Origin of the sequence: Mesorhizobium sp. M1428 (genome assembly GCF_040317515.1) — a bacterium.
Classification (GTDB): Bacteria; Pseudomonadota; Alphaproteobacteria; order Rhizobiales; family Rhizobiaceae; genus Mesorhizobium.
The window spans coordinates 52,587-106,172 of record NZ_JAMYKT010000017.1 but is presented as its reverse complement, the minus strand read 5'-3'; the positions used below and the strand labels follow the sequence as shown (position 1 = coordinate 106,172).

At 63.1% G+C, this 53,586-nt stretch carries 60 protein-coding genes, 1 tRNA gene and 3 pseudogenes (2 of these 64 running past the window's edge); 29 read left to right on the top strand and 35 right to left on the bottom strand.

Annotated features, from left to right (window positions below; genetic code table 11):
• The 6 genes from NKG60_RS22800 to NKG60_RS22775 all read right to left on the bottom strand — a co-directional run.
• Positions 1–75 carry the beginning of a type II toxin-antitoxin system VapC family toxin gene (locus NKG60_RS22800; protein ID WP_352666442.1) on the bottom strand. It extends 318 nt beyond the left edge of the window, so only the first 75 of its 393 coding nucleotides appear in the window; it begins with the start codon at positions 73–75; the stop codon falls past the left edge of the window.
• A gap of 2 nt (positions 76–77) precedes the next feature.
• Complete coding sequence (locus tag NKG60_RS22795) at positions 78–311, bottom strand: type II toxin-antitoxin system Phd/YefM family antitoxin (RefSeq protein WP_352666421.1); 234 nt, start codon at positions 309–311, stop codon at positions 78–80.
• Between the two features lie 162 nt (positions 312–473).
• Positions 474–1,283, bottom strand: a complete 810-nt coding sequence (locus NKG60_RS22790) for an alpha/beta hydrolase (protein WP_352666419.1) — start codon at positions 1,281–1,283, stop codon at positions 474–476.
• A 40-nt stretch (positions 1,284–1,323) separates the two neighbouring features.
• Positions 1,324–2,220 (bottom strand): HlyC/CorC family transporter, encoded by an 897-nt coding sequence (locus tag NKG60_RS22785; protein WP_352666418.1) that lies wholly within the window; start codon positions 2,218–2,220, stop codon positions 1,324–1,326.
• Positions 2,217–3,338: a 3-dehydroquinate synthase gene (aroB, locus tag NKG60_RS22780; protein WP_352867146.1), complete on the bottom strand. Its 1,122-nt coding sequence runs from the start codon at positions 3,336–3,338 to the stop codon at positions 2,217–2,219. Before aroB ends, NKG60_RS22785 begins: the two co-directional genes overlap by 4 nt.
• Complete coding sequence (locus tag NKG60_RS22775; protein ID WP_352666415.1) at positions 3,335–3,937, bottom strand: shikimate kinase; 603 nt, start codon at positions 3,935–3,937, stop codon at positions 3,335–3,337. The genes aroB and NKG60_RS22775 overlap by 4 nt, the downstream gene beginning before the upstream one ends.
• A gap of 158 nt (positions 3,938–4,095) precedes the next feature.
• Here NKG60_RS22775 and NKG60_RS22770 point away from each other — a divergent pair, with 158 nt between their 5' ends.
• The 5 genes from NKG60_RS22770 (at position 4,096) to NKG60_RS22750 (ending at position 8,022) form a co-directional block, all read left to right on the top strand.
• Positions 4,096–4,245 carry a hypothetical protein gene (locus tag NKG60_RS22770; protein WP_023677884.1) on the top strand — a complete coding sequence of 50 codons (150 nt, stop codon included), beginning with the start codon at positions 4,096–4,098 and terminating at the stop codon, positions 4,243–4,245.
• Complete coding sequence (locus tag NKG60_RS22765) at positions 4,242–5,159, top strand: site-specific tyrosine recombinase XerD (protein WP_352666414.1); 918 nt, start codon at positions 4,242–4,244, stop codon at positions 5,157–5,159. Before NKG60_RS22770 ends, NKG60_RS22765 begins: the two co-directional genes overlap by 4 nt.
• A 99-nt stretch (positions 5,160–5,258) precedes the next feature.
• Positions 5,259–6,209: an acetyl-CoA carboxylase carboxyltransferase subunit alpha gene (locus NKG60_RS22760; protein ID WP_254816618.1), complete on the top strand. Its 951-nt coding sequence runs from the start codon at positions 5,259–5,261 to the stop codon at positions 6,207–6,209.
• Between the two features lie 212 nt (positions 6,210–6,421).
• The gene (locus NKG60_RS22755; protein WP_352666440.1) at positions 6,422–7,747 is read left to right on the top strand and encodes a L,D-transpeptidase family protein; all 1,326 of its coding nucleotides are present in this window, start codon (positions 6,422–6,424) and stop codon (positions 7,745–7,747) included.
• Positions 7,748–7,752: 5 nt separating this feature from the next.
• Positions 7,753–8,022 carry a sulfurtransferase TusA family protein gene (locus NKG60_RS22750; RefSeq protein WP_352666413.1) on the top strand — a complete coding sequence of 90 codons (270 nt, stop codon included), beginning with the start codon at positions 7,753–7,755 and terminating at the stop codon, positions 8,020–8,022.
• Positions 8,023–8,186: 164 nt separating this feature from the next.
• Here the strand turns inward: NKG60_RS22750 and NKG60_RS22745 are convergent, their stop codons facing one another.
• Positions 8,187–9,329, bottom strand: a complete 1,143-nt coding sequence (locus NKG60_RS22745; protein ID WP_352666412.1) for a CobW family GTP-binding protein — start codon at positions 9,327–9,329, stop codon at positions 8,187–8,189.
• Positions 9,330–9,333: 4 nt separating this feature from the next.
• The gene (locus tag NKG60_RS22740; protein WP_352666439.1) at positions 9,334–10,512 is read right to left on the bottom strand and encodes a D-alanyl-D-alanine carboxypeptidase family protein; all 1,179 of its coding nucleotides are present in this window, start codon (positions 10,510–10,512) and stop codon (positions 9,334–9,336) included.
• Positions 10,513–10,782: 270 nt separating this feature from the next.
• On the opposite strand from NKG60_RS22740, the gene NKG60_RS22735 reads away from it, so the two are divergent.
• Entirely contained in the window at positions 10,783–11,946 is a 1,164-nt protein-coding gene (locus NKG60_RS22735; RefSeq protein WP_352975627.1) for a M20 aminoacylase family protein, read from the top strand.
• A gap of 465 nt (positions 11,947–12,411) precedes the next feature.
• Here NKG60_RS22735 and NKG60_RS22730 read toward each other — a convergent pair whose 3' ends face one another.
• The 3 genes from NKG60_RS22730 to NKG60_RS22720 all read right to left on the bottom strand — a co-directional run bounded on the left by NKG60_RS22730 (position 12,412) and on the right by NKG60_RS22720 (position 13,815).
• Entirely contained in the window at positions 12,412–12,702 is a 291-nt protein-coding gene (locus tag NKG60_RS22730; RefSeq protein WP_352666409.1) for a hypothetical protein, read from the bottom strand.
• A gap of 134 nt (positions 12,703–12,836) precedes the next feature.
• Complete coding sequence (locus tag NKG60_RS22725; RefSeq protein ID WP_502903418.1) at positions 12,837–13,361, bottom strand: hypothetical protein; 525 nt, start codon at positions 13,359–13,361, stop codon at positions 12,837–12,839.
• A 127-nt stretch (positions 13,362–13,488) separates the two neighbouring features.
• Positions 13,489–13,815 (bottom strand): DUF1330 domain-containing protein, encoded by a 327-nt coding sequence (locus tag NKG60_RS22720; RefSeq protein WP_023677873.1) that lies wholly within the window; start codon positions 13,813–13,815, stop codon positions 13,489–13,491.
• A gap of 338 nt (positions 13,816–14,153) precedes the next feature.
• Here NKG60_RS22720 and NKG60_RS22715 point away from each other — a divergent pair, with 338 nt between their 5' ends.
• From NKG60_RS22715 to NKG60_RS22695, 5 genes are all read left to right on the top strand, one after another.
• Entirely contained in the window at positions 14,154–14,846 is a 693-nt protein-coding gene (locus NKG60_RS22715; protein ID WP_352451189.1) for a winged helix-turn-helix transcriptional regulator, read from the top strand.
• Between the two features lie 47 nt (positions 14,847–14,893).
• Positions 14,894–14,970, top strand: a tRNA-Arg gene (locus NKG60_RS22710).
• A gap of 101 nt (positions 14,971–15,071) precedes the next feature.
• Positions 15,072–15,920 (top strand): alpha/beta fold hydrolase, encoded by an 849-nt coding sequence (locus NKG60_RS22705; RefSeq protein ID WP_352666405.1) that lies wholly within the window; start codon positions 15,072–15,074, stop codon positions 15,918–15,920.
• Between the two features lie 425 nt (positions 15,921–16,345).
• Positions 16,346–17,335 carry a hypothetical protein gene (locus NKG60_RS22700; protein ID WP_352666403.1) on the top strand — a complete coding sequence of 330 codons (990 nt, stop codon included), beginning with the start codon at positions 16,346–16,348 and terminating at the stop codon, positions 17,333–17,335.
• A gap of 1 nt (position 17,336) precedes the next feature.
• Positions 17,337–18,812 carry an FAD-dependent oxidoreductase gene (locus NKG60_RS22695; protein WP_352666401.1) on the top strand — a complete coding sequence of 492 codons (1,476 nt, stop codon included), beginning with the start codon at positions 17,337–17,339 and terminating at the stop codon, positions 18,810–18,812.
• 24 nt (positions 18,813–18,836) lie between these two features.
• Here the strand turns inward: NKG60_RS22695 and NKG60_RS22690 are convergent, their stop codons facing one another.
• The gene (locus tag NKG60_RS22690; protein ID WP_352471470.1) at positions 18,837–19,307 is read right to left on the bottom strand and encodes a YbhB/YbcL family Raf kinase inhibitor-like protein; all 471 of its coding nucleotides are present in this window, start codon (positions 19,305–19,307) and stop codon (positions 18,837–18,839) included.
• Between the two features lie 48 nt (positions 19,308–19,355).
• Positions 19,356–19,793, bottom strand: coding sequence for a DUF2267 domain-containing protein (locus NKG60_RS22685; protein ID WP_352666400.1), 438 nt, complete (start codon positions 19,791–19,793; stop codon positions 19,356–19,358).
• 253 nt (positions 19,794–20,046) lie between these two features.
• On the opposite strand from NKG60_RS22685, the gene NKG60_RS22680 reads away from it, so the two are divergent.
• Positions 20,047–20,526, top strand: coding sequence for an Hsp20/alpha crystallin family protein (locus NKG60_RS22680; RefSeq protein WP_352666398.1), 480 nt, complete (start codon positions 20,047–20,049; stop codon positions 20,524–20,526).
• A 98-nt stretch (positions 20,527–20,624) separates the two neighbouring features.
• On the opposite strand, the gene NKG60_RS22675 is transcribed toward NKG60_RS22680, so the two are convergent.
• Positions 20,625–21,053: a CBS domain-containing protein gene (locus NKG60_RS22675; RefSeq protein WP_473600007.1), complete on the bottom strand. Its 429-nt coding sequence runs from the start codon at positions 21,051–21,053 to the stop codon at positions 20,625–20,627.
• A gap of 298 nt (positions 21,054–21,351) precedes the next feature.
• Here NKG60_RS22675 and NKG60_RS22670 point away from each other — a divergent pair, with 298 nt between their 5' ends.
• From NKG60_RS22670 to NKG60_RS22650, 5 genes and pseudogenes are all read left to right on the top strand, one after another.
• Entirely contained in the window at positions 21,352–22,086 is a 735-nt protein-coding gene (locus NKG60_RS22670) for a phosphoribosyltransferase (protein ID WP_352867135.1), read from the top strand.
• Between the two features lie 11 nt (positions 22,087–22,097).
• On the top strand, positions 22,098–22,775 hold the full coding sequence (locus NKG60_RS22665) for a dienelactone hydrolase family protein (protein ID WP_352666393.1): 678 nt from the start codon (positions 22,098–22,100) through the stop codon (positions 22,773–22,775).
• Positions 22,776–22,897: 122 nt separating this feature from the next.
• Entirely contained in the window at positions 22,898–23,398 is a 501-nt protein-coding gene (locus NKG60_RS22660) for a DUF6496 domain-containing protein (RefSeq protein WP_352867129.1), read from the top strand.
• 319 nt (positions 23,399–23,717) lie between these two features.
• Positions 23,718–24,665 (top strand): arginase family protein, encoded by a 948-nt coding sequence (locus NKG60_RS22655; protein ID WP_352666390.1) that lies wholly within the window; start codon positions 23,718–23,720, stop codon positions 24,663–24,665.
• Between the two features lie 77 nt (positions 24,666–24,742).
• Positions 24,743–26,408, top strand: a pseudogene (locus NKG60_RS22650) (vitamin K epoxide reductase family protein); the annotation flags it as partial.
• A gap of 126 nt (positions 26,409–26,534) precedes the next feature.
• Here the strand turns inward: NKG60_RS22650 and NKG60_RS22645 are convergent.
• From NKG60_RS22645 to betI, 4 genes and pseudogenes are all read right to left on the bottom strand, one after another.
• Positions 26,535–26,711: pseudogene (locus NKG60_RS22645) on the bottom strand (aspartate aminotransferase family protein); the annotation flags it as partial.
• Between the two features lie 27 nt (positions 26,712–26,738).
• Positions 26,739–28,040 carry a flavin monoamine oxidase family protein gene (locus NKG60_RS22640; protein ID WP_352666389.1) on the bottom strand — a complete coding sequence of 434 codons (1,302 nt, stop codon included), beginning with the start codon at positions 28,038–28,040 and terminating at the stop codon, positions 26,739–26,741.
• Entirely contained in the window at positions 28,037–28,222 is a 186-nt protein-coding gene (locus NKG60_RS22635) for a hypothetical protein (protein ID WP_352666388.1), read from the bottom strand. The genes NKG60_RS22640 and NKG60_RS22635 overlap by 4 nt, the downstream gene beginning before the upstream one ends.
• A 25-nt stretch (positions 28,223–28,247) precedes the next feature.
• Complete coding sequence (betI, locus tag NKG60_RS22630; RefSeq protein ID WP_352867123.1) at positions 28,248–28,943, bottom strand: transcriptional regulator BetI; 696 nt, start codon at positions 28,941–28,943, stop codon at positions 28,248–28,250.
• A gap of 239 nt (positions 28,944–29,182) precedes the next feature.
• Between betI and NKG60_RS22625 the strand changes: the two are divergent.
• A pseudogene (locus NKG60_RS22625) lies at positions 29,183–29,311 on the top strand (aminomethyl transferase family protein); the annotation flags it as partial.
• Positions 29,312–29,313: 2 nt separating this feature from the next.
• The gene (locus NKG60_RS22620; RefSeq protein ID WP_352666385.1) at positions 29,314–29,574 is read left to right on the top strand and encodes a hypothetical protein; all 261 of its coding nucleotides are present in this window, start codon (positions 29,314–29,316) and stop codon (positions 29,572–29,574) included.
• An 86-nt stretch (positions 29,575–29,660) separates the two neighbouring features.
• Here the strand turns inward: NKG60_RS22620 and NKG60_RS22615 are convergent, their stop codons facing one another.
• The 4 genes from NKG60_RS22615 to NKG60_RS22600 form a co-directional block, all read right to left on the bottom strand.
• Positions 29,661–30,719 carry a dipeptidase gene (locus tag NKG60_RS22615; protein ID WP_352666383.1) on the bottom strand — a complete coding sequence of 353 codons (1,059 nt, stop codon included), beginning with the start codon at positions 30,717–30,719 and terminating at the stop codon, positions 29,661–29,663.
• Between the two features lie 186 nt (positions 30,720–30,905).
• Positions 30,906–31,205 carry a GNAT family N-acetyltransferase gene (locus tag NKG60_RS22610; RefSeq protein ID WP_352666381.1) on the bottom strand — a complete coding sequence of 100 codons (300 nt, stop codon included), beginning with the start codon at positions 31,203–31,205 and terminating at the stop codon, positions 30,906–30,908.
• Positions 31,198–31,833 carry an alpha/beta hydrolase gene (locus tag NKG60_RS22605; RefSeq protein ID WP_352666379.1) on the bottom strand — a complete coding sequence of 212 codons (636 nt, stop codon included), beginning with the start codon at positions 31,831–31,833 and terminating at the stop codon, positions 31,198–31,200. The genes NKG60_RS22610 and NKG60_RS22605 overlap by 8 nt, the downstream gene beginning before the upstream one ends.
• 10 nt (positions 31,834–31,843) lie before the next feature.
• On the bottom strand, positions 31,844–32,776 hold the full coding sequence (locus NKG60_RS22600) for a VOC family protein (protein WP_352666377.1): 933 nt from the start codon (positions 32,774–32,776) through the stop codon (positions 31,844–31,846).
• A 194-nt stretch (positions 32,777–32,970) separates the two neighbouring features.
• Between NKG60_RS22600 and NKG60_RS22595 the strand changes: the two genes are divergently transcribed.
• The gene (locus tag NKG60_RS22595; RefSeq protein WP_502912323.1) at positions 32,971–34,581 is read left to right on the top strand and encodes an alkaline phosphatase family protein; all 1,611 of its coding nucleotides are present in this window, start codon (positions 32,971–32,973) and stop codon (positions 34,579–34,581) included.
• Positions 34,582–34,633: 52 nt separating this feature from the next.
• On the opposite strand, the gene NKG60_RS22590 is transcribed toward NKG60_RS22595, so the two are convergent.
• Complete coding sequence (locus NKG60_RS22590) at positions 34,634–35,968, bottom strand: PRC-barrel domain-containing protein (RefSeq protein WP_352666374.1); 1,335 nt, start codon at positions 35,966–35,968, stop codon at positions 34,634–34,636.
• 250 nt (positions 35,969–36,218) lie between these two features.
• Here NKG60_RS22590 and NKG60_RS22585 point away from each other — a divergent pair, with 250 nt between their 5' ends.
• Complete coding sequence (locus NKG60_RS22585) at positions 36,219–37,139, top strand: diacylglycerol/lipid kinase family protein (protein WP_352666372.1); 921 nt, start codon at positions 36,219–36,221, stop codon at positions 37,137–37,139.
• Positions 37,140–37,196: 57 nt separating this feature from the next.
• Here the strand turns inward: NKG60_RS22585 and NKG60_RS22580 are convergent, their stop codons facing one another.
• Positions 37,197–37,370, bottom strand: coding sequence for a hypothetical protein (locus NKG60_RS22580; RefSeq protein ID WP_352666371.1), 174 nt, complete (start codon positions 37,368–37,370; stop codon positions 37,197–37,199).
• 146 nt (positions 37,371–37,516) lie between these two features.
• Between NKG60_RS22580 and NKG60_RS22575 the strand changes: the two genes are divergently transcribed.
• Positions 37,517–39,040, top strand: a complete 1,524-nt coding sequence (locus tag NKG60_RS22575; RefSeq protein ID WP_352666369.1) for a sensor histidine kinase — start codon at positions 37,517–37,519, stop codon at positions 39,038–39,040.
• A 43-nt stretch (positions 39,041–39,083) separates the two neighbouring features.
• Here NKG60_RS22575 and NKG60_RS22570 read toward each other — a convergent pair whose 3' ends face one another.
• Together NKG60_RS22570 and NKG60_RS22565 are read right to left on the bottom strand one after the other, a co-directional pair.
• Positions 39,084–39,575, bottom strand: coding sequence for a hypothetical protein (locus NKG60_RS22570; RefSeq protein WP_352666367.1), 492 nt, complete (start codon positions 39,573–39,575; stop codon positions 39,084–39,086).
• A gap of 10 nt (positions 39,576–39,585) precedes the next feature.
• A complete protein-coding gene (locus NKG60_RS22565) occupies positions 39,586–39,912 on the bottom strand; it encodes an ElaB/YgaM/YqjD family protein (RefSeq protein ID WP_352666437.1) in 327 nt (108 codons plus the stop codon).
• A 287-nt stretch (positions 39,913–40,199) separates the two neighbouring features.
• On the opposite strand from NKG60_RS22565, the gene NKG60_RS22560 reads away from it, so the two are divergent.
• The gene (locus NKG60_RS22560) at positions 40,200–40,520 is read left to right on the top strand and encodes a response regulator (RefSeq protein WP_502903417.1); all 321 of its coding nucleotides are present in this window, start codon (positions 40,200–40,202) and stop codon (positions 40,518–40,520) included.
• A 30-nt stretch (positions 40,521–40,550) separates the two neighbouring features.
• Here NKG60_RS22560 and NKG60_RS22555 read toward each other — a convergent pair whose 3' ends face one another.
• Positions 40,551–41,102, bottom strand: a complete 552-nt coding sequence (locus tag NKG60_RS22555; protein ID WP_023678544.1) for a sigma-70 family RNA polymerase sigma factor — start codon at positions 41,100–41,102, stop codon at positions 40,551–40,553.
• Positions 41,103–41,105: 3 nt separating this feature from the next.
• Positions 41,106–41,309 (bottom strand): NepR family anti-sigma factor, encoded by a 204-nt coding sequence (locus NKG60_RS22550; RefSeq protein ID WP_023720919.1) that lies wholly within the window; start codon positions 41,307–41,309, stop codon positions 41,106–41,108.
• A gap of 221 nt (positions 41,310–41,530) precedes the next feature.
• On the opposite strand from NKG60_RS22550, the gene NKG60_RS22545 reads away from it, so the two are divergent.
• The 5 genes from NKG60_RS22545 (at position 41,531) to NKG60_RS22525 (ending at position 44,693) form a co-directional block, all read left to right on the top strand.
• Entirely contained in the window at positions 41,531–42,325 is a 795-nt protein-coding gene (locus NKG60_RS22545) for a response regulator (protein WP_352471123.1), read from the top strand.
• A 224-nt stretch (positions 42,326–42,549) separates the two neighbouring features.
• Positions 42,550–42,714 carry a DUF1328 domain-containing protein gene (locus NKG60_RS22540; RefSeq protein WP_023678541.1) on the top strand — a complete coding sequence of 55 codons (165 nt, stop codon included), beginning with the start codon at positions 42,550–42,552 and terminating at the stop codon, positions 42,712–42,714.
• A gap of 191 nt (positions 42,715–42,905) precedes the next feature.
• The gene (locus NKG60_RS22535; protein WP_352666362.1) at positions 42,906–43,940 is read left to right on the top strand and encodes a sensor histidine kinase; all 1,035 of its coding nucleotides are present in this window, start codon (positions 42,906–42,908) and stop codon (positions 43,938–43,940) included.
• Between the two features lie 140 nt (positions 43,941–44,080).
• Positions 44,081–44,251 carry a hypothetical protein gene (locus NKG60_RS22530; protein ID WP_023678539.1) on the top strand — a complete coding sequence of 57 codons (171 nt, stop codon included), beginning with the start codon at positions 44,081–44,083 and terminating at the stop codon, positions 44,249–44,251.
• Between the two features lie 196 nt (positions 44,252–44,447).
• Positions 44,448–44,693 carry a YMGG-like glycine zipper-containing protein gene (locus NKG60_RS22525; RefSeq protein ID WP_006328050.1) on the top strand — a complete coding sequence of 82 codons (246 nt, stop codon included), beginning with the start codon at positions 44,448–44,450 and terminating at the stop codon, positions 44,691–44,693.
• Between the two features lie 100 nt (positions 44,694–44,793).
• Here NKG60_RS22525 and NKG60_RS22520 read toward each other — a convergent pair whose 3' ends face one another.
• The 4 genes from NKG60_RS22520 to xylF all read right to left on the bottom strand — a co-directional run bounded on the left by NKG60_RS22520 (position 44,794) and on the right by xylF (position 49,928).
• Positions 44,794–46,416: a CHASE domain-containing protein gene (locus tag NKG60_RS22520; protein WP_352666360.1), complete on the bottom strand. Its 1,623-nt coding sequence runs from the start codon at positions 46,414–46,416 to the stop codon at positions 44,794–44,796.
• A 128-nt stretch (positions 46,417–46,544) separates the two neighbouring features.
• A complete protein-coding gene (locus NKG60_RS22515; RefSeq protein WP_352975610.1) occupies positions 46,545–47,339 on the bottom strand; it encodes an ATP-binding cassette domain-containing protein in 795 nt (264 codons plus the stop codon).
• Between the two features lie 77 nt (positions 47,340–47,416).
• On the bottom strand, positions 47,417–48,745 hold the full coding sequence (locus tag NKG60_RS22510) for a sugar ABC transporter permease (protein WP_352867111.1): 1,329 nt from the start codon (positions 48,743–48,745) through the stop codon (positions 47,417–47,419).
• A gap of 142 nt (positions 48,746–48,887) precedes the next feature.
• Positions 48,888–49,928, bottom strand: a complete 1,041-nt coding sequence (xylF, locus tag NKG60_RS22505; protein ID WP_292655550.1) for a D-xylose ABC transporter substrate-binding protein — start codon at positions 49,926–49,928, stop codon at positions 48,888–48,890.
• A gap of 286 nt (positions 49,929–50,214) precedes the next feature.
• Here xylF and NKG60_RS22500 point away from each other — a divergent pair, with 286 nt between their 5' ends.
• Positions 50,215–51,459 carry an ROK family protein gene (locus tag NKG60_RS22500; protein ID WP_352867108.1) on the top strand — a complete coding sequence of 415 codons (1,245 nt, stop codon included), beginning with the start codon at positions 50,215–50,217 and terminating at the stop codon, positions 51,457–51,459.
• Positions 51,460–51,468: 9 nt separating this feature from the next.
• Here NKG60_RS22500 and phoB read toward each other — a convergent pair whose 3' ends face one another.
• The 3 genes in view from phoB to pstB are tightly spaced (at most 32 nt apart) and all read right to left on the bottom strand, a layout consistent with a single transcriptional unit that may run on beyond the window.
• A complete protein-coding gene (gene phoB, locus NKG60_RS22495; protein ID WP_352666354.1) occupies positions 51,469–52,158 on the bottom strand; it encodes a phosphate regulon transcriptional regulator PhoB in 690 nt (229 codons plus the stop codon).
• 16 nt (positions 52,159–52,174) lie between these two features.
• Positions 52,175–52,882, bottom strand: a complete 708-nt coding sequence (gene phoU / locus NKG60_RS22490; protein ID WP_254816572.1) for a phosphate signaling complex protein PhoU — start codon at positions 52,880–52,882, stop codon at positions 52,175–52,177.
• A gap of 32 nt (positions 52,883–52,914) precedes the next feature.
• On the bottom strand, positions 52,915–53,586 hold the 3' portion of the coding sequence (gene pstB / locus NKG60_RS22485; protein ID WP_292655560.1) for a phosphate ABC transporter ATP-binding protein PstB. It continues 132 nt past the right edge of the window; 672 of the gene's 804 nt are visible here — the last part of the coding sequence; its start codon lies off the right edge, out of view; its stop codon occupies positions 52,915–52,917.

Below are 53,586 nucleotides of genomic sequence, written 5' to 3'. Positions count from 1 at the left end.
TGCGTGAAGTGCGGGTTCTGAAAGCATATCGGTCTCACCGCCGACCCAGCGGACGAGAACATGCGTGTCCAACACGATCAATTGCTGGCTTCCCAATCATCTTCGGCCACCGGATCCGTGGGGCGGTCGTAACGCAGGACGGACCCGCGCAGCACCTCCAAAGGGTCGCGCGCAACCGATTCATAGCGTCGTATCTCCAGTGTGGGCTGGCCGTGATCGGTCACAATGATTGGCTCGCCACTCGTTTCAACCTGACGAAAATACTCGAGAGCCTTTGCCTTGAACTTCGATTTCGACACCTGCGCGGCCATGCGCCACCTCAATGAACAAAATTGCCGTTCACTATATAGGACCAGAAGTGACCACGGGCAATGACCACGGTCACAGCAATCGCTCCGGCTTAGCCGTCCCTCGTTCCCCGCGTCTGCGCGCGCCTCACCGGCCTGCCGCCATCCAAAAGACCCGCTGGTAACTCAGCCGAGGCTCGCCCTCAGGAAAGCCATCACCGCTGCGGTCAATGTATCGCCTTCGGTGCCGAAGTCGCGATTGATCGACATGTGCGAATAGGCGCTGCCGTCGAACAGCGTGACCCTGGTTCCGGTGGCGCGCAGACGCTCGGCGAAGGCCTGCGCGTCCGCCGCGCGGGCTTTCGCGCGCGAATGGGCGATAAAGGTCGGCGGGTGCTTGCGGCCTTCGACGTAGGTGACAGGCGACAGCGCGCGCCACTGCGCCGGATCGGAAAAGGCGCGGGCATAGACCCCTGCCATGCCGCCGCTCCTGGCCAGTGCCTCCAGATCGTAAGCCCTGGTGTCGTCGAGGACCAGCGCCGCGACGCCGGGCAGGCCGCCGCGCAGGCCGGTCAATGCGACGAGATGGCAGCCGGCCGAATGGCCCATTGCGACGATCCGGTCCGGATCGCCGCCATGCCTGGCGATGTTGGCGCGGACGTAGCGATAGGCCAGTTCGACATCAGCCGCCTGGGTGGCGACGTCTGCTTCAGGCAACATCCGGTAGTCGATCGAGACGAAGCAGAAGCCATTGTCGAGCAGGAAACCAGGCTTGGAGTTGACATTGTTGCGGTTGCCGACCCGCCAGGCGCCGCCATGGACGAAGAAGACGACCGGCAGGCCGCTTGCGCCATCGCGGGAATAGATGTCGAGCTTGGCCGGACCATAGTCGAAGGTTTCGGGCGATTGCGAACGCAGCCGCGATGCGGCACGAGCCTGCCCCGGCAGCAGCGCCGCCATCGACGCCAGAAGCAGGGTTCGCCGATCGATTGTCATAAACGCCTGACTGCCCACGGCTGCCACAAGGTGCGCACTGTCATTCTCCAAGCATCGCCGGCTTGATCCTCAACCGTGCGATCCGGTTCTTGTCGCGCTTCATGACGACGAAGCGCTTGCCGTGAAACGTAAAGGCCTGCTTTTCGTCCGGGATCGACTGCGCCTCGTGGATGACAAGGCCGGCGATGGTGGTGGCTTCCTCGTCCGGCAGGTTCCAGTCGAGCGCCCGGTTCAGGTCGCGGATCGGCACCGTGCCGTCGACGACGACGGAGCCGTCGGCCTCCTGCTTGACGCCCTGGATGTCGATGTCGTGCTCGTCGGCGATCTCGCCGACGATCTCCTCGATGATGTCTTCCAGCGTCACCAGCCCTTCGACCTCGCCATATTCGTCGACGACGATGGCGAAATGCGCCTTGCGGCGCAGGAAGGCATTGAGCTGCTCCTGCAGCGTCGTGGTGTCGGGCACGAACCACGGTTTCGACGCGATCTTCATCACGTCGATCCGGGAGAAATCGTTGCCGACCTCGTTCAGCGCGCGCAGCAGATCCTTCGCGTGCAGCACGCCGACAATGTTGTCGAGCGAACCCTTCCACAACGGCATGCGGGTGTGCGGGCTCTGCAGGATCTCGCGAACCACCGCTTCCGGCGGGTCGTCGGCATTGACCGAGCGCATATTGGTGCGGTGGACCATGACGTCCGACACTTCGAGCTCCTCGAGGTCGAACAGGCCGCCAATGCGGGCGCGGTCCTCGCGCACCACCTGGCCGTCGCGGCGGAAATCGTCGACGGCGCCGCGCAGTTCGTCGCGCGCCGAGCGCTGCGGCTCGATGCGTTGCAGCTCGTAGCCGAAGGCGGCGAGCATTTGCCGGCGCAGGACGAAGCCCAGCAGGCCGAGGCCGGCGAGCACTGCAGCCGCGATCCAGCCGGCCTGGCTCATCCCGGATGGTTCTCCCGGAGGAACGCCAGCACTTCCGAGGCCGGCACATCCCGGGCGATGAAGGCCTGGCCGATGCCGCGCGTCAGGATGAAGGTCAGCGCGCCGCGCGACACCTTCTTGTCCTGGGTGATGAAGGAGAACAGCGTCTCGGCGTCGGGCAGTTCGCCTGGAATGTCGGCCATGCGCCAGGGCAGGCCGACGGCGCGAAGATGCGCCTCGACACGCGCCGCGTCGTCGGGGCTCGCCAAATTGAGCCTTGACGAAAAGCGATGCGCCAGCGCCATGCCGATGGCGACGCCTTCGCCATGCACGAGCCTTGCGCCGTCATAGCCGGTCGCCGCCTCCAGCGCATGGCCGAAAGTGTGGCCGAGATTGAGCAGGGCGCGGTCGCCGGTCTCGAACTCGTCGCGGGCAACGACGTCGGCCTTGGCGCGACAGGCCTCGGCGATGGCCGCAGCCCGCTCCGGCCCGCCGGCAAACACGCGAGGCCAGTTTTCCTCCAGCCAGGCGAAGAACTGCGGCCGGTCGATCAGCCCGTATTTGGCCAGTTCGGCGTAGCCGGCGCGAAACTCGCGGATCGGCAGCGTGTCGAGCACTTCGGTGTCGGCCAGCACCAGCTTCGGCTGGTGAAACACCCCGACCAGGTTCTTGCCGCGCTTGCTGTTGATGCCGGTCTTGCCGCCGACGGAGGAATCGACCTGCGCCAGCAGCGAGGTCGGAACCTGAACGAAGTTCATGCCGCGCCGCGCGATGCCGGCGGCAAAGCCGGCGAGGTCGCCGACGACGCCGCCGCCGAGAGCGATGACGACATCGCCGCGCTCCAGCTTGGCGGCCAGCACGCCGTCGACCACCTCTTCGAGATGCGCAAAGCTCTTGGTCTTTTCGCCGGGCGGCAGCGTGATGACGGCATGTTGGATGCCTCCGCTTGCCAGGCCGGCCGCAAGCGTCGCGAGATGCGCGCTAGCGACGTTTTCGTCGGTGACAACCGCCGCTCGCGTGCCCGGCAGACGGCGCGAAATCTCGGCGCCGGCGCGTGACAGCAGGCCGGGACCGATCAAAATGTCGTAGGCACGCTCGCCAAGCCCGACTTCGACAGAGACCGTTGCATCAGCGCTCACGACCGCACCTCGTCGATGTCGGCAACGCCAAGGTGGCCGCGCAACGCCTCTACCACTTCGGCGGCAATGATCTCCTTGCGGTCGTCGCGGGTCGGCACGATGACATCGGCCGCGGCATAAACGGGGTAGCGTTCCGCCATCAGCCGTTCGAGCACGGCGCGTGGATCGGCGCTTTTCAGCAGCGGCCGGTTCTGTTTCTTGGAAACGCGCTCCATCAACAGGTTGATCTCGGCTTTCAGCCAAACCGAAACGCCATGGCTGGCGATCGCCTCGCGCGTCTGCGCGTTCATGAAGGCGCCACCGCCGGTCGACAGCACCTGCGGCCCGTGCTCCAGCACGCGCAGGATGACGCGCTGCTCCAGCGCCCGGAACTCCGCCTCGCCATAGCGCTCGAACAGGTCCGGGACGCTCATGCGCGAAACGGTTTCGATCTCCTGGTCGCTGTCGATGAAGGGCAGTGCCAGCATCGCCGCCACCTTGCGGCCGATCGCCGTCTTGCCGGCGCCCATCAGCCCGACAAAGACGATGGAACGGCCGCCCAGTCGGCCGAGCAGCGCGGCATGGCTCTCGCCCGGAGGATTTGCTGGTAGCGCATTCATGCTTCTAGGGCCTCTTTGCCGGCGTATCGACATCAAAAGCCTGTTTGCGTCAAGCGCGGCGCAACCGGGACTATGGGCTTCACCCTTGAATTGGCCGGATTGGCGTCTCATAAGGGCACAGGGTTGGAAATGCAGAATAAGACGACGGGCGAAAATTAATGCCAACACTGTTTCGCTTTGTCGTGACGCTCGCGATTCTGGCCGGCATTGTCTATGGCGCGATGTTCGCCCTGGTCATGTTCGTCGAGCCGAGAAAGGCGGAAATGAGCGTGCGTATCCCTCCGGAAAAGCTCAATCCCAAAAAATGAACAGCGCCGCCCGCATCGAAGCTTTCCTGGAGATGATGAGCGCCGAGCGCGGCGCTGCCGAAAACACGCTTTCCTCCTATCGCCACGACCTCGAGGACGCTTCCGCCGGGATCGGCGGCGGGCTTGCCGCTGCCACAAGCGCTGACATCCGCGCCTATCTCGACGACATCGCCGCGCGTGGCTTTGCCGCCACCTCGCAGGCGCGCAAATTGTCGGCGGTCCGGCAGTTCTTCAAGTTCCTCTACGCCGAAGGCCTGCGCGGCGACGATCCGACCGGCACGCTGGACAGCCCGAAGAAGGGCCGGCCGCTGCCGAAGACGATGAGCGAGGCCGATACCGGCCGGCTGCTCGACCGCGCCGCGCAGGAGGCGATCGACCCCTCGCTCAACGACGGCGACAGCCTGGCGGCGCTGCGCCTGCACGCGCTGGTCGAGGTGCTCTACGCCACCGGTTTGCGCGTTTCGGAGCTGGTCGGCCTTCCCGTGACGGTGGCACAGCGCGACGACCGCTTCTTCATGGTGCGCGGCAAGGGCAACAAGGAACGCATGGTGCCGCTGTCGGCCAAGGCGCGCACGGCGATGCGGACATGGCTTGCCGCGCGGGCGGCGGTGCCGGCTCTTGCCGACAGCCCGTTCCTGTTTCCGGCCGCCTCGGACAGCGGCTATCTTTCGAGACAGGTCTTTGCCCGCGAGCTGAAGGGGCTTGCCGCGCGGGCCGGCATTGCCACGGCGAAGATATCCCCGCATGTGCTGCGCCATGCTTTCGCCAGCCATCTCCTGCAGAACGGCGCCGATCTCAGGGCCGTGCAGCAGTTGCTTGGCCATGCCGATATTTCAACGACGCAGATCTACACGCATGTGCTGGAGGAGCGGCTGGTGCGTCTGGTCAACGATCATCATCCGCTTGCCGACTAGGCGTCATGTCGCTATGTGAGAACGACGTTCCACCGCGCCCAGCCTGCATTTTCAGGCTTGCGTCAGTCATTGCCTTCCGACTTGCCGGTCCGCCCAAGAATGTACAATTACCTCGATTTCGAAAAGCCTGTGCAGGATCTCGAAGGCAAGATCCTTGAGCTGAAGAAGCTTGCCGAGAACGGCGAGGCGGTCGATGTCGGCGATGAGATCGCCCGCCTCGAGAAGCGCTCGCGCGATGCGCTGCGCGACGCCTACAAGGCGCTGACCCCGTGGCAGAAGGTGCAGGTGGCGCGCCATCCGGACAGGCCGCATTGCATCGACTACATCAAGGGCCTGCTTACCGATTTCACGCCGCTCGCCGGCGACCGCAATTTCGGCGAGGACCAGGCGATCGTCGGCGGCTTTGCCCGCTTTCGTGGCGAGCCGGTGGCGATTATCGGCCAGGAGAAGGGTTCCGACACGGCAAGCCGGCTGAAGCATAATTTCGGCTCGGTGCGGCCGGAGGGCTACCGCAAGGCGGTGCGGCTGATGGAACTCGCCGACCGCTTCCAGATCCCGCTGCTGACGCTGGTCGACACTGCCGGCGCCTATCCCGGCGTCAACGCCGAAGAGCGCGGCCAGGCGGAAGCCATCGCCCGGTCGACCTCGGCCTGCCTTGGCCTGAAGGTGCCGTCGATCTCGGTGGTAATCGGCGAAGGCGGCTCGGGCGGCGCCATAGCGATCGCCACCGCCAACCGCGTCTACATGCTCGAACACGCCATCTATTCGGTGATCTCGCCGGAAGGCGCCGCCTCGATCCTGTGGCGCGATACCACGCGGTCCAGGGATGCTGCGACCAACATGAAGATCACGGCGCAGGACCTGCTGGAGCTGAAGATCATCGACGCCATCATCGCCGAGCCGCTCGGCGGTGCCCATCGCGCCCCCGAAACGGTGATCGCCGCCACCGGCGACCTCATTGCCAGGACGATGAAGGAATTCTCCGGCGCCAACACCGACTTCCGCGAGCATCGCCGCGAGAAATACCTGGCGATGGGCCGCAATCTGTAACATCCGGCAGGCACGCGGCCCGAAATGTGGCGGCGTGAACCAGTTTCGCCACAAAAATGCCGCTGCATTCGGCTCAGTGGACTTGCCGTAAGGGGACGCGCCAGCATGATTGCGGAAAGGAATTTTCAAGGTTAACGGGCTTAGGGTCCGTCAGTGGTCAGTTTAGCAGCCGCGGCATCCGCGGCGCAGAGATGAAGACGATAGCCATATCCATGTTAGCCAGGCTTGCCCGCACCGGAGTTCTGATCGCTGCGATCGGCGTCGCCGGCTGCAACGATGCTTCGATGAAGGATTTTGCGCCGCAAGCCAACAAGCCGCTGCCGGACAAGATCCTGTCCGAGATGAAAGCCAAGGGCATGGTCCGCACCTCCTCGGTGATGGCCCGCATCTTCAAGGAAGAAGGCAAGCTCGAAATCTGGAAGGCCAAGACCAACGGCCGCTACGACCTGGTCGCCAGCTACGACATCTGCAAATGGTCGGGCAAGCTCGGGCCGAAGTTCACCGAAGGCGACCGCCAGGCGCCGGAAGGCTTTTACACCGTCCGTCCGGCACAGATGAACCCGCGGTCGAATTATCACCTGTCCTTCAACATCGGCTACCCGAACGCCTATGATCGCGCCAATGGCCGCACCGGTTCGAACCTGATGGTCCATGGCGCCTGCTCGTCGTCTGGCTGCTATTCGATGACCGACGCGCAGATCGAGCAGATCTACGCCTTCGGCCGCGACGCCTTCCAGGGCGGCCAGACCGAGTTCCAGATCCAGGCTTTTCCGTTCCGCATGACCGCAGCCAACATGGCGCGCTATCGCAACGACCCGAACTACGAATTCTGGAAGATGCTGAAGGTCGGCTACGACAATTTCGAGGTCACCAAGGTGCCGCCGAAGGTCGACGTCTGCGAGAAGCGCTACGTGTTCAACCAGATTGCGGCCGACGGCTCGACCTTCAATCCGACCGGCCCTTGCCCTGCAACCACCCAGCCCGATTCGCTGAAGAGCGCCATCAACGCCTATCAAAGCACCTATGAGGCGGCCTTCAACGGCGCCATCAAGGCCAGCGTGCCGGCGCCCAAGCCGACCATCGCCGGGATCAAGGAAGCCAGCATCGTTTCCGACTGGTCGAAACGGCGTGCCCGCGGCGAACGCGTTCCGATCGAGCCGCCCTCGCTGAACCCTGACGGTACCGTGGCCGAAACGGCGCGCATGGGCCGCATCGATTCGCCGGCGGGCCGCAAGATGGCGGCGCTCGACGCCGAAAAGGCTGCCAAGCAGAAGGCCGAGGAACAAAGGCTTGCCGCCATAGAAGCGGCCAAGGCCGCGAAAGAGGCAGCCAAGGCGCAAGCCCTGGCCGAGAAGGAAGCTGCCAAGGCCCAGGCGCTCGCCGAAAAGGAAGCAGCCAAGACCGCCGCAGAGATGCCTGTCGCCACCGCCACCGTAGCGCCATCGGACGCCGCCCCGGCAGTCGAAACGCAGGCTGCGGACGCCGAAAGCACGGCGACAAGATTGAAGAAAAAGCTGCTCGGCATGTTTGGCGGCTGAGCTTTATGCTTGAGCAAGAAGATGGGGGCCAAAAAAACAGGCCTTCAACCAGCCGCGCCGCCGTCTACGACCTCAAAGGCTTGAACTGCCCGCTGCCCGTGCTCAAGGCAAAAAAGCGCCTGGCCGCAATGCAGCCGGGCAGCCGGCTGTGGCTCGAAACCACCGACCCGCTCGCCGTCATAGACATTCCCGCCTTCTGCGCCGAGAGCGGCCACCGGCTGGTCGAGACGACCGCGACGTCAGGCGGCCACCGCTTCCTGGTCGAGCGCGGCTGAGCGGGGTAATCTCCCCCTCGAGGATGAGATGTCGCCGAAGGCGACAGAGGGGGTCGCCTCGCGTAAAGCGCCAACCTTGATCTGCCGCAGGAGGCCGCGTCCGGTCGCGTCGACCCCCTCTGGCCTGCCGGCCATCTCCCCCTCGAGGGGGGAGATCGGCAGCTTCACCCACGCCCGGCAATAGCCAGCGGATTGCTTTCCAGGGCAGCGCGGTCCGGCGTGTCGATCGACGGCCGGTTGGTGAAGGCGGCGAACAGCCGGCGGATATAGTCTTCCGGCATATCGAGCGTGATCAGCATCAGTCTGGTGCCGCGCTGGCTGTCCGGCCAGGCCGGCAGTTGCACCGGCGGATGCAGGATCTTCTGCACGCCATGGATAACCAGTGGCCGCGACGGGTCTTCTGCAAGCTCGATGACGCCCTTCATCCGCAACAGGCGCTCGCCATGCGCCGAGCGCAGCAGATCGAGGAACATCTCGATTGCCGAAAACGGCACCGGCCCGTCATGGACCAGCGAATACGAACGCACGCGGGAATCGTGCCTGTGGCCATGACCATGACCATGGTGATGGTGGTCGCCACCGTCATGCCCGTCGTCATCATGCCCGCTGTGGTCATGCCCGCTGTGGTCATGGTTGTGGCCGGCTTCTTCGCCCAGCCAACGCTGCACATCGACCGATTTGGTAGCCGGATTGTAGAGCCCGCAATCGAACAGGGTCGCGGCGCTCGCCTGGCTCGTGTCGAGCACCACGGCGCTCGGGTTGAGCTGCCTGAGCCGCGCCCGCGACGCCTCGACATTACCTGCATCCGTGGCCAGGTCGGCCTTGCTGAGCACGATGCGATCGGCGACCGCCACTTGCTTCACTGCCTCGACATGGGCATCGAGCGTCGCATTGCCGTTGACGGCATCGACCAGGGTGATGACGCCGTCGAGCCGGAAGGCCTGGACCAGGGCCGGATGCGCCATGATCGATTGCAGCACGGGGGCGGGATCGGCGAGCCCGGTGGTCTCGACGACGACGCGGGCAAGCCGGTCGATGCGGCCGGTCTGCAGCCGGTCGACGAGATCGGCCAGCGTGTCGACCAGCTCGCCGCGCACCGTGCAGCAGAGGCAGCCGTCGGAGAGCTGGATGATGCCGTCGGAGGCCTGCTCGACCAGAAGATGGTCGATCGCCACCTCGCCGAACTCGTTGATGATGACGGCGGTGTCGGCGAGCGCCGGATCCCGGAGCAGCCGGTTGAGCAGCGTCGTCTTGCCGGCGCCGAGAAAGCCGGTGAGCACCGAAACGGGGATCGGGAAGCCGGCCATGCGGCTAGTTCAGCGCCTTGGTCGGCTGCTGGACCTGCACGGCGGTGGCGGATCCGGCCACAACAGGCTCGGCGCCGGCCGGCGGCGCCCGGTCCGGCCGCCATGTCGGCAGCGGCACGTCGGCATATTCCTGCCCGGAGGCGTCGAGCATCGCCTTCGGCACCGGCCCCGTGGCACCGCCGAGGCCAACGGCGATCAGCGTCGGGACATGGTCGAGCTTTTCCTTATAGGGCGATTTCGGCAGGTCCTTGCCCTTGTCGCCGACCGCCGGTGCTGCTTCCGACTGCTCCGCGACCGGCTTCTTCTTGCAAATCTCGTCATCCATGTCGTTGGCCGACATGGTGTCGCCATAGACAGGCAGCGCCGCGACCGTCAGCCCGCTCGGCGCCGGCGTTGCAAAGCCCTGGTCGAGCAGTTTTGCCGCCGTCTCGGCGCGGGTAATGGCCGACCGTTCGCCGAGCACTACGGCGACCACGGTGCGGCCGTTGCGGGTAGCCGAGCCGATCATGTTGAAACCGGACGAGCAGACGAAACCCGTCTTCATGCCGTCGGCACCCGGATAGCGGCCGATCAGCAGGTTGTAGTTGGAGATTGCCTTCTTGCCGACGGCAAGGCCTTCGATCGAGAACCAGGGGGCATATTGCGGAAATTCCGTGCGAATCGCCATCACCAGCAAAGCAAGATCGCGCGCTGTCGTATACTGGTCCGGCGAATAGAGCCCGTTCGGATTGACGAAATGCGACCCGCTCATGCCGAGCCGCCGCGCCTCGGCGTTCATGCGTTCGGCGAAAGCCGCTTGCGAACCGCCGATATTCTCGCCGACCGCCATAGCGATATCGTTGGCCGATTTGACCAGCATCATCTTCAACGCATTGTCGAGCCGCATCACCGAGCCCGGCTTGAAGCCCATCTTGCTCGGCGGCTCGCCGGCGGAATGTTTCGTCACCTTGATCGGCGAATCGAGCTGGACCTCGCCCGCGGCAATCGCTCGAAACGCCACATAGGCGGTCATCAGCTTGGTCAGTGATGCCGGGTACCAGCGCCTGAATGCGTCCTGGTGCTGCAGGATCTTGCCGCTGTTCAGGTCGAACAGGATGGTCGGATTGGCCAAGGCGGGCCCGGCCAGCGCCGCAAGCACCACCGCGCCCGCCGCCAACAGTTTGAGGAAATGCCTGTAGCGCATCATAAAAACCGAAATAGCCTCTTGCCGCAGTCGCACCTGGCTCCGTAAGATTTCGTTACACGATCGCCAGGATAATGGTCCGGCCCTCTGTTCCCGGACCACAGTCGCGGTGCTATTTACTCTATGTGACGTCAACATGGCAAAGTGCTGCCGATCACAATGTGGAAGCAGCAGCACAATGCAAAGCTGCGTGCATGGTTGCAAGGCAGCAGGCACAATTGCAAAGCAGCAGGCCAAGACCGCCTGCTCCAACAGCGAAATGGAACCATCATGCCGATCCTGAACCGAGCCGCCGAAATGCAGGACGAGATGGCCGGCTGGCGCCGCCATTTGCACCAGACGCCGGAGCTGAATTTCGACGTCTTCAAGACCGCCGCCTTCGTCACCGAGAAGCTGAAGGCATTCGGCTGCGACGACATCGCGACGGGTTTGGGCAAGACCGGCGTCGTCGGCATCATCCGCGGCCGCCATGGCGAAGGCTCGACCATCGGCCTGCGCGCCGACATGGACGCCCTGCCGCTCAACGAGATCACCGGCAAATCCTATGCCTCGACCGTCCCCGGCAAGATGCACGCCTGTGGCCATGACGGCCACACCGCGATGCTGTTGGGTGCCGCCAAATACCTCGCCGAAACGCGCAATTTCGCCGGCTCCGTCGCGGTCATCTTCCAGCCGGCCGAAGAGGGCGGCGGCGGCGGCAACGAGATGGTCAAGGACGGCATGATGGAGCGCTTCGGCATCTCCAAGGTGTTCGGCATGCACAACATGCCGGGCCTACCGGTCGGCCAGTTCGCCATCAGGCCGGGTCCGATCATGGCGGCGACCGCCGAGTTCACCATCACCGTCAAGGGCCGGGGCGGCCACGCGGCGATGCCGCATGGCACCATCGATCCGATCGTCATCACCAGCCAGCTTGTCGGCGCGCTGCAGACGATCGCCTCGCGCAGCACCGATCCGGTCGAGGCGGTGGTCGTCTCGGTGACGAAATTCCACGCCGGCGACGCCTATAACATCATTCCCGAGAGCGCCGAGATCGCCGGAACGGTACGCACGCTGAAGAAGGAGGTTGCCAAGAAGGCCGAAGAGCGCATCCGCGCCCTTTGCCAAGGCCTGGGTGCTGCCTTCGGCGCGACAATCGAGGTCGATTACAATGCCAACTACCCCGTCACCTTCAACCATCCGGAAGAGACGGTCTTTGCCAGCGACGTCGCGGCCGACGTCGCCGGCGACAGCCATGTGCACCGCGCGATCCAGCCGGTGATGGGCGGCGAGGATTTCTCCTACATGCTGGAAGCGCGGCCGGGCGCCTTCATCTTCATCGGCAATGGCGATACCGCCGGCCTGCACAACCCGGCCTACGATTTCAACGACGAGGTCATCCCGCACGGCATGAGCTATTGGGTGAAGCTGGCGGAGACGGCACTGGCGGCGTAGCATTTGCCGAGTGGAATCCGTTGGCGCCGTAGAAATGCAACCAACAACAGACGGAGCATGACACGGATCAATTTGAACGCATCCGCCTCCGTGTGTTGATGTTCACCGAAGGCCGCGACGCTCGAACGTAACGGCATGGATCCTAGGGTCTACGCCGCGTCGCTTCGCTCCTTGCTTCGCCCTAGGATGACGAAGGCATGATCGCTGAAAGCTGAGGCCAATGGCTGATGTTGGAGATTGGCAGTGCGTCTGCGTGTTATCGGACGACGACTGATGGCGAACTACAAACCTCTCCAGATTGGCGGAAACATTTTTCCCTTCGTCATCCTAGGGCGGAGCAGGAGCGAAGCGACGTCGCGGAGACCCTAGGATCCATGCCGTTACCATGGCCGAAGAGTGCATCGACGCAAGTGGTTGGCCTGCGCCGTCAGGTGCAGAGCACGTGGTCGTTCGCCGGCTAATCAGTCAAGGCCCGCTCTTCGGATCCTCGACCTCCAGTGCCTCCATGACCGGCGCCAGCTCATTGTCGTCGGCGGACTGCGGCTCTTCGCCTGTCCTCGCCTTCTTCAGGGCTGCCTCGATCGCCTCCTGGATATTGCCGAGTTCGTCTTCGCGAACCTCGTGGCCATAGCCGGCAGCATCGGCATCCTGCTCGAATTGCTGCGCCAGGACGGCGACGCTCACCTCGCTCTCGGCGGGCAGATTGCCGACATTCTCCTGCAGCCAGGTTTCAAAGAATTCTTTGGTGGCGCTCATGCGGTGTCTCCTCGGGACACTAAAGCGCGCCGGCATCCCGAAAGTTCCGCTATCCGAGCCGTCTTTGCGCCCGTTGCCGGGTGCCCCGCAATTCAGCGCGGCCAGGCGGCGTTGACGCCGCCTGGCTCGGCTGCTTACTGGCTGGCAGCAGTCGTCGGTTCGCACGACACCTTCGGGTTCATGTCCGCGAACGCGCCGGTTGGGTTGCCTTTCCAGGCCCAGACATGCAGCTCGTAGAACGGACCGAGGCCATAGCGGTTGGGCGCGCTGTTGAAGTTGAACAGATGCCCATCGAGCGAGGCCGGGCCTTTCGAGGTGATGTATTCGACCGCGATCAGTTTTAGCGTGCCGTCGGCCATCGGCTCGTACATCACCGCTTCGGGCTTGGCGACATCGACAGCGTCGTCCTTGAGGTAGCCGGGATTGACGTAATGGATGCCCATGGCGCCGCCGGTGATGCCGCTGGCGCAAGGAATGGGAGCATAGCCCTCGGCGGTCGCCGCCGCCACACTCTCGAAGCGACTGTTGGCGGCTCGCACCTTGTCGGCCAGCGGATTGGGACCGGACGAGGGCGCTGCCTGATGCGCCTGCGCCAATGCAGTGCAGGCCGACAGCAGCACCGCGGCAGCGAGGAACTTGTTGCGAAAGTTGATTGTCATAGTCATTCCATTCTTCTTGAAAAGCACAGCCCGGCCGGCCGCCGGTAGTAAGGAGGCCCGGCAGGTGGACGCTGTGGCTGTTGTTGCTGGGAGATCCCTGTCCCGATGCGACGAATGCAGGGGAACATCATCCCTTCGGCAGATACGGGATGGTTCCGGCCAGATCGGAGTTGTCGATCAGCTGGAAACGGCTGTCGCTGCCGCCCTGACGGGCCGAAACGAACGGTGCGTAGGCGGGATCGTCGGTGAAGGCGCGCGCCGCGGCCTCGGTCGGGAACGCCATCAAGGCAATCAGCGTCGTGTCGAGCGGCTTGCCTTCGAGCGTCTTCACATTGCCGCTGCGCGACAGATATCTGCCGCCGTGCTTGTGTACGAGGTCGTGGACCGACGCGGCATAGGCCGGCATCCACTTCGGGTCCCTCACCTTGATGTCTGCGATAACGTAAGCGGTCATGGGTTATGTCTCCTGGTCGTGCACAGGGGTATCCAGTGCAGCGGCAGAGGGGTCGCATGGCAAGGTCGCGCCAGCCAGTCCGCGATCTGTACTGGTGTGGCGAATCCGAAATTCGCATTCACTTTGGAGCAACGCAGCGAGCGAATTTCGGATTCGAATGCCACACCAGCAAATGCCTGGATTTCCAGTGTGGTTTTGGATTTGAAGATCCTAACGCTGATGCCACCCAGAAAGCAGGAACTTCAAATCCACCACACCGGGCCGGTACAGTTTCTGTACTCGCCGCGTCGCCGGGAAAGGCCTATGGTTCCGGCTGAGTTTGAGGGGAAGGCAATATCATGACCCAGTCCGGATACAAGCAGTTCTGCCCGTTATCGATGGCCGCGGAGGTGCTGTGCACCCGCTGGACCATGGTTCTGCTTCGCGAATTGGTGGCGGGCTCGACCCGTTTCAACGATCTGCGCCGCGGCGTCCCCAAAATGTCGCCGACCCTTCTGTCGCAACGCCTCAAGGAGCTCGAACTGGCCGGGATCGTCGAGCGCAAGGAGGTGCGCGGCGAGAAAGGCATCTTCGAATACCGGATGACCGAGGCAGGCCGGGATCTGCGTTCCGTCGTCGAGGCGATGGGCTTTTGGGGGCAGAAATGGGTCGAGTCGCGGCTGTCGCTGAAGAACCTCGATCCGTCGCTGCTGATGTGGGACATGCGGCGCAACCTCAATGCGTCGCCGCTGCCCGATGGCCGCACGGTGATACAATTTCTGTATCAGGAGCTCCCCGCCTCGAAACGGTCATGGTGGCTGATCGTCGAGAAGCACGGCGAGGTCGACCTCTGCTGGTACGATCCGGGCTTCGATGTCGATCTCTACGTCTCAACCGACCTGCACACCATGACTGAAATCTGGATGGGGCTGATCACCGTCGAGAAGGCCGGGGCGAAAGTCATCTTGACGGGAGACCAGGATATCGCCCGCAAAATGCAGACCTGGCTCGGCCTGAGCCCGTTCGCGGTCGAACCCAAGCGAGCAGCCTAGCTGCCTCTTGGCGAAACGATCCGAAGCGGTTATGTGTCGGGCGCGATGGTCCCGTAGCTCAGTAGGATAGAGCGGCAGATTCCTAATCTGTAGGTCACAGGTTCGATTCCTGTCGGGATCACCAACGTTTTCAATTGGTTACCTAAAAGGTGCACTGTCACCGGTATTCGCGAGCATACATTAGGGAGCTCGATACGTATTGCGGCTTCGCCTAAGGCTTAAGCCATGATTGTAGAGGACGCTAATTCATCCAAGTTGCGGTCACGCGATGGCCGTCTGTTAGGTGTTGCCGCATACGGCGCGCCCAATGGCAAGCTGTTGCTGTACTTTCACGGTTTTCCGGGTTCCCGTCTGGAGGGCGGGATGCTGCATAAAGCCGCCGAACGCGCCGGCGTCCGCGTTCTCGCGATCGATCGTCCCGGAGTCGGTTTATCTTCCTTCGCATCTGGCCGTCGCCTGTTGGATTGGCCGGACGACGTCAGTGCGCTCGCCGACCAGCTCGGCGTCGATCGATTTTCCGTGGTCGGCTTTTCAGGCGGCGGGCCGTTCGCGCTGGCCTGCGCCTGCAAGATTCCCGGTCGACTTGCTGGGTGCGGTATCGTCTCGGGACCTACAGAACCCGGTGTCCTTGCCTTTCTCGTATCGCGGGTGATGCCGCACCTGCTTATGCCGCTGGCGCATCGCCGCTTTCACGATCGAAGCCAGGCTCAACGGTCGCTCGTGAGGCTCGCGCGGCGGTGGCCCGCAGCGGATCGTACGAGCCTTGACCGCGCCCAGGTTCGAGAAGCCCTTGCCGCGTCGTTGGTCGAGGCGTTCCGGCAGGGAACGAAGGGCAGCGTGCAGGACGCGAAACTCCTGGGCGCGCCCTGGGGCTTTTCACCAGAAGACATCGCGTTTCCGCAGCTGCGCCTTTGGCACGGCGAACTCGACCAGCAAATTTCTGCTGCTCAGGCGCGCGTGAATGTGGCGAGACTACCCCGGTGCGAAGCGACTTACTTCCCCAATGACGCTCACGTCTCGACCCTCGTGAACCATGCCGAGGACGTCGTGCGGAGGCTGACGGGCGCCGCTTAAGGACCTCGCCCTGGCAGCTCCCGGCCTCGGGCGCGCTAAGTCTCGGCCAGATACTCCTCGCGCGCGGTCTCTCAAAAATTCGAAATACGCCACAGAAATACGGTGACAGTGCACTTTTGCCTTTTTCGCGCGGCGTCGCTTTCTGTACTGCTCCACTCGTCGGCGTTGATGCTGCCAGGGAGAGCACGATCGGGTGCGGCAATGAAACCTCCACCGTGCGGAAGTGAGCGCCTGGACCTGAAACTCATGATCAGGCGGAGGTTCCTCAATCGGACGGCCAAGGAACCTGCCGCCGATCAGATCGTTTCGCGGTATCTAGCCAGATCAACCGCAACGGAGGAGAGACATGCTCAAAATTCTGCATGCTCGCAATCGCGCGGCACCGAACACCAGCCCGGTCTGCCATAAGTTCGGGCCTTGGCGCGATGTTGCGTGACGTCGACTATGTCCTGCGAAAGCTCGACTGGATGCGCGCCGAAGGCATCTGGCCCAACGGCTTGCGGTATCTGTGGACCGACGCATTCGGGGTCGTGCTCTACGTCTCGCTTTACACAGAAACTGGCGAAGAGCGCTGGCTGGACGCGGCCGAGCGGCTGGCGGCCGATGTCGAGCGTGTGCTCGGCCGCCGGCACGGACTGAGGATCGGCGAAGCGGCCGATCGCGACGGCCAGTACTTCCACTATCTGGCGATGTGGCTGTTCGCCTTGGCGCGTCTCGGCGATCTGAAGCCGGAATACCGCAAGCGCGGCATTGCGCTGGCGCGCGACATTCACCCGGCGTTTGTGATCCCTGGCCGCGGCGTGATCTGGAAAATGCAGGAGGATCTGAGCGGCCCTTACCCCGGCTACGGCCTCGGCAGCATGGATGCCTATGACGGCTACGTCTCTTACCGGATGCTCGATGAGGACGCACTGGCGCCCGAGATCGCGCAGATGCGTGACCTGATGGAGCGCGATTGGCCCACCCTCGACATCGAGCAGGACCTCGGCCTCGGCATGATGCTGTGGCTCGCCCATTTCTTTCCCGACGAGCCGTGGGCTGGGGCGCAGACGAGGCGTTCGCTGCGAACCCTGGAAACGATGTGGGTCGACCCGCCCGGCTATTTCAGCCGCGCGCCATGGCTGCGCGATACCAAGTTCGCCTTCACCAATTACGGCGTTTCGCTCGGCCTGCAGGCCGCCGGTATCTGGCCGGGGCGTGTCGATAGGCTGAACGCCTTCTTCGAGGACTGGCGCTCCGGCGACGAATACGACCGCGAGGCGATCACTTGGGTTATGGCCTGCACCTCGCACCTTCCCGGTGCTTTTCTGACCCAGGGTGGCGAGAGATCGATTGAAAGCGACCAAGCTCGGGAACGTTCCTCCGCCGGCGCGGTTGTCGATGGAAGTGCATCGAGACGCAAGGAACGCGGTTGAAATGGCCATTCTCTTGGGAAAGCCGGGAAGCTGTTGGGTGGCGGCAGCCAGATCCACGAACTATCCCCAGCTCGAAGGTTCGATCCGTGCGGACGCCGTTGTCGTGGGGGCCGGAATTGTCGGGCTGACGACGGCGCTTCGCCTTTGCGAGGCGGGCCAATCGGTGATCGTCATTGAAGGCCTGCGCATAGGTGGCCAGGTGACCGGCCGCTCGACGGCCAAGATCACCACGCAGCATGCGCTGATCTATCGTCATCTCATCGACAGCGTTGGCCGGGACCTGGCGCAGACCTATGCCGATGCGAATTCCGCCGGCGCCCGACAAATCCGCGATTGGGTCGACAACTGCGCCATCGTCTGCGATTTCGAGAGCAAGGACGCCTATACCTACACCTGCGATGATGGCCGGCGCGCGAAGGTCGCGGCCGAGGCGGAGGCCGCGCGTCAGGTCGGGCTGGAGGCCGAGGTTCTCGAACGCGCACCGCTGCCTTTCGAAACGGCCGCGGCATTACGGTTCCCCGACCAGGCGCAGTTCAATCCGGCGATGTATCTGGTTGGCCTGGCGGAAGCGGTGACGGCCCGTGGCGGTCGGATCTTCGAAAACAGCCGCGCCACCTCGATCGACGAGGCAAGCCGCTGGCGCGTCGTCACCGATGGCGGCGCCGTTGATGCCGGGCACGTTGTCGTCGCCACCAACATGACGGTGAAGAGCCCCGTCGGCATGGCGAACCGGACTCAACCGCGCTGCCACACCGTGATGGCCTTTCGGATCGATGATCCCCTCCCTGTCGACGGCATGTTCATCGGCATCGACGACCCGACGCATTCCATTCGCACAGGCCGTGATGCCGAAGGTCCACTGCTGGTCACGCTTGGCCCCAAATTCAACACCGGCTGGGATGGCGACGTGGCGAAGCGGTTTGTCGAACTGGAAAAATGGGCAAGAAAGAACCTTCCGGTCGGCGACGTCGCGTGGCGCTGGTGCAACGAGGACCATGATACGGCCGACAGGATCCCATACGCCGGCGAACCCGATCCCGCCAAGGCCGCCGGCTTCCACATTGCCACGGGCTTCAACGCTTGGGGCATCACCAACGGGACGGCCGCGGGCACGATGATCGCCGACCTGATCTGCGGCCGCCCGAGCCCATGGCAAAAACTGTACGATCCGGCGCGGCCCTACCCCGAGGACTTCCACAAGAACGGCCGCAGCCAATCGATCGTCTCGAGCACCCACGACATTGCGCCCGGCATGGGTGGCGTGATCGTCAGGGGAGACGAAAAGATCGCTGCGTGGAGAGACACCGAAGGCGCACTCCAGGCGGTTTCGGCGACGTGCACCCACAAGGGCTGCACCGTGACCTGGAACAATGCGGACCACACCTGGGATTGTCCCTGCCACGGCTCGATCTTCGCCGCCGACGGTTCGGTCATCCACGGCCCTGCCCGAAAACCGCTTGCCCAGATTACATTGTGAAGGCGGCGACCGGCGCGGCCCGCATCACGCCGGCCGTTCGTAGGTTCCGACCAACTCCGTCTCCTCCAACGCGTGTTTCTGGGCTTGCTTCCAGACCTGATGCACGCCCGCCTGTCCCGGTACGCTGAGGCTCGGCACATCGAGCGCGGCCAGCAGGAAGTGGTAATGATGGACGCCATGCCCTGCAGGCGGCTGCGGACCATCGTAATAGGCATTGCCGAAATCGTTGGTGCCTTGCCTGAGGGCCGACGGGCCGGGCTTGCCATCTTCGGCCTCGGCGAGTCCGCCGGCATCCGGCGGGATGTTGAATACTGCCCAGTGTCCGAAAATCCCGCTTGGCGCATCGGGATCCCGCACGACAAGAACAAGGCTCTTGGTTCCATCCGGGACACCGGACCATTTCAGCGGCGGCGAGACGTTCTGGCCGTCACGCGCATATTTTTCGGGAATTCTTCCGCCTGCCCGAAACGCCGGGCTGATAAGGGTGAGTGGCATTGCTATTTCTCCGGGAGATTGCGACCGAGAAACCCGCGCCGGCGCCGTTCACGCCGCTTGCTGAGCTTCCGCGATGCGTCTGATCTCTCCTGGCAGGGATTCCCAGACCTTGTGCATCTGTCCTTCTCCGACGTGATGGGCGAGCACCTTGGACACGACGCTGAATGCATCCTTGGAATCGACCGGACGGGCAAATTCCAGCTCCGCCTTGATCTTGGCCAGAAACTCGTCGAGCGACCGCATCTTCTCGGGAGCTTTGGAAGGCTGGTATTGGTCATAGAAGGCGCCGCGCACCAGGATCGGCAGCTGCGAGCCGAGGTGGGCTGCAAGATCGGGTTGCATCCGGTCGCGCAGGGCGTGCAGCACCGCGCCGAGAACGTGCCAGGCGGCCTGCCGATCCGGTCCAATCTCGTCCATGATCTCGTCGAGCCAGATGTTCGTGGTCTGCAGTGTCTTGTCGAATACGTCGAGTCCGGTGGCGTTCATCGAAAATCCTCCTTCCGTTCAAATCCGACTAGGCTGATGTGACCAAACAGCCGTACCTGCCCGTTGTTCCCCGATGCGTATGTCCTGGTGCGCATTCATTGTCGGAGGTTCCGTCATGAGGGGATTCGGGCCGGCTTTTTGCCGCTGTTTTTTCGACCGCCTTTCTTGGCCGGCGCCCGGGTGGACGAGTTTTATTTGCCGTCGCCGATCACATGGCGACGAGTGCTGCAGACACGAAAACAGGAGAAGAACCATGGTACATCATCATTTGGCGCCCTGGACGCCATCGCGCAGCCTCTATCCATCCGCGAGCGACCCACTCACGTCATTCCACCGGCAGATTGATCGCCTGTTCGACGACTTCTTTGCGCCAATGACCGAAGCGACTACGGCCGGCGATCTTTGGCCGAGCGTCGATGTATATGAAACAGACCAAGCCTATAAGGTCACCGCCGAATTGCCGGGGCTCGAGCAGAAGGATGTTGAGCTCAAGCTGCGCGACAACACCCTCTCCATTACGGGCGAGAAGCGTTCGGAGCACAAGGAAAGCGACCGCGGCCACACCTACAGCGAACGCAGTTATGGCCGGTTTCAGCGGACGATCCCCCTGGAAGCGGAGATCGATGCCGACAAGGTGCAGGCCACTTTCAAGAACGGCGTTTTGACTGTCGAGCTTCCGAAGAACCCCGCTGCAAAGGACAAGACACGGCGCATAGAAGTGAAAGCGCGATAGTTGCCAAACTGAAGGCTGCAGGGCAGGCGGTGTTCAGCCCCGATTGAGGGAGAACGGCGAGCACGGCGAGCACGGCGGCAACCGCTCAGGCGAAGCGTCTAGCGCCGGGGATCGTCCGTCGGCTCGGAAACGCCTTCGAGTGCGATCTTGGCGGCTTCCTCATCGGTCCGCCCGAGGTCGGCCAGGGCAATGACGCCGACGAGGCGCTTGTCATGGTTGATCACCGGAAGGCGACGCACCTGATGCTTGGCCATGATTTTCGCCGCATCGGTGATATCGGCGTCGTCGAAGCACCAATAGACATGCTCGGACATGACCTCGCGAACGGTCGTGTTGCCGGCTGAGCGCTCCTCGGCGACGCCGCGCATCACGATGTCGCGGTCTGTCACCATGCCGACCAGCCTGTCATTCTCGCCGACCGGAAGGGCGCCGAGATTGTCGGCCCGCATTTTCCGGGCGGCATCCCTGATTGTCGTGTTCGGGCCGACCAGTTCGGTCCGACGGCTCATGATCTCCTGAACTTGCATGGGATATTCCTTCCCTGATTGCTGAGGCAACAAGTCGCCAGACGGGCCTGTCGCCACGCATCGCGAGATTGCCAGCTGGCCGGACGGGGCATGTACGGATCACTATCTTCTTCGATCTTCCCGATCCGCGCTGAGGCGTGCCGGTGCCGGCACCTCGCGATCGAAACTATTCTTGGAACGTCCAGGCAGCGAGCGAGTTCCAAAATGGTACCGGTGCCGCAGCCATCCCACGGGATGTGGCCGCAGGCTGGTGAAAAAACATCCACCGGGAAAAACAGATGCACGCGGATTGAAGGTCATGGCAATCATCTTTTCAGATCGCCGCGAGGCCGGGCGGCGACTCGCTGAGGAGCTCGTTCGCTTTGCCGGCCGCGACGACGTGATCGTATTGGCGCTGCCCCGAGGCGGCGTGCCGGTCGGCTACGAGGTCGCGCAGGCACTCAAGGCACCGCTCGACGTCTTCGTCGTGCGCAAGCTCGGCGTCCCCGGTCACGAGGAACTGGCCATGGGGGCGATCGCGCCCTCAGGCGTACGTGTCCTGAACGACGAAATCGTCAACGGTCTCGCGATCCCGCCACACGTCATCGACGCGGTCGCTGCAAAGGAGGAAAAAGAGCTTCTGCGCCGCGAGCACCTCTATAGGGACGGGCGACCCCCACCGCAGTTGAATGGACGGACCATTATCCTCGTGGATGATGGGCTTGCGACCGGATCGACCATGCGGGCCGGGATCAAGGCGCTGCGAAAAAACCACGCCGCCCATATTGTCGCGGCCGTTCCCGTCGGTAGCCCCGACACTTGCGACGCGATGCGGGCGGACGCCGACGAGGTCGTTTGCGCGACGACACCAGAGCCGTTGCTGGGTGTCGGGCGCTGGTACGTGGATTTCTCACAAACGAGCGATGAAGAGGTCCGCGCGCTCCTCGCCAGCTGCGTGCCCAAGCCTGCGGCTTCCGACAAGCCTGCCGCTTCCGAAGAGGAATTGGCCGGGCGCGCGAGCGCGGGTCCGGTGCCTGGCACCAGATCGACATAGCGGAGGTGGACATGGACCGGGATAGCGAGCACGTCGTGCATCTTCCCGCGGGGCCTGTCACGCTTGAGGGCAATCTTTCGTTGCCCCCGGATGCTCGTGGCCTTGTGCTGTTCGCCCACGGCAGCGGAAGCAGCCGCCACAGCCCGCGCAACCGCTACGTGGCCGGAAGGCTGAACGAGGCGAACCTCGCCACCTGCCTCGTCGACCTGTTGACGGCCGAAGAGGAGCGGATCGACCAGGTCACGGCCGAGTTGCGCTTCAATATCGGACTGCTCGCCGACCGGCTGGTCGGCGTCACGGATTGGCTCGGCGCCTCGCCGGACACGTCGGGGTTGCGTCTTGGCTATTTCGGCGCGAGCACGGGCGCCGGTGCCGCCCTGGTGGCGGCGGCCGAGCGGCCCGACCAGGCCGCGGCCGTGGTTTCGCGTGGTGGCCGGCCCGATCTTGCGGCGCTCGCCCTGCCGCGGGTCCGGGCGCCGACCTTGCTCGTCGTCGGAGGCGCCGACACGCAAGTGATCGCGCTCAACCGCGAGGCACTGGCGGCGCTCCGCAGCGAGAAGGAGCTCACCATCGTCCCTGGCGCGACACATCTGTTCGAGGAGCCCGGCGCCCTGGACGAAGTCGCGGATCTCGCCACCCAATGGTTCTTGCGCCATCTGATTTCGGACAGATCGGCGTCGACGTCCTGACAGCTGGGGCTTGCATCACCGGTCCCGGGATCATTTGCGTCCTCAACGCGTTATGATCCTCATAAGACAGCGCGCAGCTGCAACCCGAATGGCTGTCGCAACCCGCATGTGGGAGAAAGACAATGCCGGACAAGAAAACCATCGAGAAGGCCCGAAAGGACAAGCGCGAGGGCAAATCGCCGAGCACGCAGGCCGGCGAGTTCGTGCACGAGGAGATCGATAAGATCCGCCGCGGTGAGCACGGCGCGCGCTCGACCCAGCAGGCCATCGCCATCGGGCTTTCCGAGGCGAGACGCGCAGGCGTAGACCTGCCCCCGCCCAAAAAGGGCAAGGTGAAGGAGAGCACGCGCAAAAGCGCCGAATACGCCTATGAGGCCGGCCAGGGCGAACGCAAGCCGAAACGCCGCCCGCGGGTCTCCAAAGCCGTCTCCAAGGTGCTCGAGCACGAGCCGAAGAGCACGGCGTCGCACGAGGCGCTGGCGCAGCAGGCCAAGCGTGCGGCCTCGCGCCGGACGGCTGAGGAGCGTTCGGCCGCCGCAAAGAAAGCCGCCGAGACGAAAGGCGCCAGCGGAAGGAAGGCGGCGGCGCAGAAGGCCGCCAGAACGCGCGCACACCACGCATAGTTCAAAGACGGCAGTTCGCCTCCTGGAAATCCGATATGGCCCAAACGACCGGTATCGAGCTCTGCCCCGGCAGCGCGGGACAACGCCGCTGCCCAGGCGAACCAGAGCCTGCATCTACGGGACAACATCGACGTCTTCGACTTCGAAATCACCGCTGACGATACGGCAGCGCTGAACGAGCAATATTCGTCGCTCGCAACGCTGCCTGGACACCGACCCGGAGGTACCCGGCGGCGAGGGCAGCGGGAGACCGGTCAGGAAAGCGCAGTCTGTTTCTTGAGCGCGATGCGTATCGCGCACAACGCGGAGAACTCTGATCATGACCTCAGCTGCCAGCACGACAATGCCGCGAGCCACCACTCAGACGAGACATATCGGTTTGCTCGGCGCGCCCTCCAATCTTGGGCTGATGCCACAGGAGGGTGAGCCGGAGCCCGGCGTGTGGAAGGCGCCGGAGGCACTTCAATCGCTTGGTCTCGCCGACCGTTTGGGCGCCGGTCCGTTGCACACGGTTCGGGCTCCGCTTTATCGGCCTGAGGTGGACCCTGCGACGGGCGTGCGCAATGCGCAGGCACTGCGCCAGTATTCCGAGACGCTTGCCGAAGCGGTCGACGAGGAGCTGAACTCGGGAGGGTTCCTGCTCATGCTCGGCGGCGATTGCAGCGTGTTGCTTGGCCCCGCGCTCGCTCTGCGGCGTCGTGGCCGCTACGGCCTTATCTTCTTCGATGGGCACACCGATTTCAAATTACCGGATACCTCGCCCTCGAAGGGAGCCGCGGGCATGGATTTGGCCTTCGTGACCGGCCATGGACCGAAGCTCCTGACCGATTTCGGCGAGCACACTCCTTTGTTCCGTGAGGCCGACGTAGTCGCGTTTGGCTATCGCGATGTGCAGGACCCCGCGACTTACACGTCCAAAGCCGTCTTCGACACCGATGTTCGCCGGATGGATTTGGCTGAAGTGCGGCGGCGCGGCTTCGCCAATGCCGCACGCATAGCGCTTGACGCGGTCGCAGGGCAGGACGTCGAGGGTGTATTCGTCCATTTCGATGTCGACGTCCTGGACAGCGAGATCATGTCGGCTGTCGATACGCCGGAAGCCGGCGGCGTCTTGCCCGACGAAGCCGTCGAAGCCCTTCGCACATGGTGCAACGATCCACGCGTGATTGGGATGGAGGTGACGATCTATGATCCCGACCGCGATCCGGATCGTCGCTGCGGCAAGCTGCTGATCGACATTCTGGTCGCTTCCCTTCGCGGCCGGTAGACCAATGGGAGTCCCGCACTTGTGCACGAATCCGCCGGCGCGAATGGCCGTCGGTCTGACGGATCGCCGCGCGCACCCAGGAGACCGACATCAAGCCATGGATGATCGAGAACGCCGACGATCACTACGAGATCGACATCTCCCGCGCCAGGCGACTGCTCGGCTGGAAGCCGCGGCATAGCCTGACCGCTCCCTTGCCGGAAATGATCCGGCGGCTGAAGGCGGATCCCACCGACTGGTACAAGAAGAACAAGCTTGAACCGTCGGCGGTCGCGGCTTCCGCGCCCGAGCTCGACCAGGCCGCCGAACGGCTGCAGGGTCCGCTCGAGCGCTCGGACGATGAGGTCGAGGCGGAAACCGGACGCCACCGGGCCGCAACGCTCTGGGCGCCGCTGACCAACGTTGCGATCGGGCTGTGGCTCGTGGCGTCGGCCTTCACGCTCGGCCTGTTCGATCCCGCTTCAGCACCGATTCCGCCGGCGCTCGGACATGAGATCGCCTCGCCGGAGACGCGCGACGGCAGGCTCGGCATCAGCGAGATCGTATCCGGCCACGCCATCCTGTCGCTGGCGCTTGTCAGCATGCGCCGGCGCTGGCACGGGCTGCAATGGATCACGGCCTCGATCGGGGTTTGGGTGATGTTCGCGCCGCTGCTGTTCTGGACCACCAGCGCCGGAGCCTACGCGACCGACACGTTGGCCGGCATGCTGATCGTCGCGTTCGCGGTGATGATCCCGCCAACGCCGGGTATCAGCCGGCGTGCCCTTGCCGCCGATGACGACCGTCCGCTCGGCTGGAGCTATTCGCCCTCGCTCTTCACCCAGCGCATTCCCATAATCGGCCTCGCCTTTGTCGGCCTGTTCGTCTCGCGTTATCTCGCCGCCTATCAGCTTGGCCATATCGATGGCCTTTGGGAACCGTTCTTTGGCCCGGGCGAAACGGCAATGGCAGCGAGGCGGTGGTCACCCCTGGGTCTCCAAGGATTTTCCGATCGCCGATGCCGGGCTGGGCGCCTTCGCCTATGCGCTGGATATCCTCGCCGGCGCGATCGGTGACCGCCGCCGCTGGCGCACCATGCCGTGGATGGTGCTTTTGTTCGGCCTGCTGGTCGTCCCGCTCGGCGTGGTCAGCGTCAGCTTCATCATCATCCAACCACCGCTCATCGGGGCGCTGTGCACGCTCTGCATCGTCCAGGCTGCCGTCGCGGTCGTGCTCATCCCCTATTCGGTCGACGAGGTGCTGGCGAGCTGCCAGTATCTCTGGCGTGCGAAACAGGCGGGAGAGCCGTTCTGGCGGACATTCTGGTGCGGAGGCCCGGCACTTTCGGAGGACCAGACGCCGACGCCCGACCTCGACCGGCCGCTGTCGGCAGTGGCGCGGGACTTCGTCACCGGCGGGGTGAACTTCCCGTGGACCCTTGTTGCCAGCACGCTCGCCGGTGCCCTGCTGATGATCACGCCGCTCGCCTTCGGCACAAGCCCGCCGCTCTATTTCAGCGACCATGTGATCGGCTGCCTGGTCATCATGGTCGCCGTCACCGCGATGGCCGAGGTGGCGCGAGCCGTCCGCTTTCTGAACATCGCGCTCGGCGCCTGGATCGCCCTCTCTCCGTTCATCCTCGCCGGCGGTGCGGCGGCAAGCCTCGCCAATCTGGCGATCGGAGCGCTGCTGGTCGGGCTCAGCCTGCCGCGCGGCACACGCAGCGCTGCGCATTATGGCGGCTGGGACAGGGCCATCGTCTGAGGATGTTCAGCGGCTTAATGCTTTGTTTCCCCAGAGATGCGGCCGGACGTAGGCGATCAAGGCCCTGCCGCACAGCGTAAGCGTTGACGACCGCCGTCAGCAATGGCGAGCTGCAGCGACAAGCGCTTATCCCTGCCATATGCTCTCCCAGCGCAGATCGTCCATCGTGCGCGAAATGTCTTCGCGCAGGATCGACACCATCTCGTCGATCTGCTCGCGCGTGATGATCAGCGGCGGCGACATCACGCACATGTTGATCAGTGGCCGGACCAGCAGGCCGAGTTCGTGGCAGCGCGCGTCGATCCCGGTCGACAGTTCGATCCCCCTCGCTTATGACTCTGAAGCTCCGCTGGTGATGGCCGACTGAATAATTTTCAGTGCAGCAACGCGCCCGGCGACGATTGCACCCTCGACGTAGCCCGGAAATGATGGCGACAGCTCCGACGAGGCGAAATGGATCGGCGACGCACCCGCACGGATAATGCGTTCGGCATCAGTTGCCGTCGCATCGACGATCAGATCGCTGTAGCCGCCGCCGCTCCAGCGATCGTCCGTCCAGTCGCGATAGCTGAGATCTGAGAAGCCGGCCGCCTCGGCGCCGAGTGCTTCCTCCAGTTTTGATGTCACCTTGGCGCGCAGTGCCGCCTCGCCCAGTTCGTGCCAGCGCCGGGCCAGCGGCCCGCCGATGAAGACGACAAGCGCTGGATGAGCGTCGTCATTGCTGGCGTCGCAGGCAAAAAGCCCGTGCGGGTCGCGCCACATCACCATGCCGCTCAAGCCCCTGTCTCGCCAGAAGGCCCTGGGATAACGTGCCAGCATCTTGATCACCGCGCCGCTTTGCCAGACGCCGAGCGCTCCTGCCAGCGCAGCCGGTAGCAGCGGCACGAACTCCACTTTCGAGGCCATCATCGGCGGGACCGCGACCAGCACCGTCCGTGCCTCGATTGAGCCTGCAGCCGAGACGACGCGAACCCCTTCCGGTCCGTGTTCTATGCTTTTGATCGGCGTGCTTAGCCGCAGGCGATCGCCGAGGTCCAGGGCCAGATCGTCCGCCAGCGAATACATGGTTTGGCGCACGAAATACTGCAGTTCCGACACCTCGTTGGTGATACGGCGATCATTGTCGATGACATACCACAGCGGCAGCCTTTCCATCGCCAGGCACCAGAGGCCCTCGATCAGCGAATGAAAGGCCGCCTTGGCTTCGCTGGGATCGTTCTGGCGATCGAGCCATGCTGCCATGGTCAAACCGGCAATGGCTGGGTCGTCGGGTGCAATCGCGTTCATCCGCTCCCGTATTCGCATCGCGGCGCCATACGTGCGCGCGGCTTGCGCCTCGCTCATCCGTGGCTGGGTGATGAATTCGCCGGTGAAATGCGTCTTGACCAGCGTCTTACCGCGCGCGCGCACCAGCGCCATCACTTCCGGCATGTCATCGCACAGGAACTGGCCGCCGCTGTCGATGCGCTCGCCAAGTCTGTTCGGCATGGCTTCGACGCGTCCGCCGACGCGGTCGCGGGCTTCGAGCAGCACGAAATCGACGCCGGCCTTCTTCAGCTCAAGCGCCGCCGAAAGGCCGGTGAAGCCGGCGCCGACGACGACCACATCGGCTCGTTCGATCTCGGAGTTCAACAGCCGGCCTTGATCTTCTCGAATTGCGCGATCATCCGCTGTTTGAGCTCCGGCGCCACCGGCTGAGGATGGGAGCCGGGGTCCTCGTAACGGGACTGGTCAAACAAAACGAGGTCCTTGTCCGGCCCCAGCGCCGCAGCCGAAGCCACCAGCGCTCTCAGAGGTCGCGTCAATGTCTTCATTGCTGTTCCATCCTCTTTTGATTGTTCACGCCGGCTTGGCAGCGCTGGCTGCAGATTTCGGATAGTGCTTGGGGAATGCCGCCGACAGGAATTCGTTCGCGGCCTGCAGCGCCGTCTCGCGTGTGGTGTCTTCGGTGCCCATCATCAAACGCAGCCACAGACCATCCAGCATGGCGCTGAGTGCCAGCGCCATAACTTGTGGCTCATAGGCATAGCCGCCGCTCCGCTGGAGCGCCGCGCAAAGATCGATGAAGATGTGCTGGTAGATGGCATCACGTGCGCTGCTCAGGGCCTGATATTTCGGCCGCGATTTGGCCTCGCCCCAGAAGGCACACCAGGCAGCCAGCTTGCGCTTGTTGCAGATCGAGCGATCGAAATCAGCCGCGACCAATGCCTGCAACTGGCGGGCAGGGTCATCTCCGGCCTTTTGCAAGGCGCTGCGCCAATGCGCCGAATACTCGTCATACATGTATTGCAAAGTGGCGACGAGCAGCTTCTCCTTGCTCTCGAAATGGAAATTGACGATGCCGCGCGATAGGCCGGCGCCGTCTGCGACGTCGGCCATCGTCGTCTCCGAAAAGCCGCGCTTGGCCAGTGAATCGATTGTCGCTTCGATCAGTTGAAGCTGCCTTGTCTCCTTCGACGCCTTGCGGCCGCGCTTTTCGGAGTCGCTTTTTCGCGCCGGTTCGAGGAAGGCTTCGCGCGCCTCTGTCGTCTTCATCGGGTGATGGTCTCCAGCGGTGATGGTCTCCAGCATCGCCGGCTAGCCGACCGGCTTTCGGCCCCGAAGATCAGTGGAACGGTGCTTACCACTGTCAAGCAACTTCTGCATGGCTGCCAAGTTCCAATGTTCACGTCGAGATAGGGATCCTTGGAGAAACCGAGGTCGAAGGCACCGTCGGCGAAAGGTAGCGACCCGGCGATGCGTGGACCAGATTTGCCCCCGAGCCCTCTGCAGCGGACCTCTGGGTCGAGATCTATGCCATGCGCGAGCTGCAGTACCAGAAGCCGATGAAGCGTGCCAAACTGGTGCCGCGGCCGTTCGTCAGCCTTGATCGCCGCACCGCCAGCCCGCCTGCGGATTTCTGAGCATGTCCGACGAAGCCGAACGTCATGAGGACGACGCCGAAGCCGCCGAACAGTGGCAGCTGATCAACACGCCGCTCGGCGAAAAATGGTCGGGCCGCACCCGCTATGCCGCGGCCATGTTCTTCTACAAACGCGGCGAGATGAATGCCGAGACGCTCGAGGTCTACCGCATTTGCGCGCGGCTGGATTCGACGGATCCGCTACCGATCATCCGCGATCGCCGCGTCGGTCAGGACTGGCTGAAGCGCATGGGTTTCGAATAACTCGCCCAGGGGCGTGTTGAGATTCAGGTCAGGCCGAGTCGAAAATTGTGGTTTCGAGAACCGGAGCGGCGCGTACTTTGGGTGCCCTAGCCAATGGTCTTTTCCAGCATGCCGAGCCAATTGCGATAGGCGATCTTCTCGATCAGCGCGCGCCCGAAGCCGCGTGCCGCGAACGCGTCGAGCAGTCTTGGCAGGCCAGCAACGTCGCCTATCACGGCCGGGATCATGGCGCCGTCGAAATCCGAGCCCAGGCCGACGCCGTCTTCGCCCAATGCCTGCAGCAGCGAGTCGACATGGCGCACCATGATGTCGAGGCTGGTGTCGGCGTTCATCCTGCCGTCCTCACGCAGGAACCCGGTGGCGAAGTTCAGCCCGACCATGCCGCCCGAATCGCGGATCGCGCCGAGCTGCCATTCGGTGAGGTTGCGCGAATGGCCGCAGATCGCGTGCACGTTGGAATGGGTCGCGACCAGCGGTGCGTCGCTGATCTCGACGACGTCACGGAAACCTTTTTCGTTGAGATGCGAAAGATCGATCATGATCTTCAGCTGGTTGCAGGCTTTCACCAGCGCCTTACCGGCATCGGTCAGCCCCGGCCCTGTATCGGGCGACGACGGGAAGCGGAACGGCACGCCGTGGCCGAAGGCATTGGGACGGCTCCAGACGATGCCGAGCGAGCGCAGGCCGGCTGCGTGGAGAACGTCGAGCAGGGTGAGCTCTGGGTCGATCGCCTCGACCCCTTCGATATGGAACACCGCCGCAATCGAGCCTTGCGCCATCGCCTTCCTCACATCGCCGGCGCTGCGGCAGATAGTAAGGGCCGAAGCCCGCTCCAGCCTGAACAGGATCGAGGCCATCGCTACCGTCGAGTTGAGCGCATCGGCGCGCGGGATCTCGGGTGGCAAGGGCTCGCTGTCGCTCGGCGCCAGCGGCACCGCGCCGCGTTTGGATTTCTCGACAGGCGGCGGGAAGATCGCGAACATGCCGCCGGCAAACCCGCCTTTCTTCGCGCGCGGCAGGTCGATATGGCCACCCGGCGTCCCCTCGACGAACAGCTTTTCGACGTCCGCATCCTTCGACTGGTAGAGCCTGAGCAGCGTGTCGTTGTGGCCGTCGAAGACGGGAACGAGATCGGATTCGGTCATGGAGGGCCATTCGGTTGACGTGATCGGACCGCGGACGGCGAGCCGGCTGCTGGCAATACTTAGGCAAGGTTGGCGCTCTGCGCAAATCCCGTATGTTTGCCCCTTGCGTTTGTACGCCCCCAATAGCCAAAGCGGCACGCGGTAAAGCCGCGCACCCCTTCTTTCGACATTCGTCGAGGCTGTGCCTTACCGCTTCAGCACGTCCGCCCATTCCGGATGGCGGCGGAACTGAGCATTGGCGAACGGGCAAAGCGGGATGATCGTCTTGCCCACCGCACGTGCATCCTCGACGGCACGGCTGACCAGGCGAAGCCCCGCGCCCTGGCCGCGAAATGCATCCGGCACTTCGGTATGGTCGATGATGATCTGGTGCTCACCGATCTTGGTGAAGGTCATCTCCGCCTCGGCGCCGCCCGGCCCACGCAGGAAGTAGCGGCCCTTCGAGCCGCGGTCCTCCAGTTCAATCTCCGGCAATAGGTCAGACATGGCTTGCGGTCCTTTCATCCGACGCCACGGCGAACAACCGCCGCGCCGCCTCGATCTCGCTCGGCCGCACCTCATGGCCGCCGTCATGCCACTCGACTGTGACATCGGCGCCATCGGCGCGCAAATAGGCTTCGAGGCGCGCCGTCAAATCAGGCGGACAGATCGGGTCCCGCCTGCCGGCGGTGACCAGGATGCGGCTGCCGCAAAGGCTGCCCTTGACCTTCGGTTCGAACGGGATCAGCGGATGCATCAGCACCGTTGCGTCGAACAGCGACGGTTCGGTAAACAGCACCGAGGCCAGGATGTTGGCGCCGTTGGAGTAACCGAGGCCGAGCACCGAAGATGGCCTTGCCGCCTCGACATGCGCCTTGACGAAGCCGGCCATCTTGTCCGTCGCTCGCGTGAGGTCGCCCATGTCGTAAACGCCCTCGCCGGTACGGCGGAAGAAGCGTGCGGCGCCTTGTTCTGAGACATCGCCGCGCGGAGCGACGATCGTCGCTTGGGGCGCGAGATCGCGTCCAAGCGACAGAAGCTGGGCCTCGTCGCCACCGGTGCCGTGGAAGACGAAGAGCAACGGTCCGCCCGGCGAACCGGGCAGCACTTTGTGAATATATGAATCCTTGCTCATGACCTTGCCCTCAGTCTTCCAGTTTCTGCAGATGCTGCTCGAGATAGGGTCGCAAATGCTGGTGTTGCGACGGCAGTTTCAGCGCCTCGCCAAGGTGGGCGGTATCCTCGTCGCGGTCGAAGCCCGGCTCGTTGGTGGCGACTTCGAACAGCACGCCGCCCGGTGTGCGGAAGTAGATCGCCCAGAAATAATCGCGGTCGATCACTGGCGTCACCTGATAACCTGTATCGACCAGCGCCTTGCGCACTTCGAGCTGCTTGGCGCGGTTCTCGACGGCGAAAGCGACATGGTGGACCGAGCCAGCGCCGAGATTGGCGAAGCCGGCCCCCGGCAGCGATTCGATATCGACGACGTCGGCGCCGTTGCCGCTCTTCACCGCCAGCCGCCTGACGTTGCCGGACTTGTCGAGCTCCTCATAACCCATGAATTTCAGCAGCTCTTCGGTGGCGCCGCCATCTTTCAGCCTAAGCGACACCGAGTGAAAGCCGCGGATCGCCTCGTCGGTGGGAATGCCACCCTTGGCCCATGGCACACGGCTGTCCGCTTTGTCCTCGACCAGCGCAAACCCGTCGCCGTCGGGACCGGCGAACGCAAGACGCTTCTCGCCGAACGTCTCCTCGCGGGACAGCCCGGTGACACCTTGCTCGGCAAACCGTTTCTCCCAATAGCCGAGCGTGCCCTCGGGCACCGAGTAAGCGGTGGTGCCGACTTCGCCGACTCCATGGCGGCCTTTGCCGATGTTCGGGAACGGGAAATAGGTCATCACCGAGCCGGGCGTGCCGACCTCGTCGCCGTAATAGAGGTGATAGACATCGGGTGCATCGAAATTGACCGTTTTCTTGACCCGGCGCAGGCCGAGTGTACCGGTGAAGAATTCGTTGTTCTGGCGTGCATTGCTGGCCATCGAGGTGACGTGATGCAGGCCCTTGACCTGGTCGAGCATGTTTCTGCTCCTTCCCTTGTGTGTGGTGGTGCGGCTCTTGCCGCTGTCCACGCAAATATGAGGATCCGCCTCCTGGCCGCAAAGGCGGCAAATACAGAATGGACTGTGCTGTTAAAGTGAACGATCAAGCAGGTTTTGTTCACCATTCGGCGAACCGGACCGGCTTGCATACTCGCCGAAATTGCGCTCCATGAATGACGCATGTAGCCAGCGTGAGGATACCGCGGTTGACGGGAAAACGCCCCAACATTCTCCTGATCACCTGCGACCAATGGCAAGGCGACTGCCTGTCAGCCGCTGGCCACAAGGTGGTAAGGACGCCGAATGCCGACGCGCTGGCTGCCGAGGGCGTTCTGTTCCCGAAGCACTATGGCGGCGCCGCACCTTGCTCGCCGGCGCGCGCCTGCCTCTACACCGGCCTCTACCAGATGAACAATCGTGTTTGCCGCAACGGCACACCGCTCGATGCCCGCCACGGCAACATAGCGCTCTGGGCGCGCGCCCTTGGCTATGATCCGACGCTGTTCGGTTATACCGACATGGCGCGCGACCCGCGCACGCTGGCGCCTGGCGACCCGCAGCTGAAGAGCTATGAAGGCGTGCTGCCCGGCTTCACCGTGCGCCAGCTTCTGCCCGAGCACCAGAAGCCCTGGCTGTCATGGCTCAAGGCGCGCGGCGTCGATGCCGGCGCCGGCTCCCCCGCCATTCACCGCCCGGTGGGCGAAATCCTGGAAAACGACGGCGGGGTCAGCAACGCTCCGCCAATCTATTCGAACGACGAGACGCCGTCGGCCTTCCTGGCCGGCGAATTCATCCGCTGGCTCGGCGAGCAGGAGCACGATACGCCGTGGTTCGCGCACCTTTCCTTCATCAGCCCCCACCCGCCCTTCATCGTGCCGGCGCCTTACAACACCATGTACGATCCGGCCATCGGTCCAGCTTTTGACCGCGCCAAAAGCTGGCAGGCCGAAGCAGCAAGCCACCCCTACCTCGCCTTTGAATTTGACCGGCACGAACGGTCGAAATTCCGCCCCGGCTCGGAGGGCAAGGTGCGCGACTGGGGCGACGATAATTTTCGCCGCATCCGGGCGCTCTATTACGGCATGATCTCGGAGGTCGACGCGCAGCTTGGCCGTGTCTGGCAAGCGGTCAAGGCGGCCGATGCATGGGACGACACCGTCATCGTGCTGACCTCCGACCACGCCGAGATGATGGGCGATCATTTCATGCTGGGCAAAGGCGGCTTCTTCGACGGCAGCTTCCATATTCCGCTGATCATTCGCGATCCGCGCCGCCGCAAGGCTGTCGGCAGCAGCGTCGACCGCTTCACCGAGGCGGTGGATTTGGCGCCGACCTTGCTCGATCTCACTAGGCTCGAGCTCACTGGCGGCGAAGTGCTGCCGCATCTCGACGGCCGCTCGCTGGCGCCTTTCCTGGACGCAACGGAGCCGGACAATTGGCGCGATGCGGCGCATTGGGAGTTCGATTTCCGCTCGATCGCGGATGGTGATGCCGAACGGTATTTCGGCATCGGTCCGCGTCAGTGCAATCTCGCCGTCGTCCGCACGCAAAAGTTTAAATATGTGCATTTCGGCGGCGGCCTGCCGCCCTTGTTCTTCGACCTGGAAAAGGATGCCGGCGAGCTGACCAACGTCGCTGATGATCCAGCCTATCTGCCGGCGCGGTTGGAATTTGCCGAGAAGTTGCTCACCTGGCGGGCCGAGCATCTCGACCAGTCTCTGGCGCTCGCCGAATTAACGGACGATGGCGTTGCCGGCCATGTCGCCGGCTTTCCCTCGATATAAGTAAAGCCCGCGCCGTTGCCGGCGCGGGCTTCTCTGTCGGCCTGTGTGCAGCTTAGCGCATCATCATACGCTGTTTGTCGCGATTTTGCGCATAGGTGGCCTTGTCGTAGGGGGCCTGCGCCTCGAGCTGCTCCTTGGTGAAGTTCGTGTAGAGATAGCGCTTGCCGTTCTTGTCGGTCATGAATTTCAGGTTGTCCATGCCAACCGCCACTTCCTTCGAACCGATGCCTAGGAAGCCGCCGACATCGATGATGATCGCGTCGACCTTCTTGTCGCCGCCCAGCACGATATCGCCGATCTTGCCGACGTTGACATCGTTGGCGCCGTAAACGGTTGTTCCAACCAGATCCTCAGCCCGGATTTCGCCCATCGGCATTTCGGTTAGCGTCGACTTGTCGATCGACCCGGTCTTGGTCTGGTCGGCCGTGGAATTAGCCGGAGGCGCCGCTGCCGGAGCGTTTTGAGCCGTCTTGCTGGTCGTCTCGGTGGTTTTGGTCGTCGCGGTGTTGCTGGCCGTCACGGTAGGCGTGACGGTGGCGGGCGCAGTAGCCGCGGCAGTGGTTGCCGGGGCCGGATCATAGGCCTTGCGGTTGAAGTCCGGCTGCGCCTGCAGCTCTTCCTTGGTCGTTTGCGCGACCAGCCAGCGATCGCCGTTCCTCTCGGCCCACTGCGCCTTGTCGAAATCATACGCGACGTTCTTTTCGCCGATGCCGAGGAAGCCGCCGACACCGATGATCAGCGATTGCGCCTTGGCTTCCTTGTTGATGACGATGTCGTTCACGTCACCGATGTTCTGGGCGTCGTCGCCGGTGCCGTTATAGACGGTCTCGCCGATGATATTGGTGGCGAGATTGCCTTCGGCGCGCTTCACTGGCTCAGCCGGCGCGGCAGGCGCAGGGGTTGTATTTTGCGCGCTGGTGGAAGGGGCGGCAGGCACCGCATTATCGGCCGAAGCTGGTGGCGGAGGCGGATCGTAAGGTCTCCGGTCGAAATCCGGCTGAGCCGTCAACTCATCCTTCGTCGTTTGCGCTATCAGCCAACGGTCGCCATTTCTTTCGGCCCATTGCATCTTCTTGTAGTCGAAAGTGACGTTCTTGGTTCCTATGCCAAGAAAACCGCCAACGCCGATGACGACGGATTTTACCTCGCCGCGCTCGTCGAAGACGATATCGCTGATTTTGCCGATATTCTGGGCATCATCGCCGGTGCCATTATAGACGGATTCGCCGATGATGTTGGTGGCAAGGCTGCCCTCGGCACGTATCGCCGGAGCGGTATCCTCGGCGGCGGGTGGTTGCGCCGGCGCCGGGGTCGTCGCCGATTGCGCAAATGCACCCGTCGCAATCAATGTTGCGACTGCTGTCGTGGTTAAAAGGGTGCGGATCATCTCAGTGTCTCCTCGTCGGATTTCGTGCACGCCCTGCCCGCCTGGCGTCACTGCGGGCGCAGCGTCTTCTGCATGTTCACAACGTTGTGACCACACTGTTGTTCCGAAAAAAGCCGTGGTGCACCCGGTGCGATGTCAATGGTTCTCGGATTCGCCGCGCTGGTCGAAAGGAACATTTTCCCGGCCGCCCCGTTCCACTCCCGGCTGGGGCCCCGTCCCGGCCTGATAGGTGCTGTAAAATGGAACGGCCATGCGGTTTGCAGCGGTGCTGAACAAGGACGGGGGCACCCTGCGCACCATCGATCTTGAGGCCTTCGCCAGTCGGATGCGCAGCACGCTTGAGACTGCCGGCCACTCGATCGATATCGAAATCGTCGCCGGCAAGGATATCGTTGCCACGCTGGACGGCGTAGCTTCCAGGCGCGGCATCGACGTCGTGCTGGCTGGCGGCGGCGACGGAACCATTTCGGCCGCGGCAGCCCGTTTGATGAATGGGGAGAAGGCGCTGGCAATTCTGCCGGCTGGCACAATGAACCTTTTTGCGCGCGGCCTCGGTATTCCGCAGACCCTCGATGCGGCACTGAAATCGTTTGCCGACGGCGAGGTGATGGCGATTGACGTTGCAACAGCCAACGGCCGGCCTTTCGTACATCAATTCTCGATCGGCATGCACGCCAGGATGGTGCAACTGCGCCAGAAGATGGAATTCGGCTCGCGGCTGGGGAAGATGCGCGCCTCGGTGCGAGCCGCTTGGGCAACGATCAACAATCCACCGGCGATGAACGTAACGCTGACGATCGGCGAGGCCGAGATCAGAACCCGGATCACCGGCATCGGCATCACCAACAATCTGTTCGGCGAGGGCCACCTGCCCTATGCCGATGATCCTGCAGGCGGCGTGCTGGGCATCTATGTCACCGTGGCACGGCGGCGCGGCGAATTGATCCGGTTCCTCTTTGACGTCGCCCGTGGGAAATGGCGCGGCAACGAACATGTCGAAATCCATCAGGCAAACCGCGCCGTTTTGAAAATCCATTCGACGAACAGGAAAGTTCAGGCCGTCATGGACGGCGAACTGGTAAAGCTCGATCGCGAGACGACCGTCGAAATCCATCCGCGCGCGTTGAATGTTCTCGTCCCGGCGCGTGCCGCCGAGGCAAAGGTTGCCTGACGTGGGATGCGTGATGTGGGTTGCGTGATGCGAGCTGGCACGGGCGATGGAAAGAGCCTAGCCGCTGGGGGTGTTGCCCTGTTCGGTCTTCGGCGTCTCGATCATCCAGCCGTAGATTTCGGCGACGCCCCAGGCGATAAAAGCCAGCAACAGCGCGGCGATCAGGATACGAAGGACATGCCGGCCCCGCCCCCCTTGACGGGCTTTGTTTTCAGGAATGGTTTTTGGCATTGTCTGGCTCCATATTTGGCGCCGGCAGGCATGACTAGCGGGGCGTTGGCTGGTAACGGTCCCCCGCTGCGAAAGTTCCGGCTCTGCAAGGCGGCAAACCGGCCGGTTGGCCTGACCAATCAGCGGAGCCGGCCACCGGGGGCATAGTGGACGACAATAGCCAGAACACGCCGGGCCTGCCGGCCGATATTCGCCGTGTGGTGGGCGCCGCGGACCGTCTTGCCGTGCTGCACGGCCTCGACGCGCTGGACAGGGCTGCCGACCCTGATTTCGATCGTATCGGCGGTCTTGCCGCTTCGGCGATGCAAACGCCTGTCGCACTGATCACGCTGGTCGACGCCGAGCGGCAGTGGTTCAAGTCCTGTATCGGCCTCGACGAGACCGAAACCGCAACCGAGACATCGTTCTGCGCCTATACCATCGCAGCCGGCAACGTGCCGATGGTGGTGGCCGACGCGGCTGCGGATCTGCGGTTCAAAGCCAATCCGCTGGTCACCGGCGAGCATCATATCCGCTTTTACGCAGGCGTGCCGATCGTAATCGACGGCGCGCTGATCGGCACGCTGTGCGTGCTCGACCGGAAGCCGCACGCACGTCCCTCCTCTGTCCAACTCGACCAGCTGTCGGCGCTGGCTGGCCTCGCCGCCAGCCTGTTCACGCTGAAGGATGCAACACGTAGCGCGGCGATAGCCAAGGCCGCACTGGTTCGAGAGGAAAAGCGGCGCGCTATCGCACTCGACGCGGCTTCGCTTGCCAGCTGGGCATGGGATATCCGCAGCGACATGATCGACTGCGATGTCCTGCTGTCTGAATTGTTCAACCTGCCGAAGTCGAACCGGCTGAGGGCGCGCGACATCCTGACCGCCATCGACCCGCGCGACGTTCACCAGACCGAAACACGCTTTCGCGACGCGCTGACCGGCAGCGACGATTATTTTGGCGAATACCGTGTCAAAGGCCTCGATCCGCCGCGATGGATCGCAACGCGCGGCCGCGTCATAGAGCGCGACGGCGAGGGCAAGCCGACGCTGATCTTCGGCGTCAATTACGACATCACCGAACGCAAGCTTGGCGACGAACGTCAACGACTGTTGCTGCGCGAGCTCAATCACCGCGTCAAGAACACTTTGGCAACCGTACAGGCGCTGGCGACGCAGACCGTTCGCCATGCCCGCCAGCCAAGCGAATTCCTCGAAGCCTTCGGCGCCAGGCTGCAGGCACTGGGCGTTGCGCACAGCCTGCTGTCGGACCGCGAGTGGCGCGGCATCGGCATCCGCGAGCTGGTGCAGATCGAGGTAAAGCCGTTCCAAGCCGCCGGACAATCGCGGATGGCGATCTCCGGCGCCGATGTCCTGCTCTCACCCGACCAGGCAGTCGGGCTCGGACTGATCCTGCATGAACTGGCAAGCAACGCACTGCAATACGGGTCGCTCTCGGTTTCCTCCGGAAAGGTCGATCTCGATTGGAAGGTACAAGGCGGGAAGGGTGCACGGCGTCTGTTGCTGGCCTGGCGCGAAAGCGGCGGCCCACGCGTTGCGCCGCCCGAACGCCATGGCTTCGGCTCGATCCTGATCCGCCGCAGCCTGGCCAAGGTCATTTCCAGCGAGGTGACCCACGAATTCCGGCCGGATGGCGTGGTTGCCGAAATATCGATTCCGCTCGATTTGTGACGCCAGCATTTTGCGACCGGGCGCCAGAATCGTTTGCCCCGAACTATCCCTCCGAACTATCCCGTTTGCCGGTATCCGGATCATCCGAGCCGCGCTTCACGTTCTCGCGGTAGATGGCGTAGGCAGCGAGTGCTATCGCCGGGCCGAGAATGGCGCCCAACCCGCCCTTCGCCAGGCCACCTTTGCCCTTGAGCAGCGCCGGCAGCACGGCGAGTGCCGCAGTGATGCCGATAGCCTTCATGTCGGCGTTGCGTCGCTTCGCCCGGCGCCTGGCGCGCGAGCCGGCCGATATCCGGTAAACGAGCAAGATGAGACCGGCGATTGCCAGAAAGCCGATCCCGAAGCTCAGGGAAGCTGCCATCGGCCCATAGCGGGCCACCGCCCAGATATAGGCCGCCCCGACGAGAAAGCCGAGGCCGCACAGCGCCGCGAGCGCTGCGACCGAATAGACAATCGCAGCGACGCGCGCGCGTTGCACCGCTGCAATGGTTTCGCCCGAGGCGATGCCCGAGATCAGCGATGCAAGCATTCCCATGCGTGCAGAACTAGCGGCGCGCGAGAAGCGCGAAGAGGAATCCGACGCCTGCGGCGATCGCCAGCGAAGTCACCGGCTTTTCGCGCATATGGGCTATCATCTGCGCCTCGATGTCCCTGGCGTTGCTGCGCAGGCTGTCGAAGGCCGCCTCGCCCTGGGTTCGCAACTGCTCGACGCTTTCGGCGGCGGCTCGCCTTGCAGCTCCATAGCCATGTTCGCCAGTTTTGGCCAACAGCTTGGTAAGTTGGTCGATGTCGGCCTTCAGTTGTGCGATGTCGGCCTCAATATCGGAATTCGTGCGGGCTTCGTTCGCGGCCTTTCCTGTGGCAGTCGCCATTGCTTCACTCTCCATGCTTTTTGCTCGGTCGAAACGCCCGACAGACCCCAAGGTTCCGGCACGAACCTCTTCTAACCCTATCTCCGGCAGCGCGCGTTGCAAATGCCTTGCATGGGCCGGGGCCGACGCATCCGCGCCAGCGCGTTTTTTTTAAATGACAGCATGCCAAATAACCATCATGACTTCCCCGTTTCACGATAGAGACGCGTTTGAGGAGATATTGCTGCGTGCGCCCATCGCTTGACGGTTTGCGGATTCTTATCCTGGAAGATGAGTTCCTGATTGCCATGGATATCGAGCAGCTTTGCCGCGACTACGGCGCGCTGGATGTGGTCATCGCCCGTGATCTGACCGAGATCGAACAGCAAGACATTGCCGCGCAGTTCGATGTGGCCATCGTCGACCTCATGCTGAGCGGCGTTTCGACGCTCCAATTTGCTTCGCGGCTGCGTGAAGCGGGCATCCCGTTCGTGTTCGCCTCGGGCTATTCGGATACCGACGAGATCAAGAAAACTTTTCCCGGCGTCAGGCTGGTCACCAAGCCCTATTCGGGAGACGATCTCGTTGAGGCAGTGGTAACGGCCTGCAGGCGCACGCCGCTTCGCTGAGGCGCGGAGCGGTTCGAACACGCCCGCGCTTCACGCAGCCGTCGATCCCGTTACCTGAGCCGAAATTGCGTCCGGGCCATATTCGTCTTCACCGGAGATCTTCAGGATTTCCTGCAGCCGTGTGCGGGCGCGGCTGACGCGGCTCTTGATCGTTCCGACGGCGCAGCCGCAGATCTCGGCCGCTTCCTCGTAGGAGAAGCCCGACGCGCCGATGAGGATAATGGCTTCGCGCTGGTCTTCGGGCAGCAACTCGAGCGCGCCCCGAAAGTCCTCGAGGTCAAGCTGGCCGTGCTGGGCCGGATGAACAGCAAGCCTGGCCGTCATGACGCCATCGCTGTCCTGCACCTCGCGGCCACGCTTGCGCATCTGCGAATAGAATTCGTTGCGCAAGATTGTGAACAGCCATGCCTTCAGATTGGTGCCGGGCTGGAAGCTTTCATGCTTGTCCCAGGCCTTGACCAACGTTTCCTGCACCAGGTCGTCAGCCTTGTCGGCGTTTTGCGTCAGCGACACGGCAAAAGCCCGCAGGCTCGGGATCGAGCCGAGCAAGTCGGTCTTGAAGCCCTGGGAGACGGCCGCCATGCCTCAGTCCTTCTTTTGTACAGGTTCGGCCTTTTCCAACTGGCTGAGCAGTTGGGCGAAGCGATCCGGCACATTGTCGGAGACCAGCTCGTCGTAGTATTGTTTGAGTTTGCGGCCGATTTCCGAATTCGGCCCAAGCGGGTCGCGGGAAGCAGCCCGGCGCCCGTTGCCCACGCCAGCCGTGGTAGCTTTCGTCATGTTCTTCATTTCGCCCTTTGTCCCAGCCTTGAGCCGCCCTTCAACACATAACGCACGGCAAGCGGCAGCCTCGTCTGGTTGCCCAACCCCGCCCTAAACGCCAGCCCCCATACTTAGTTCCGCATGACCGGAACTTTTTCGCGCAACCCGCGTTTCTAACTTTGGGCTTGCGAACCGTTTTTAGCTATAACATGAACATGCAATCACGTCATATGAGGGAGACGTCCGATATGAGCCTATCAGCAACCATCGCTCCGCACCTGCCGTTCCTGCGCCGCTTCTCGCGCGCCGTATCCGGATCGCAGGAGAGCGGCGACGCGTTGGTCGCCGCAATGCTCGAGGCCATCATTGCCGATGTCGATATCTTTCCGAACGCATCGAACGACCGCATCGCGCTCTACAAGGTCTTTGCCAAGCTCTTCACCTCGGTGGCCATTCGCGTTCCGCAGGAGCATGCCCAGTCGGCATGGGAACAGCGCGCCGCGGCCAATCTGAATGCAATTGCGCCTCGTCCCCGCCAAGCCTTTCTGCTGGTCGCGGTCGAAGGCTTCAGCGAAGACGAGGCGGCGGAGATTCTCGACGTCGACGAACAGGAATTCTCCGAACTCCTCGCGCAGGCGAGCAACGAGATCTCCCGTCAGGTGGCAACCGACGTGCTGATCATCGAGGATGAGCCGCTGATCGCCATGGATATCGAAGAAATGGTCGAAAGCCTCGGCCACCGCGTCGTCGGAACGGCGCGCACCCATGCCGAGGCGGTGGCGATGTTCGGCAAGGCGAGGCCAAAGATGGTGCTTGCCGATATTCAGCTCGCCGACGGCAGTTCGGGCATCGCGGCCGTCAATGAGATCCTGTCGTCGACCTCGGTGCCGGTGATCTTCATCACCGCCTTTCCCGAGCGCCTGCTCACCGGCGAGCGGCCGGAACCGGCTTTCCTCGTCACCAAGCCGTTCAATCCGGACATGGTCAAGGCGCTTATCAGCCAGGCCCTGTTTTTTGACCGGCACGCGAAAGCCGCGGCATGAAACAGCCGGCGGCCGAGCTGCCGCCGGGATAGCCGCTCCCTCGGATCAGATGGGCGTGATGCCGGCTCAACTCACTGCCAACCAACTGGGGCAATCAACTGGACCTTTTTCAGACACCGCGGCAATTCGGGCCCTGAAGATTTTCGGCATCGTCTTTTTCGGAAAATGGTGGAACAAACGGAGGCGAATCACGTTTTCACCGCAGCATTGGAAGGAGATCGATCATGCTTTACTGGGCGCTCGTATTTCTCGTCGTGGCGATTATCGCCGGTGCGCTTGGTTTCGGCGGCATCGCTGGTACCTCGGCCGGCATAGCACAGATATTGTTCTTCATCTTTCTCGCCTTCCTGATCATATCGCTTATTGCCGGCCTGATCAGACGAGCGTGAATGCCAAGCGGCCATTCGAGCGAACACTGGAAGCCGCACCCCTCAAACGGTTTCCAGCCACCGCCGGGCAGTGTCCTCCAACGGGATGCCGCTCGGCGGACCGCTTTTTAAGGCTTGATACGAGGCTCCTCCTTTTGGAACCCATTCTTCCGCGAGCCGTTCAGCCCGACATGGGTTGAGCAAATTGACCGATGCGTTCCAGAGTCGGAAAAATGAAAGACCGCGGCCAGAGTGATGAGATCATCGCTTTGCATCCCGCCGAAAGCGGGATGCAGCTTGGCCGGGCCCTTCTCCATGCACTGCACAATGCCGGGATTTCCGTCCTGTACCAGGATCGCGAGATGAAGACGGTGTGGGCGCGCAACATGCGCGCCCCATGGACTTCCGATGCCTCCGACAACAACGGCATCTTGCCGTCGGCGCAGGCCGAGCGTATCGGCGCCGCCAAGCACGACGTCATCGTCTCCGGCAATCCTCAACATCTCGAACTCAGCGTGCCGGCCGATGACGGCGCCCGCTGGTTTCAGGTGTGGATAGACGCCGACCGCAGCGAGACCGGCGCGGTGCAGGGCGTCGTGACCACCATGGTCGAAACAACCGAGCAGAAACGCCGGGAGCAGACGTTGAAGGCGCTGCTGCGCGAAGTCAGTCATCGCTCCAAGAACCTTTTGGCCATCATCCAGAGCATCGCCACCCAGACGGGCCGTTATTCCGGCAGCATTGACGATTTCCTGACGCGTTTCCGGGGCCGATTGCAGTCGCTGGCCTCCTCGCAGGATTTGGTTACGTCATCCAACTGGCGGGGAGCGTCGCTGCGCGAGCTGGTTTCCGGTCAGGTCGGCAGGTACGGCGCGGATCCCTTGCACAGCCTGCGTTTCCGCGGCGCAAATCCATATCTCAACCCCAATGCCGCCTTGCACATCGGCTTGGCCATGCATGAGCTCGCCGTCAATTCGGTCAGCTATGGCGCACTGTCGCGCAGCGACGGTTTCGTCGAGGTGACGGCCGATCTGACGGCAGCTTCCGCTGGCGAGCCTGCGCTGTCACTGACATGGGCCGAAGTGATCGGAGCCAACGACAATCAGCGCAGCGAGAAACGTTTTGGCAGCGTCGCGCTCGAACGCGTCGTGCCCACTTCATTGAATGGAACGGCGACACTTGAGATCACCGGGAACCGCCTCGAATACCGCCTTGTCGTTCCACACGGCAATTTCGAGACGGATTGAACGAACGGCGGTCGCCGCGAGAAGACATGCTGCGCATCGCCAAATCTTAACCGACTGTTCACCATAAAGTCCGATCCTGCCCGAACGTGCCGATCCGCCGGACATCGATTGAGTTTGGCACAAAATGAAAGGAATGGGCCTTGACGGCTGCCGACTTGAACAGACTGGAACAGGCCGCTCGCGTCTCGATGGGCGGTTTTCAGGATCCCGACGCGTCCGCAGCGCCCGCGCCTCGTGCTTCGCCCCTCCGCTTCGCCGCCGTCGCGCTTATGGCCGCGATCGTTCTGACCGCCGCGTCCCAACTGATCTGAATCGAACTCGCCTCTGCTTGATCGGCTTGAAACGATGCGTCCTTGGAGATTTCCAAGTTCGTGGTAGCATCGAACGGCGCACGCCCCGAAAAAGACTATCTTAATCAACAATGAAATCGTGCGGGCGAAGGCCGTACTTTCGTGCTAAATGGCGGCTGGAGCTTATTAAAGTGAGGACAAAAGTGAGGATGACTCCATGCGGAAGATGATTATTGCCATGGTTGCCGTGGTTGCGGTCAGCGGCTGCACCACCACGGAAGAGAACGTGGGTATCGGCACTGTGGGCGGCGCACTCATTGGTGGCGCTGTCGGCGGCGGCAAGGGCGCTTTGATCGGCGCCGGCGCTGGTGCGATTGGCGGTCTGCTCGTTCGCCGTCTGCAAAATGGCTACTGCCAGTACAGAGATCGTCACGGCCGGATCTACACAGCTCGCTGCAACTAGTTTCGAGCTCCAGGCGAACAGCAAACGCGGAGACAGGCCACCTGTCTCCGCGTTTGCACCTCCAAGGCGCTGTCGCGATGCGGCCCACGAGACGGCGGTTTCAGGCCGGCAGCGGAACCTTGATTTCCACGTTCAAGCCATCTTCGTGAAAATCGCGCCTGATTGTGCCACGCAATTCGCGCGTGACATTGAGATCGATCAGCCTGGTGCCAAAACCGCTCTTTGCCGGTGTCTCGAGCTTCTTCTGACCGGCCTCACGCCAGTTGAGAGCCAATGTCCGGGCGCCGCCGCGGCCTTCGAGCGACCAGTCGACCTTCAGCGCACCGACTGAATTGCCGGCTTCGCCGTGCTTCAGCGCATTCGTCGCCAGTTCGTGAAAAACGAGGCCGAGTGCCTGCGTCGTTTTTTCGTCAAGAAGAACCTCCGGTCCCGACAACAGCCCTTCAGGAAGCTCGCTGCCGAACACCTGGCCAAGCTCGATGCGCAGCAGGTCGCCGAGATCGGCTTTCTGCCAGCGTGAGCGCGTCAGCATGTCCTGGGAAGCCGCCATCGCCTGCAGCCGGGCCGAGAAAGAAGCCGAGAATTCCTGGACGTCGGTGGTGTGCGATGCTGTCTGGCGCGCGATTGCCAGCACCCGCGTGATCGAGTTCTTGATGCGATGCTTCATCTCCTGCAGCATCAGGTCTTTTTCCAGCAGGCTCTTTTCGGTCGTTTCGTGAAGCAGCGAGACCGCCTCATAGGCCCGCTCCTGATAGCGGGCCACCAGCGCGATGGCGCCCGCAAGCAGCAGTCCGAACAATCCGAGCATCACCGGGATGGCGCGCGAGGAAGGTTGCGAGAAAGCACTTGTCGGCCTGAACAGGACGACCCACGGCCGGCCGGCGACGGTGATCTTGCGGGTGACTAGCAGCCTGTCGCCGAGGCCCGAAACAGGCGGCGTTTCCGACTGGAACAGCAGGTTGTCGCTGTCCACCGTGCCGTCATAGATCTCGGTATTGACCGGCAGCAATGGTGCCCGGCTGAGCGCGGCCTGGAACAGATCACGGGCGCGGAAGGCCGCATAAAGGAAGCCGGCAGTCGAGGATCTCGACGCGTTCACGGCGTCCGGCGCGGTTTCGACATTGAGCCGGACGAAGACCAGGAACCCGGTAAAGGTCTGCGCGGCACCCGTATCCTTGCCGAGCTGCACCAGCCCGCTGGCGTGCTGCTGGTCGTCGGCCATCGCCCTTTCGATCGCCTCGCGCCGCGCCGGCCCGGTGAACATGTCGTAGCCGATGCTGGATTTGTTGGACGGATCCAGCGGTTCGAACAGCACGATGGGCGTGCGCCACGGTAAGTTCGTGTCGGGATAGATCGGATGGCTTGCGCCGTGATCGTGCAGGATGTCGCGCTCGACCGCCGCCTCGTTGCCCGTTTTCGCCAGGCGGAGGAAGCCGATGCCGCGCAGGCCGGCGAAATTATTGTTGATGTCGAGCGCGTTGAAGAAAGCCTTGAACTCGCCTTGCGAGATACCGCCATTGCGCGCGTCGAACAGCGCCCGGGTTGAGCGCAGCAGCGACAGGTCCAGGTCGATGCGGCTTTCGATCCGGTTAAGCGCGTCGTCCGCCGTCGCGTCGAATTTAATGCGGGCCGCCTCCTGGGTGGCAAAATACGCAAAACCCGCCATCGTCAGGCTGATCAGCGCGACGGCGATAAAAGCGACAGTCGGAAAAAGCTTCTTCAATGGCTGATACGTCCCGTGGACGGTTCGGCTCTTTATGGGCAAGTCCCGACGCCAACACAATGGCGAGGCCAAAGCATGGTGACGGCTGGCACATTTTGGCGGCTTGTGATTAGCCGGCTAATTCTCATTCATGCGGCAATCTTCAGGGCTCCCGGCCCCGGAAGGGCGCCGGGTGGGCACTTGCCGAGGATGATCATGCCGAGCACTTCGTCCTGGGTGACGTCGGTCGTGCGCGCCGTGCCGACAACCCGACCGTTCTTCATGACGCAGACGCGGTCGGCAAGCTCGAACACGTCGTGAATATCATGGCTGATCAGGAAAATGCCGATGCCGTCGGCCTTGAGCTGCCTGACCAGTTCGCCGACCTGCGCCGTCTCCTGCGGCCCGAGTGCCGCCGTCGGCTCGTCCATGATCAGGATGCGGGCGTTGAACAGGATGGCGCGGGCGATCGCAACCGACTGCCGCTGGCCGCCTGAAAGCTTTACGACCGGCTCCTTGAAGCGTTGGAAACGCGGATTGAGCCTGCCCATCACCTTGCGCGCCTCGGCCTCCATGGCGACGTCATCGAGCGTACCCCAGCCGGTCATCAGCTCGCGGCCGAGAAACAGGTTGGCGGCCGCATCGACGTTGTCGGCCAGCGCCAGCGTCTGGTAGATCGTCTCGATGCCGTACTTCTTGGCGTCGCGGGGATTGGAGATCGAAGCCTCCTCGCCGTTGACGAAAATCTGGCCCGCATCGCGCTTGTAGGCGCCGGACAGGATTTTTATCAACGTCGACTTGCCGGCACCGTTGTGACCGAGCAAAGCCATCACTTCGCCCGGGAAAAGATCGACCGAGGCATCGTCGACGGCGCGAATGCCGCCGAAGGCGATGGAGATGTTGCGCATGTCGATCAGCGGCGTGGGAGCGGTCTTGTCTGCCATGCTTGTTCTTCCTCCCTATAGATCCTGCTTGAGCATGATCTTGTCCGACAACCGGTTTCCACCTTGCGGGATCATGCTCAGACCCGTTTGCGATAGACGGTATCGAGCCACACCGCGACCACCAGCACGGCGCCGACAACAATGCTCTGCAGCGGCGAATCGATGCCGAGCAGCACCATGCCGGATTGCAGCGACTGCATCAAAAGCGCGCCGAGCATGGCGCCGAGCACTGTGCCGGAGCCGCCGGCGAGCGACGTGCCGCCGATCACCGCCGCCGCGATGACCAGGAGTTCGTCCAGGGTCCCCAGCGCATTGGTCGACGCATTGAGGCGGGCCGAAGCAATCGCCGCGCTGATCGCGGCCAGCACGCCCATGATCATGAACACCTTCATGGTCACCCAGCGCGTGTTGATGCCGGCGAGTTCCGCCGCTTCCGGGTTGCCGCCAATGGCAAAGACATAGCGGCCGAAACGGGTGCGTTTGGTGATGAAGGTCATGACGATGCCGACTGCGACAGCGATCAGCACCGGTATGGCGATGCCATGGGCGATGAACAGCCCGCCTTCGGGGAGGGTGATGCCGTTCCGCTGGGCGTACTGGCGAACGATGCCGATCGGCCAGGGATAGGAATTGGCGATCCAGACAGCGCCGAGGATGGCGGCACAGGCGACAACACCGAGCAGGGTCTCCGCCCAGACGGGGCGCAGCGGAAATTTGAACCGCTTGCGCTGCGACCGGCCGTTGAGCAGCATGAAGGCGACGCCCACACAGGCGAGAATGCCGACGATCCAGCTTGCGGTTGCGCCGATCGAGCCACGCGGCCCGCCGCCCATGAGCTGGAAGGTGGCGTCGAGCGGCGCGACGGTGCGCCCGCTCGTCATCAACCATGCCATGCCGCGCCAGACCAGCAGGCCGCCCAGCGTCACGATGAAGGCCGGAACCTCGAGATAGGCGATGATAAAGCCCTGGAACGCGCCGATCAGGAGGCCGAGCGCCACGCCGGCAGCCAGCGCGATGATCCATATCCAGGGATTTCCAAGCTGGAACTCCATGACGCGGATGAGGAATTCGGCCTGCGCCACGCCCATCACCATGCCGATCACGCCTTCGACGGAGCCGACCGAAAGATCGATGTTGCGCATCACGATGACCAGCACCATGCCGGTCGCCATGATCGCGACCGAGGAGGTCTGCACCGACAAGTTCCAGAGATTGCGCGGCGTGAGGAAAAGCCCACCCGAGAGTATGTGGATCCCGACCCAGATGACCAGCAGCGCGCCGACCATGCCGAGCATGCGCGTGTCGAGTTCGGTTGCCTTGAGAAATCGGGCAACGATGCCGAGCTCGGATTCACGCGCCCGGTCTGCCGTGCTGTCGACCGGCGTGTTGGAAGTCGTGTCGGTCATCATGTTTCTCCCGCCGGGTTGCCGTCTGCCGCGGATGCCGGAAGCGGCCTAGAAGTTATCCGCCGGAAGCGGAAAAACAACTCTTGTTGAAAAAACGCCGCGGCGAGCGGCCGCGGCGTTCGGACGTCTCGGAAACGTCGGCTCAGTTGCAGACTGCAACAGTGCCCGCCGCCACGCCGGCGCAGACCTCTTCTTTCTTGATCCAGCCGGCGTCGATGACGACGTTGAGGTTATCCTTGGTGATGGCGACCGGGGTCAGGAACAGCGACTTGACGGTATTGCCGCCGGGCGTGGTGAAATCCTTCACGCCGGCAATGTCGGTCATCTGCTTGCCGTCGGCCAGTTGCGAGGCGATCTCGGCGGCGTTCTTGCCGAGCTCGCGCGCATCCTTCCACACCGACACAGTCTGTGTGCCGAGCGCGATGCGGTTCAGCGCGGCGTGGTCGCCGTCCTGGCCCGAGACCGGAACAGATCCAGCCAACCCTTGCGCCGTCAATGCTGCGACGACGCCGCCGGCAGTACCGTCATTGGCCGCGACCACTGCATCGACCTTGTTGTCGTTCGCCGTCAGGAACTGTTCCATGTTTTTCTGGGCGTTGGCCGGCAGCCAGCCGTCGGTATAGGCCTCGCCGACATTCTTGATCTTGCCGCTGTCGATAGCGTCCTTCAGCACTTCCATCGAACCGGCAAACAGGAAATCGGCATTCGGATCGGCACCCGAGCCCTTGATGAAGACGTAGTTGCCTTCCGGCTTCACCTTGAACACTTCGCGGGCCTGCATGCGGCCGACTTCCTTGTTGTCAAAGGTCAGGTAAAAGACGTCCTTGTTCTCGATCAGCCGGTCGTAGCCGACAACCGGAATACCTTCGTCCAGCGCCTTCTGCACGGCCGGCCCGATGGCCGAGGCGTCCTGCGCAAGGATGATCAGTGCGTTGGCGCCCTGCGAGATCAGGCTCTCGACGTCGGTGAGCTGCTTGCCGGGGTTGGACTGCGCGTCGGCGGAAATATACTTGTCGCCGGCGGCCTCGATGGCCGCCTTCATTGCGGCCTCGTCGGTCTTCCAGCGCTCTTCCTGGAAGTTCGACCAGGAAACGCCGATGACCTTGTCTTTAGCCTGCGCCACCGACGCCAGCGCCAGCGTCATGGCGACACCCGCCAGAATGGCGGTCGTGAATTTCTTCATCATATCCTCCCTGCGCCGCGTACGGCGTGACCAATTGGCTCAAAGACCAGCTTAGAAGCTCTAATTTTTTCGAGCCTCGAAAAAATACTGGCCCGATCTCCGGCTGCTGTCAACATCGATTCTGATGGATTTTGATGACTTTGCGAGTTTTTTCGAGCGTCGGAATAAACGATGACAGCGCCACCCGCATCTGACACTATTTGCCTGCATCCGACACTGTTTGTCGGACATTACCGACGGCTTCCGGTTCATGAGCGGCCGCGGCAACCGGGAGGAAAGCAAAACGATGTCGGTCGGAATCCGCCATGACGATTTGCGCCGGCGCAACCGGGCGATGGTGATCTCGGCGGTGCGCCGGGCCGGCCAGCCATCGCGTACTGAGATCGCAGCAACCACCGGCCTCAGCCATTCGACCATATCGGCGATCTCCTCCGACCTGATACGGGAAGGCATCCTCGCCGAGAGCAAGGCAAGCGAGCCCGTTTCGTTGAAACGCGGTCGTCCGCAGGTCGGCCTCGCCCTCAACCCGGAAGCTGCGGCGGTGTTGACCGTGGTGTTGTCGCTGAATTTCCTGTCGGCCGCCATTATCGACTATGCGGGACAGGTGGTCGCCGAGGAACAGCGCCGGCTGGACACGCTGACCATGCCGCGCGACGAACTGATCCGCGAATGCATGGCCATCGTCCGGCGCCGACTTGAGGATCCAGACCTTGACGTCCGCAGTGTCGCCCGCATCGCCCTAGCTATCCAGGGCATTACCGACTCCCCTGCACGCGCCATGCTGTGGTCGCCGATCACGCCGCAGACCGACATTGCCTTTGCCGACATGCTGGAGGACGAATTCGGCATCCCGGCAACGGTGGAGAACGACTGCAATATGATGGCGGTGGCTCTGCGCTGGCGCAAGCCGGACCGCTATCGCGACGACTTCATCGCCATCCTGCTTTCGCATGGCATCGGCATGGGGCTAGTGTTGAAGGGCGAGCTGTTCACCGGCACGCATTCCTCGGGCGGCGAGTTTGGCCACATGATCCATCGTCCAGGCGGCGCGCTCTGCCGTTGCGGACGACGCGGCTGCATCGAGGCCTATGCCGGCAACTACGCCATCTGGCGCAACGCCAGGCAGATGAGCGAAGACAGCGAACCGGTCGCCGACGTCAGCGACGCCGACATGCGCGCCCTGGCGGCCCGGGCGCGCGAGAAAGATGGGCCGGAACGCGAGGCCTACTGCAAGGCCGGCGAAGCGCTGGGTTTCGGTCTCGGCTCGCTGTTCGCGCTGATCGATCCGGCACCGGTCGCGATGGTCGGCGCCAGTGCCGCCGCCTTCGATCTGATCGAGCCGGCCTTGCGCAAGGCAATCGCACAGACCGCCGGCGGCCAGCATTCCGGCTCGATCTCTTTCGACACTGAGCCGAACGAATTGCCGCTGATCCGCGAAGGCTGCGCGATGCGGGCGTTAAGCTTCGTCGACCAGGAGATTTTCGCGCCGGGCGCGCAAATGAGGCCCGGCGTCCGAAAGAACGTCGCCTGACCAGGCGGATCAATCTTCCCTGATCGCATAACCGGCACCGCGGATGGTGCGGATGACATCCGGCATGCGGCCGTTATTGACGGCTTTGCGCAGCCGGCCGACATGGACGTCCACTGTGCGTTCGTCGATGTAGATCGTCTCGCCCCAGACATTATCGAGCAACTGGCTGCGCGAGAAGACGCGGCCCGGATGCCGCATCATAAACTCCAGCAGCCGGAATTCGGTCGGTCCGAGCCTGATCTCGCTCTTCTTGCGATAGACCCTGTGCGATTCGCGATCGAGCACGATGTCGCCGACCTTCAGCACGCTGGACAGCACTTCCGGCTTGGCGCGGCGCAGCAGCGCCTTGACCCTGGCCATGAATTCCGGTGTAGAAAACGGTTTGACCAGATAGTCGTCGGCGCCGGTCGAAAGACCGCGCACCCGGTCGCTCTCCTCGCCGCGCGCGGTCAGCATGATGATCGGCAGCCGCTCGGTTTCGGGGCGCACCCGCAACCGGCGGCAGAGCTCGATGCCGGAAACCGCTGGTATCATCCAGTCGAGCACCAGAAGGTCGGGCACATTCTCCTGCAAACGGATCTCGGCTTCGTCGCCGCGTGTCACCACCTCGACCTGGTAGCCTTCGGATTCGAGATTGTAGCGGAGCAGCACACCCAACGGCTCCTCGTCCTCCACCACCATTACTCGTGGTGCGATCATCAGCTGGGCACCCCCATCATGTCACCGGCGCGGACATTGTCGTTTCGTCCTGCTTCGGACGATTGACCGGCAATTGCTCGCCGGTCAGCACATAATACGCATTTTCGGCGATGTTGGTGACATGGTCGCCGATCCGCTCCAGATTCTTGGCGCAGAACAGCAGGTGCGTGCAAGCGGTGATGTTGCGCGGATCTTCCATCATGTAGGTCAATAGCTCGCGGAACACGGACGTGTATTTGACGTCAATGCGCTCGTCGGCGGCACGCAGCTTGGCCAACGCGGCCGCATCGCCTGCAGCATACTCCTCGATGACGCCCTGCACCTGGATGAGCACCAGCTGCGCCATCGCGTCGATGGAATGCGACAAGTCGCGCGGCGTGACGCTGAGGCCGACCGCACTCACACGCTTGGCGATATTCTTGGCAAGGTCGCCGATGCGTTCGAGGTCGCCGGCCATGCGGATCGCTCCGACCACATGGCGAAGATCGTGGGCCATCGGCTGGCGTTTGGCGATCAGGGTGATGGCGCGGTCGTCCAGTTCGCGTTGACGCGCATCCATGATGGCGTCGTCGGAAACGACGCGTTGCGCCAACACGTTGTCGGAATTCAACAGGGCCTTGGTCGCCCCGCCGACCATCGAACCGGCGAGGTCGGCCATGTCGCGGATCAGCTTGCTGATCTGCTCGAGATCCTCGTCGAAAGAAGCGACTGTGTGTTCGCCCATGGTCCTGTCCTCATATGCATGATCGGAACGGCTCAGCCGAAGCGGCCGGTGATATAATCCTGCGTGCGCTTCTCGCGGGGCGACGTGAAGATCTTCTCGGTCCGGTCGAACTCGACCAGTTCACCCAGATACATGAAGGCGGTCTGGCGCGACACGCGCGCCGCCTGCTGCATGTTGTGGGTGACGATGACGATCGTGTAGTCGGCTTGCAATTCGTCGATCAGTTCCTCGATCTTGGCGGTCGACAATGGGTCGAGTGCGGACGCCGGTTCGTCGAGCAGAATGACTTCCGGCTTCACGGCCACGGTGCGGGCGATACAGAGCCGCTGCTGCTGGCCGCCGGACAGGCTCAAGCCGCTGGCGTTGAGTTTGTCCTTGACCTCGCTCCACAGCGCGGCGCGCTTCAACGCCTGTTCGACGCGGCCGTCCATCTCGGACTTGCCGAGGTTTTCGTAGAGCCTGACGCCGAAGGCGATGTTCTCGTAGATCGACATCGGGAACGGCGTCGGCTTCTGGAACACCATGCCGATCTTGGTCCTGAGGAGGTTGAGATCCTGCGACCGGTCGAGAATGTTTTTGCCGTCGAGCAGCACCTGGCCCTCGGCTGTCTGTTTCGGGTAGAGCTCATAGATGCGGTTGAACACACGCAGCAGCGTCGATTTCCCGCAGCCCGAAGGCCCAATGAAGGCCGTGACGCTGCGCTC

Excerpts from the sequence above, each read along its gene's own strand:
- NKG60_RS22795 (WP_352666421.1), bottom strand. The coding sequence starts at position 311 with ATGGCCGCGCAGGTGTCGAAATCGAAGTTCAAGGCAAAGGCTCTCGAG.
- NKG60_RS22790 (WP_352666419.1), bottom strand. The coding sequence starts at position 1,283 with ATGACAATCGATCGGCGAACCCTGCTTCTGGCGTCGATGGCGGCGCTG.
- NKG60_RS22785 (WP_352666418.1), bottom strand. The coding sequence starts at position 2,220 with ATGAGCCAGGCCGGCTGGATCGCGGCTGCAGTGCTCGCCGGCCTCGGC.
- NKG60_RS22775 (WP_352666415.1), bottom strand. The coding sequence starts at position 3,937 with ATGAATGCGCTACCAGCAAATCCTCCGGGCGAGAGCCATGCCGCGCTG.
- NKG60_RS22770 (WP_023677884.1), top strand. The coding sequence starts at position 4,096 with ATGCCAACACTGTTTCGCTTTGTCGTGACGCTCGCGATTCTGGCCGGC.
- NKG60_RS22765 (WP_352666414.1), top strand. The coding sequence starts at position 4,242 with ATGAACAGCGCCGCCCGCATCGAAGCTTTCCTGGAGATGATGAGCGCC.
- NKG60_RS22760 (WP_254816618.1), top strand. The coding sequence starts at position 5,259 with ATGTACAATTACCTCGATTTCGAAAAGCCTGTGCAGGATCTCGAAGGC.
- NKG60_RS22755 (WP_352666440.1), top strand. The coding sequence starts at position 6,422 with ATGTTAGCCAGGCTTGCCCGCACCGGAGTTCTGATCGCTGCGATCGGC.
- NKG60_RS22750 (WP_352666413.1), top strand. The coding sequence starts at position 7,753 with ATGCTTGAGCAAGAAGATGGGGGCCAAAAAAACAGGCCTTCAACCAGC.
- NKG60_RS22745 (WP_352666412.1), bottom strand. The coding sequence starts at position 9,329 with ATGGCCGGCTTCCCGATCCCCGTTTCGGTGCTCACCGGCTTTCTCGGC.
- NKG60_RS22740 (WP_352666439.1), bottom strand. The coding sequence starts at position 10,512 with ATGCGCTACAGGCATTTCCTCAAACTGTTGGCGGCGGGCGCGGTGGTG.
- NKG60_RS22735 (WP_352975627.1), top strand. The coding sequence starts at position 10,783 with ATGCCGATCCTGAACCGAGCCGCCGAAATGCAGGACGAGATGGCCGGC.
- NKG60_RS22730 (WP_352666409.1), bottom strand. The coding sequence starts at position 12,702 with ATGAGCGCCACCAAAGAATTCTTTGAAACCTGGCTGCAGGAGAATGTC.
- NKG60_RS22725 (WP_502903418.1), bottom strand. The coding sequence starts at position 13,361 with ATGACAATCAACTTTCGCAACAAGTTCCTCGCTGCCGCGGTGCTGCTG.
- NKG60_RS22720 (WP_023677873.1), bottom strand. The coding sequence starts at position 13,815 with ATGACCGCTTACGTTATCGCAGACATCAAGGTGAGGGACCCGAAGTGG.
- NKG60_RS22715 (WP_352451189.1), top strand. The coding sequence starts at position 14,154 with ATGACCCAGTCCGGATACAAGCAGTTCTGCCCGTTATCGATGGCCGCG.
- NKG60_RS22705 (WP_352666405.1), top strand. The coding sequence starts at position 15,072 with ATGATTGTAGAGGACGCTAATTCATCCAAGTTGCGGTCACGCGATGGC.
- NKG60_RS22700 (WP_352666403.1), top strand. The coding sequence starts at position 16,346 with ATGTTGCGTGACGTCGACTATGTCCTGCGAAAGCTCGACTGGATGCGC.
- NKG60_RS22695 (WP_352666401.1), top strand. The coding sequence starts at position 17,337 with ATGGCCATTCTCTTGGGAAAGCCGGGAAGCTGTTGGGTGGCGGCAGCC.
- NKG60_RS22690 (WP_352471470.1), bottom strand. The coding sequence starts at position 19,307 with ATGCCACTCACCCTTATCAGCCCGGCGTTTCGGGCAGGCGGAAGAATT.
- NKG60_RS22685 (WP_352666400.1), bottom strand. The coding sequence starts at position 19,793 with ATGAACGCCACCGGACTCGACGTATTCGACAAGACACTGCAGACCACG.
- NKG60_RS22680 (WP_352666398.1), top strand. The coding sequence starts at position 20,047 with ATGGTACATCATCATTTGGCGCCCTGGACGCCATCGCGCAGCCTCTAT.
- NKG60_RS22675 (WP_473600007.1), bottom strand. The coding sequence starts at position 21,053 with ATGCAAGTTCAGGAGATCATGAGCCGTCGGACCGAACTGGTCGGCCCG.
- NKG60_RS22670 (WP_352867135.1), top strand. The coding sequence starts at position 21,352 with ATGGCAATCATCTTTTCAGATCGCCGCGAGGCCGGGCGGCGACTCGCT.
- NKG60_RS22665 (WP_352666393.1), top strand. The coding sequence starts at position 22,098 with ATGGACCGGGATAGCGAGCACGTCGTGCATCTTCCCGCGGGGCCTGTC.
- NKG60_RS22660 (WP_352867129.1), top strand. The coding sequence starts at position 22,898 with ATGCCGGACAAGAAAACCATCGAGAAGGCCCGAAAGGACAAGCGCGAG.
- NKG60_RS22655 (WP_352666390.1), top strand. The coding sequence starts at position 23,718 with ATGACCTCAGCTGCCAGCACGACAATGCCGCGAGCCACCACTCAGACG.
- NKG60_RS22635 (WP_352666388.1), bottom strand. The coding sequence starts at position 28,222 with ATGAAGACATTGACGCGACCTCTGAGAGCGCTGGTGGCTTCGGCTGCG.
- betI (WP_352867123.1), bottom strand. The coding sequence starts at position 28,943 with ATGAAGACGACAGAGGCGCGCGAAGCCTTCCTCGAACCGGCGCGAAAA.
- NKG60_RS22620 (WP_352666385.1), top strand. The coding sequence starts at position 29,314 with ATGTCCGACGAAGCCGAACGTCATGAGGACGACGCCGAAGCCGCCGAA.
- NKG60_RS22615 (WP_352666383.1), bottom strand. The coding sequence starts at position 30,719 with ATGACCGAATCCGATCTCGTTCCCGTCTTCGACGGCCACAACGACACG.
- NKG60_RS22610 (WP_352666381.1), bottom strand. The coding sequence starts at position 31,205 with ATGTCTGACCTATTGCCGGAGATTGAACTGGAGGACCGCGGCTCGAAG.
- NKG60_RS22605 (WP_352666379.1), bottom strand. The coding sequence starts at position 31,833 with ATGAGCAAGGATTCATATATTCACAAAGTGCTGCCCGGTTCGCCGGGC.
- NKG60_RS22600 (WP_352666377.1), bottom strand. The coding sequence starts at position 32,776 with ATGCTCGACCAGGTCAAGGGCCTGCATCACGTCACCTCGATGGCCAGC.
- NKG60_RS22595 (WP_502912323.1), top strand. The coding sequence starts at position 32,971 with ATGACGCATGTAGCCAGCGTGAGGATACCGCGGTTGACGGGAAAACGC.
- NKG60_RS22590 (WP_352666374.1), bottom strand. The coding sequence starts at position 35,968 with ATGATCCGCACCCTTTTAACCACGACAGCAGTCGCAACATTGATTGCG.
- NKG60_RS22585 (WP_352666372.1), top strand. The coding sequence starts at position 36,219 with ATGCGGTTTGCAGCGGTGCTGAACAAGGACGGGGGCACCCTGCGCACC.
- NKG60_RS22580 (WP_352666371.1), bottom strand. The coding sequence starts at position 37,370 with ATGCCAAAAACCATTCCTGAAAACAAAGCCCGTCAAGGGGGGCGGGGC.
- NKG60_RS22570 (WP_352666367.1), bottom strand. The coding sequence starts at position 39,575 with ATGGGAATGCTTGCATCGCTGATCTCGGGCATCGCCTCGGGCGAAACC.
- NKG60_RS22565 (WP_352666437.1), bottom strand. The coding sequence starts at position 39,912 with ATGGCGACTGCCACAGGAAAGGCCGCGAACGAAGCCCGCACGAATTCC.
- NKG60_RS22560 (WP_502903417.1), top strand. The coding sequence starts at position 40,200 with ATGGATATCGAGCAGCTTTGCCGCGACTACGGCGCGCTGGATGTGGTC.
- NKG60_RS22555 (WP_023678544.1), bottom strand. The coding sequence starts at position 41,102 with ATGGCGGCCGTCTCCCAGGGCTTCAAGACCGACTTGCTCGGCTCGATC.
- NKG60_RS22550 (WP_023720919.1), bottom strand. The coding sequence starts at position 41,309 with ATGAAGAACATGACGAAAGCTACCACGGCTGGCGTGGGCAACGGGCGC.
- NKG60_RS22545 (WP_352471123.1), top strand. The coding sequence starts at position 41,531 with ATGAGCCTATCAGCAACCATCGCTCCGCACCTGCCGTTCCTGCGCCGC.
- NKG60_RS22540 (WP_023678541.1), top strand. The coding sequence starts at position 42,550 with ATGCTTTACTGGGCGCTCGTATTTCTCGTCGTGGCGATTATCGCCGGT.
- NKG60_RS22535 (WP_352666362.1), top strand. The coding sequence starts at position 42,906 with ATGCGTTCCAGAGTCGGAAAAATGAAAGACCGCGGCCAGAGTGATGAG.
- NKG60_RS22525 (WP_006328050.1), top strand. The coding sequence starts at position 44,448 with ATGCGGAAGATGATTATTGCCATGGTTGCCGTGGTTGCGGTCAGCGGC.
- NKG60_RS22515 (WP_352975610.1), bottom strand. The coding sequence starts at position 47,339 with ATGGCAGACAAGACCGCTCCCACGCCGCTGATCGACATGCGCAACATC.
- NKG60_RS22510 (WP_352867111.1), bottom strand. The coding sequence starts at position 48,745 with ATGACCGACACGACTTCCAACACGCCGGTCGACAGCACGGCAGACCGG.
- xylF (WP_292655550.1), bottom strand. The coding sequence starts at position 49,928 with ATGAAGAAATTCACGACCGCCATTCTGGCGGGTGTCGCCATGACGCTG.
- NKG60_RS22500 (WP_352867108.1), top strand. The coding sequence starts at position 50,215 with ATGTCGGTCGGAATCCGCCATGACGATTTGCGCCGGCGCAACCGGGCG.
- phoB (WP_352666354.1), bottom strand. The coding sequence starts at position 52,158 with ATGATCGCACCACGAGTAATGGTGGTGGAGGACGAGGAGCCGTTGGGT.
- phoU (WP_254816572.1), bottom strand. The coding sequence starts at position 52,882 with ATGGGCGAACACACAGTCGCTTCTTTCGACGAGGATCTCGAGCAGATC.